A 56265-nucleotide genomic window follows, 5' to 3' on the forward strand; every position below is an offset into this window, starting at 1 on the left:
TGCGCTGCGAAGAGGCCAGTAGCCCCAGCTTGCCCTCACGGCCTCTTCGCAGCACAAGGCTGCTCCTACAGGGGGGCGCGTCGCTGAGGGGGGATCTGTTGGCCGTCTCGCTTGCACTCCCACCCCAGGCTGCTAAACCTTAAAGGGTTGCATCCGCCATCATCGAAGGAATCGCTAGCATGGCAGTCGAGACTGATTTTTCGCAGGACGGGAAAAAGCTGACGATCAAGGTCAAGGGTCGTTTCGATTTCGGCAAACATCAGGAGTTTCGCGAAGCCTACGAGCGCCAGCCGGGTCGGCCGGACTCGGTGGTCGTCGACCTGAAAGACACCACCTACCTCGATAGCTCTGCGCTCGGCATGTTGTTGCTGCTGCGCGATCACGCGGGCGGCGACGATTCGGATGTGCGTGTGGTGCACGCCAGCTCCGATGTGCGCAAGATCCTCGCCATCTCCAATTTCGAAAAACTGTTCGATATCAGTTGAGCCGCGTGATGGCTGCCGAACAGGCGTTGACCGTGCTGGTCGCCGAAGACGGTGCCGCCGACCGCCTGTTGCTGGCGCAAATCGTCCGGCGCCAGGGCCATCAGGTGTTCACCGCAGAAAACGGCGAGCAGGCGGTGGCGCTGTTTGTCGAGCAGCGCCCGCAACTGGTGCTGCTCGATGCGCTGATGCCGGTGATGGATGGTTTCGAAGCGGCCCGGCAGATCAAGGCCCTGGCCGGCGAAACGCTGGTGCCGATCATCTTCCTCACCTCGCTGAACGAGGAGGATGCCCTGGTGCGCTGCCTGGAGGCCGGCGGCGATGACTTCATGGCCAAGCCCTACAGCGCGGTGATCCTCGCCGCCAAGATACGCGCCATGGGCCGCCTGCGCAGGCTGCAGGCCACCGTGCTGGCCCAGCGCGACGAGATCACCCGCCACCATCACCACCTGCTCAACGAGCAGCGGGTGGCCAAGGCGGTATTCGACAAGGTGGCCCATGCGGGCTGCTTGGCTGCACCCAATATTCGCTACCTGCAATCGCCCTATGCGCTGTTCAACGGTGACCTGCTGCTGGCCGCGTTCACGCCCTCGGGGGACATGCAGGTGCTGCTGGGGGATTTCACCGGCCACGGCCTGCCCGCCGCGGTCGGCGCCATGCCCCTGGCTGAAGTGTTCTACGGCATGACAGCCAAGGGGTATGGCCTGGCGCAAACCCTGCGCGAAATGAACGCCAAGCTCAAACGCATCCTGCCGGTGGACATGTTTTGCTGTGCAGTGATGCTCAACCTGAGCGTGCAGCGTGGTTCGGTGGAGGTGTGGAACGGCGGCATGCCGGACGGCTATCGCTTGTCTGCAGGCGGCGAGGTGCTGTCGACGCTGGCTTCGCGCCATTTGCCGCTGGGTATTCTTGCCCCTGAGCGCTTCGACGACAGCACGCAAGTGCTGCCGCTGGCGGCGGGTGAGCGCTTGCTGCTGTTGTCAGACGGCGTGCTGGACACGGCCGATGACCAGGAACGCTTGTTTGGCGTCGAGCGCTTGCAAGGGGTGCTGGCTGACAACCGAGACCCGGCCCACCTGTTCGATGAGGTGATGCAGGCCCTGGAACGTTTCGGCGGGCAGCCTCGGGACGACATCAGCCTGTGCGATATCCGCATGTTCGCGGCCGATGAGCGGGTGCCGGCACCGATGATCTACGCTGAACGCGGTCGCCCCAGCCCGCTGGATTGGTCGCTTGGGTTCGAGCTGCGCGGCGAAAGCCTGAAGCAGTCCAACCCAGTGCCGTACCTGGTGCAGCTGTTGCAGGAAATCCACCCGCTGCGCGCGCGCACCGGCAATCTGCACAGTGTGCTCAGTGAGCTGTTCTCCAATGCCTTGGAGCATGGGGTGTTGGGCCTGGATTCGCAGCTCAAGCGCGATGTGCAGGGCTTTGCCGATTATTACCGGGAGCGAGCCCAGCGCCTGGCGGCATTGGCTGACGGTTTTGTGCGCATTGACTTGAAGGTTGAACCCCTCGCCGATGGCGGGCGTCTGATGATCGAGGTGCGTGACAGCGGCGCAGGGTTCGATGTGCAGCGGGTGCTGTCGCAGCCGCCTTCGGAGCAGGGCCTGAGTGGCCGCGGCCTGCAGCTGGTAACGCGGCTGGGCAGTAATGCGCAATGGTGCGAAGGCGGCCGCTGCGCCCGGGTAGAGTTTGTATGGTGAGCCCGCCTGTGACCCTGGGGCTGGCTCGGGCATAATCTGGCTTGATCAAGGAGTGAACAAGTGACTGAGATTCATATCGACCACAAGGTGCTCAACGACCTGCGTGAGGTCATGGAGGATGGCTACCTGCATCTGGTGCAGACATTCCTGGATGACTCCGAGCGGCGCTTGAGCGAGTTGCACGCTGCCAAAAACGCCGATGAGCTGGGCTCAGCGGCCCATAGCTTCAAGGGCAGCAGCAGCAACATGGGGGCTGTCGCGCTGGCTGGCCTGTGCCAGCAACTGGAAGACCGTGTGCGCCAGCCACCGCTGTATGGCATCGAGGACCTGATCAACCGTATCGACCTGGAATATGTAGAGGTTCGGCGCTTCTACCGCGGTGAGGAGCACCGTATCTCAGCAGGCTGATGCGCGACTTGGCGCGAGTCTTGCTTTTCTTTGCCCGGATGACTTTTCAGTTTCTGGCGCGGAGACCGCTCAATGCCTGTCGCACCCAATCCTTTGTTGCAAGCAAACGCTGTTGGCAAGTCGTCGCGAGCGACCAGCTCGATGGTGGACAAGCCCTCGCAGGCGCTGGGTGACGCGGGCGGTGGCTTCGACCAGGTCATGGCCAAGCAGAAAGCGTTTGGGCAGGACGACAAGGTCGCCCAGGCCAAACCCAAGGACAAGCCAGAAGTGGCACACGGCGGCAAGAAAGATGCTGCCGACAAGCCATCGGTTGCCGATGACGGCAACAAATTGCCAGCCGACGATCAGGCCTCAGACCCCGCCGACACAGGGTTGCGCGACGCCAGCCTGGTGGCCGGCCAGGTCACCGATGCGCAGCCCGGCGCGCAACTGATTCAAGCCCAGGCTGAGGCCGTGGCGCCCGTGCTCCAGGCTGCCTCTGCACAGTCGCAAGCCAGCGCAGCGCTGACGGAGGAGCCTGCCGCCGAAGAGGCGTTCGATCCCGACGCCGACCCCTTGGCCAACCTGCCAACCTTGCGCCTGGCACTGGAACAGAGCGCCCAGGCCAAAGGCACCACCTCGGCACACGCCGTGGACCCTTCGCAAGCTCAAGGTGATGAAGGCCGAGGAGCCGTCAATACCTTGGCGAATCTGGTCGATACCGCTGAGGGCGAGGCGGGCGAGCCAGGCGACAAGGCCTTCGGTGCACTGCTTGAAGAGGGCCTGAAGGACACCAAGAGCGCCAGCAGCGACACGCGCGTCGACGATTTCGCCGATCGCCTGGCCAGCCTGACCCAGGCGGCCACGGCGAAAACCGCCAATGCCGTGCCGGCGAATGCCAGCCCCTTGCACCAACCCTTGCCGATGAACCAGAACGCCTGGACCGAAGGCCTGGTGAATCGGGTCATGTACCTGTCCAGCCAGAACCTCAAGTCGGCAGACATCCAGCTGGAGCCCGCCGAGTTGGGGCGGCTGGACATTCGCGTCAATGTAGCGGCGGATCAGTCGACCCAGGTGACCTTCATCAGTGGCCACGCCGGTGTGCGTGATGCCCTCGACAGCCAGGTGCACCGCTTGCGCGAGCTGTTTACCCAGCAGGGCCTGGCGCAGCCAGACGTCAACGTTGCTGACCAGTCACGCGGGCAACAGCATCAGCAGGCGCAGGAACAGGGCAGTAATCTGTCGGGCGTCGCGGCGCGGCAGCAAGCCGGGCAGGGCGGCTCCGAACAGGTCGATAGCAGCAGGCCGGTTGAGCAGCAGGTGGTGATTGGCGACAGTGCGGTTGATTATTACGCGTGAGTGCGGGGTGCCTGTCTTTAGGTTGTTGGCGCTTTTGAGATCGAGCGCCGCCCGCGCGGCGCTTCGCAGCACAAGGCTGCTCCTACATCTGTTTCGGGCCAATTATTCCTGTGGTGGGGGCGCGCGCCTCTATCACAGGCTTTACTGGCCCGAAATAAATGTAGGAGCAGCCTTGTGCTGCGAAGCGCCGCGCGGGCGGCGCTCGATCTCCCAGGCGCTGCCCCCCTAACGCCAAACCCACCCAAACCTCATTCCATCCCCCACCCAAAACCTGGCATAACACTTGCTCAAGCCACGTCATCCTCCTTTGAACCCCCGATGGACGACGGATTATTGGCATGGCGAAAACCGAAGCAGTAAAAGACCCCGCCACAAAAGGCAAACTCAAGCTGATCCTGCTGTTGGTGCTGGGCCTGGTGCTGGCGATCGGCCTTTCGGTGGGCGCTACCTGGTTCATCATGCACAAGAGCGAGTCCGCGCCGGCCACCGACCCGGCTGCCGCCAACGTCAAGCCTGTGGCCATCTACGAAGCCCTCACCCCGGCCTTCGTGGTCAACTTCAACCAGAACGGCCGCCAGCGCTACATGCAACTGAGCATCACCCTGCAAGCGCGCAACCAGGCTGACCTGGATGCCCTCAAGGTGCACATGCCGGTGATTCGCAACAACCTGGTGATGATGTTCTCCGGGCAGGGCTTCGACACCCTGGCCGGCAGCCCGGTAGGGCAAGAGATGCTGCGCCAGAAAGCCACCGCCGTGGTGCAGGAAGTCGCCCAGAAGGAAGTCGGCAAGCCGGTCATCGACCAATTGCTGTTCACCAATTTCGTATTGCAGTAGGAGTCCGCAATGGCCGTACAGGACCTGCTGTCCCAGGATGAAATCGATGCGCTGTTGCACGGTGTCGACGATGGTCTGGTGCAGACCGAGAGCGCTTCCGAACCAGGCAGTATCAAAAGCTACGACCTGACCAGCCAGGATCGTATCGTCCGCGGTCGTATGCCGACCCTGGAAATGATCAACGAACGCTTTGCCCGCTACACCCGCATCAGCATGTTCAACCTGCTGCGCCGCTCGGCGGACGTGGCGGTGGGCGGCGTGCAGGTGATGAAGTTCGGCGAGTACGTGCATTCGCTGTATGTGCCGACCAGCCTCAACCTGGTCAAGATCAAGCCACTGCGCGGCACCTCGCTGTTCATCCTCGACGCCAAGCTGGTGTTCAAGCTGGTGGACAACTTCTTTGGCGGTGACGGCCGTCACGCCAAGATCGAAGGCCGCGAGTTCACCCCGACCGAGTTGCGCGTGGTGCGCATGGTCCTCGACCAGTGCTTCGTCGACCTCAAGGAAGCCTGGCAAGCCATCATGCCGGTCAACTTCGAGTACATGAACTCCGAGGTCAACCCGGCCATGGCCAACATCGTCGGCCCCAGCGAGGCGGTGGTGGTGTCGACCTTCCACATCGAGCTGGACGGCGGTGGCGGCGACCTGCACGTGACCATGCCGTACTCGATGATCGAGCCGGTGCGCGAGATGCTCGATGCGGGCTTCCAGTCCGACCTGGACGACCAGGACGAGCGCTGGGTCAAGGCCCTGCGCGAAGACGTGCTGGACGTGGCCGTGCCACTGACCGCCACGGTTGCCCGCCGCCAGCTGAAGCTGCGCGACATCCTGCACATGCAGCCTGGCGATGTGATCCCGGTGGAGCTGCCCGAGCACCTGGTGCTGCGCGCCAACGGCGTGCCGTCGTTCAAAGCGCGGCTGGGTTCGCACAAGGGCAACCTGGCCCTGCAGATCATCGACCCGATCGAACGCCGCTGACGGCGTGCCGGTCGCTCACTACGAATTGAATGCCTGTCGAGGAAATCATGGCTAACGAAAACGAGATCACGTCCCCGGAAGACCAGGCCCTGGCCGACGAATGGGCGGCGGCGCTGGAAGAAACCGGTGATGCCGGCCAGGCCGATATCGACGCGCTGCTGGGCGGCGACACCGGCAACAGCGGCGCTGGCCGCTTGCCGATGGAAGAGTTCGCCAGCTCGCCGCGGCCGAACGAGAACGTCAGCCTCGAAGGCCCTAACCTGGACGTGATCCTGGACATTCCGGTGAACATTTCCATGGAAGTGGGCAGCACCGAGATCAACATCCGCAACCTGCTGCAGCTCAACCAGGGGTCGGTGATCGAGCTCGACCGCCTGGCCGGCGAGCCGCTCGACGTGCTGGTCAACGGCACGCTGATCGCCCATGGCGAAGTGGTGGTGGTCAACGAGAAGTTCGGCATCCGCCTGACCGACGTGATCAGCCCCAGCGAACGTATCAAGAAGCTGCGCTGAGTGAAGGGCACGATGCGCGCCGGCGCTGCTTTTGCCGGGCTGCTCGCCAGCCAGTGGGCCTGCGCGGCGGCCAACCCTGCGGCAACCACCGCTGCCGCGCCTGGCAGCCTGGGTGGGCAGTTGGCGCAGATGGTCTTTGGCCTGCTGTTGGTGGTGGGCCTGATCTTCTTCCTGGCCTGGATGTTGCGCCGCATGCAAGGCGCGGCGGTCAAAGGTGGCCAGGTGATCGAGATCGTCGGCAGCCGGGCCATTGGCCCGCGTGACCGCCTGTTGCTGGTGCAGGTCGGCAAGGAGCAGATCCTGATCGGCCACACCCCAGGCAGTATCGAGGCCCTGCATGTGCTGGCCGAACCCGTCGAAGTGCCCGCAGCTGCCCGTCAGGCAGCGCCGGAGTTTGCCCAGCGGCTGATGGAGCTGATGGGCAAGGACCAAAAGGACAAGAAGTGATGACCGGCGTGCTGCGCATGATGTTGACCCTGGCGCTACTGCTGGCCGCGCCATTGGCCCTGGCCGCCGACCCGCTGTCGATCCCGGCCATCACCCTGTCCAATGGGGCAGACGGGCAGCAGGAGTATTCGGTCAGCCTGCAGATCCTGCTGATCATGACGGCGCTGAGCTTCATCCCGGCGTTCGTCATCCTGATGACCAGCTTCACCCGCATCATCATTGTCTTCTCGATTTTGCGCCAGGCCCTGGGCCTGCAGCAGACGCCTTCGAATCAGATTCTGACCGGCATGGCGCTGTTTTTGACCATGTTCATCATGGCGCCGGTGTTCGACCGGGTGAACCAGGATGCGCTGCAGCCCTACCTGAAAGAGCAGATGACTGCCCAACAGGCCATCGACAAGGCCCAGGGGCCGCTCAAGGACTTCATGCTGGCGCAGACCCGGCAGAGCGACCTGGACTTGTTCATGCGCCTGTCCAAGCGCACTGACATCGAAGGCCCTGACCAGGTGCCACTGACCATCCTGGTGCCGGCCTTCGTCACGTCCGAGCTGAAGACCGCGTTCCAGATCGGCTTCATGATCTTCATCCCGTTCCTGATCATCGACATGGTGGTCGCCAGCGTGCTGATGGCCATGGGTATGATGATGCTGTCGCCGCTGATCATTTCGCTGCCGTTCAAGATCATGCTGTTCGTCCTGGTCGATGGCTGGGCGCTGATCATGGGCACATTGGCCAGTAGTTTCGGCGGCGTCTGACGCCGTCAAGGAGAGCCACGCATGACCCCTGAAGTTGCTGTCGACCTGTTCCGCGATGCACTTTGGCTGACCACGCTGATGGTCGGCATCCTGGTGGTGCCGAGCCTGCTGGTGGGCCTGATGGTGGCGATGTTCCAGGCCGCCACGCAGATCAACGAACAGACCCTGAGCTTCCTGCCGCGTCTGCTGGTGATGCTGGTCACGCTGATCGTCGCGGGGCCTTGGCTGGTGCAGAAGTTCATGGAATACATCACCACGCTCTACGCCAGCATCCCGCAGCTGATCGGTTGACACGGCCATGCTGGAGCTGACCAACGCACAGATCGGCACCTGGGTCGCCACCTTCATCCTGCCGTTGTTCCGGGTGACGGCAGTGCTGATGACGATGCCGATCTTCGGCACGCGCATGCTGCCGGCGCGGGTGCGCCTGTACGTGGCGGTGGCCATCACCGTGGTGATCGTCCCGGCGCTGCCGCCGTTGCCCGAGTTCGAGCCGTTGAGCTTGCAGGGCCTGCTGCTGTGTGGCGAGCAGATCATCGTTGGGGCGTTGTTCGGGTTCTCGTTGCAGCTGCTGTTCCAGGCCTTCGTCATCGCTGGCCAGATTGTCGCGGTGCAGATGGGCATGGCCTTCGCCTCGATGGTCGACCCGGCCAACGGCGTCAACGTCACGGTGATCAGCCAGTTCATGACCATGCTGGTCAGTGTGCTGTTCCTGCTGATGAACGGGCACCTGGTGGTCTTCGAAGTGCTGACCGAAAGCTTCACCACCTTGCCGGTGGGCAATGCGCTGATGGTCAGCCAGTTCTGGGAAATGGCCGGGCGCCTGGGTTGGGTGTTCGGTGCCGGGCTGTTGCTGATCTTGCCGGTGATTGCCGCGTTGCTGGTGGTGAACATCGCCTTTGGCGTGATGACGCGGGCGGCGCCACAGCTGAACATCTTCTCCATTGGCTTCCCGCTGACGCTGGTCATGGGCATGGGGATTTTCTGGGTCGGCCTGGCCGATATGCTTTCCCACTACCAGGCATTGGCCAGCGACGCGCTGCAATGGCTGCGTGATCTGGCAAGGGCGCGCTGAGCATGGCTGAAAGCGAGAGTGGTCAGGACAAGACAGAAGACCCCACCGACAAGCGCAAGCGCGATTCGCGTGAGAAAGGTGAGATTGCCCGCTCCAAGGAGCTGAACACGGTGGCGGTGACCCTGGCAGGCGCCGGCGGCCTGCTGATGTTCGGCGGCCACTTGGCCGAGACGCTGCTGAGCGTGATGCGCATGAACTTCAGCCTGACCCGCGACATGATCGTCGATGAGCGCGCCATGGGCGCGTTTTTGCTGGCCTCGGGCAAGATGGCGATCTGGGCGGTGCAGCCCGTACTGATTCTGCTGTTCGTGATCTCGTTCGTTGCCCCGATCGCGTTGGGTGGCTTCCTGTTTTCCGGCAGCCTGCTGCAGCCCAAATTCAGCCGCATGAACCCGCTGTCGGGGATCAAGCGCATGTTCTCGATGCATGCCCTGACCGAGTTGCTGAAGGCCCTGGCCAAGTTTTTCGCGATCCTGATCGTGGCGGTGGTGGTGCTGGTCAGCGACCGCCAGGCGTTGCTGTCGATTGCCAATGAGCCGTTGGAGCAGGCGATCATTCACAGTGTCCAGGTGGTGGGGTGGAGTGCGCTGTGGATGTCGGCGGGGCTGCTGCTGATCGCGGCGGCGGACGTGCCGTTCCAGCTGTGGCAGACGCACAAGAAAATGAAGATGACCAAGCAGGAAGTGCGTGACGAGTACAAGGACTCGGAGGGCAAGCCTGAGGTCAAGCAGCGTATTCGCCAGTTGCAGCGCGAGGTGTCGCAGCGGCGCATGATGGCGGCGGTGCCGCAGGCGGACGTGATCATCACCAACCCCACGCACTATGCCGTGGCCCTGCAGTACGACCCGGAGAAGGGCGGGGCAGCGCCCTTGCTGCTGGCCAAGGGTACCGATTTCATGGCGTTGAAGATTCGCGAGATTGGTGTCGAGCACAAGATCCAGATCCTTGAATCGCCGGCCCTGGCGCGGGCGATCTATTACTCCACCGAGCTTGAGCACGAGATCCCGGCGGGGTTGTACCTGGCGGTGGCGCAGGTGTTGGCGTATGTGTTCCAGATTCGTCAGTACCGGTCGGGCAAGGGCAAGCGGCCGGAGCCGTTGAAGGATGATTTGCCGATTCCGCCGGATTTGCGGCGTGATGGCTGATAGGTGCTTGGCGATGGTCGTTCAGCGCCTGTGAGATCGAGCGCCGCCCGCGCGGCGCTTCGCAGCACAAGGCTGCTCCTACATCTGTTTCGGGCCAGTGAGGCCTGTGATATTTGCGCGCGATCGCCTCAGGAATAATTGGCCCGAGAAAAATGTAGGAGCAGCCTTGTGCTGCGAAGCGCCGCGCGGGCGGCGCTCGATCTCAAACCCACCAAAAACCCCAAGGCAAACACCCAAATAGCAAAGTTGGAAGGCTTCTTGCAGAGCCACGCCCAGGCGCCCCCTGGGCGTCAAAGTTTTGCATCAAGAGGACTCGCGGTGGATCGCACTCAGTTAATCAACAACGCACGCCACAACCTGGCCGGTCTCGGCCGGGGCAACCTGGGTGTGCCGCTGTTGCTGCTGGTGATGTTGGCAATGATGATGTTGCCGATACCGCCGTTCCTGCTCGACGTGTTCTTCACCTTCAACATCGCGCTGTCGATCGTGGTGCTGCTGGTTTGCGTCTACGCCCTGCGCCCACTCGACTTCGCCGCGTTCCCCACCATCCTGCTGGTGGCGACGCTGCTGCGCCTGGCCCTGAACGTCGCCTCCACCCGTGTGGTCATGCTCCACGGCCAGGAGGGGCATGGCGCTGCGGGCAAGGTGATCCAGGCCTTCGGTGAAGTGGTCATCGGCGGCAACTACGTGGTCGGTGCGGTGGTGTTCGCCATCCTCATGATCATCAACTTCGTGGTGGTGACCAAGGGTGCTGGGCGTATTTCCGAGGTAAGCGCGCGCTTCACCCTCGATGCCATGCCCGGCAAACAGATGGCCATCGACGCCGACCTCAACGCCGGCCTGATCGACCAGGCCCAGGCCAAGGCCCGCCGCTCCGAGGTCGCGCAGGAGGCCGAGTTCTATGGCTCGATGGACGGTGCCAGCAAGTTCGTGCGCGGCGACGCCATCGCCGGCCTGCTGATCCTGTTCATCAACCTCATCGGCGGCATGCTCATCGGCATGCTCCAGCACGGCATGCCGTTCAGCGAAGCCGGCAAGGTGTATGCCTTGTTGACCATCGGTGACGGTTTGGTGGCGCAATTGCCATCACTGCTGCTGTCCACCGCTGCGGCCATCATGGTCACCCGGGCTTCGGGCTCGGAAGACATGGGCAAGCTGATCAACCGGCAGATGTTCGACTCACCCAAGGCCCTGGCGGTCTCCGGTGCGCTGATGATCATCATGGGCCTGGTGCCGGGCATGCCGCATGTGGCCTTCCTCAGCCTTGGCCTGATGGCCGGTGGCGGCGCTTATCTGGTGTGGAAGAAACAGCAGCAGGTGAAGGTCAAGGCCCAGGAAGAGGCGCAGCGCCAGCAGGACCTGCTGCCCTCGCCACAGCGTGCGCTGGAAACCAAGGAGCTGGGCTGGGACGACGTTACCCCGATCGACATGATCGGCCTTGAGGTCGGTTACCGCTTGATCCCGCTGGTCGACCGCAACCAGGGCGGCCAGTTGCTGGCGCGGATCAAGGGCGTGCGCAAGAAGCTGTCCCAAGACCTGGGTTTCCTCATGCCCACCGTGCACATTCGCGACAACCTCGACCTGCAGCCCAGCGCCTACCGCCTCACGTTGATGGGGGTGATCCTGGCTGAAGCGGAGATTTACCCGGACCGCGAACTGGCGATCAACCCGGGCCAGGTATTTGGCACCCTCAACGGAATTGCCGCACGCGACCCGGCCTTTGGCCTGGAGGCGGTGTGGATCGACGTTGGCCAGCGCTCCCAGGCGCAGTCGCTGGGCTATACCGTGGTCGATGCCAGTACGGTAGTGGCCACGCACCTCAACCAGATCCTGCAAAAGCACTGTCACGAGCTGATCGGCCATGAGGAAGTGCAGCAATTGCTGCAAGTGTTGTCCAAGGCTTCGCCTAAACTGGCAGAAGAATTGGTGCCGGGCGTCATTTCCTTGTCGGGGCTGCTGAAGGTCCTGCAGGCATTGCTGTCCGAGCAAGTGCCGGTGCGCGATATCCGCAGCATCGCCGAGGCCATCGCCAACAACGCGGGCAAGAGTCAAGATACCGCCGCGCTGGTGGCCGTGGTGCGCGTCGGATTGTGTCGCGCCATCGTGCAAAGCATTGTCGGCGTTGAGTCTGAGCTGCCGGTGATCACCCTTGAACCGAGGTTGGAACAGATTTTGCTCAATAGTCTGCAAAGGGCCGGGCAGGGTCAGGAAGACGGTGTTCTTCTGGAACCGAGCATGGCCGAAAAGCTGCAGCGTTCGCTGATTGACGCGGCCCAGCGCCAAGAGATGCAAGGCCAGCCGGCCATTCTCCTGGTCGCCGGCCCGATCCGCGCCATGCTGTCGCGCTTCGGTCGCCTGGCTGTACCGAATTTGCATGTTCTGGCGTATCAGGAAATACCTGACAACAAGCAAGTCACCATCGTTGCCACCGTGGGCCCTAACGGCTGAGGTAGTGGATAATGCAAGTTAAGCGATTTTTCGCCGCCGATATGCGTCAGGCCATGAAGCTGGTCCGGGATGAGCTTGGCTCCGATGCCGCCATCATCGGTAACCGCCGCATCGCCGGTGGTGTCGAATTGACGGCCGCGCTGGACTACAAATTGTCCGCCCTGGCCCCGCGCGTACCAAACGCCGAGCTTGAAGAAGAGCTGCGCAAGACCCACACGCGCATTGCCACGGCCCAGGCCGAGCTGGACCAGCGCAGCGACACCAGCGACAACAACCGCCAATTGTTCGCCGGCCAGTCGCTGACGGCCTCCGAGCCGCTGGTCGAGCCCCACGTGGACGCCCCGGCACCTGCCGCTGCGCCAGCCCCGGCGCCGGTCGACCCGCGCCTGTTCGATGCCATGCGCTCGGAGCTGTCGGGCCTGCGCGAGCTGCTGGAAGTGCAGCTCGGCTCGCTGGCCTGGAGCCAGCTGCAAGGCAGCAAGCCGCAGCAGGCCAACCTCTGGCGCCGCCTGCAACGCATCGGCCTGTCCGGCCCGATTGCCCGTGAACTGCTCGACCTCACGACTGAGATCGAAGAGCCACGCCAGGCCTGGCGCATGCTGCTGGCGCACCTGGCGCGGATGATCGAAATCCCCGAGGTGGAGCCGATTGAAGAGGGCGGTGTGATCGCCATGGTCGGCCCGGCCGGCATGGGCAAGACCACCACCCTGGCCAAGCTGGCTGCGCGCTACGTGCTCAAGTACGGCGCCCCGCAGTTGGCGCTGGTGAGCATGGACAGCTTCCGCATCGGTGCACAGGAGCAGCTCAAGACCCTGGGGCGCATCCTCAATGTGCCGGTGACCTACGTCGACCCGGGCCAGTCCCTGGCCCAGGCGCTGGAACCGCTGCTGCGTAAACGCGTGGTGCTGATCGATACCGCTGGCCTGCAGGCCAGCGACCCGGCCCTGCGCATGCAGCTGGAAACCCTGGCCAGCCGCGGCATCGCCGCGAAGAATTACCTGGTGCTGGCAACCACTAGCCAGAAGCAGGTGCTGACCGCCGCCTACCACAGCTACAAGCGCTGTGGCCTGGCCGGCTGTATCCTGACCAAACTCGACGAAACGGCAAGCCTCGGCGACGTGCTGAGCCTTGCCATCAGTCATGAATTGCCGGTGGCCTACCTGACCGATGGGCCGCGCATTCCCGATGATTTGCACTTGCCCCGGGCGCACCAGCTGGTCACCCGTGCGGTCAATGTGCAGCAGCAGGACGAGCCCAGCGAAGAGGCCATGGCCGATATGTTCGCTGATCTCTATCACAACCCACGGCGAGCGGGTTGATGATGAAGTGTGTGCAACGTAGCTATGCCAAGGGGCACGCAGAATTGCCTCACGTGTGGCCTGAGTCCCAGCGAGACAAGGTAAAGAACAGACATGGGTAGCATGCATCCCGTACAGGTGATCGCCGTGACCGGTGGCAAAGGTGGCGTCGGCAAGACTAACGTTTCAGTGAACCTGTCTCTGGCGCTGGCCGAGCTTGGCCGCAGGGTCATGTTGCTGGACGCCGACCTGGGCCTGGCCAATGTCGACGTATTGCTAGGCCTGACCCCCAAGCGCACCCTGGCCGACGTTATTGAAGGGCGCTGTGAGCTGCGCGATGTGATGCTGCAAGGCCCCGGCGGTGTGCGCATCGTACCGGCGGCCTCCGGCACTCAGAGCATGGTGCACCTGGCGCCGGCCCAGCACGCTGGCCTGATCCAGGCGTTCAGCGACGTCGGCGACAACCTCGACGTGCTGGTGATCGACACCGCTGCGGGTATCGGTGACTCGGTGGTCAGCTTCGTTCGCGCGGCCCAGGAAGTGCTGCTGGTGGTGTGCGACGAACCCACCTCGATCACCGACGCCTACGCACTGATCAAACTGCTCAACCGTGACTACGGCATGAATCGCTTCCGGGTGCTGGCCAACATGGCGCAGAGCCCGCAAGAAGGGCGCAACCTGTTCGCCAAGTTGACCAAGGTCACCGATCGCTTCCTTGACGTTGCCCTGCAGTACGTGGGCGCCGTGCCGTACGACGAGTGCGTGCGCAAGGCGGTGCAGAAGCAGCGCGCGGTGTACGAAGCGTTCCCGCGTTCCAAGTGTGCGTTGGCCTTCAAGGCCATTGCGCAGAAGGTCGACAGCTGGCCGTTGCCGGCCAACCCGCGCGGGCATCTGGAATTCTTCGTCGAGCGTCTGGTGCAGCCCACCAGCGCAGGACCGGTACTATGAATGCGAGCGGCTTCAAGATGTACAGCAGGGCGTCGAAAGACGCCCAGTACGAGCTGATCGAACGCTACGCCCCGCTGGTCAAGCGCATCGCCTATCACCTGTTGGCGCGGCTGCCGGCCAACGTCCAGGTCGAAGACCTGATCCAGGCCGGCATGATCGGCCTGCTGGAAGTGGCCAACAAGTATGACGCCAGCAAGGGCGCCAGCTTCGAGACCTACGCCGGCATCCGCATCCGCGGCGCCATGCTCGACGAGGTGCGCAAGGGCGATTGGGCACCGCGGTCGGTGCACCGCAATACCCGCATGGTCAGTGATGCAATGCGCGCCGTTGAAGCAAGAACCGGTCGCGACGCTAAAGATCACGAGGTTGCTGCCGAACTCCAATTGAGTCTCGATGATTACTACGGGATTTTGAACGATACCCTGGGCAGCCGGCTGTTCAGCTTCGACGACCTGTTGCAGGACGGCGAGCATGAAGGCCTGCACGAAGACGGCGCCAGTGGCCAGGTCGAACCGGCGCGGGGCCTTGAAGACGAGCGCTTCCAGGCTGCCCTGACCGATGCGATCGCCAACCTGCCAGAGCGCGAGCGGCTGGTGCTGGCGCTGTACTACGACGAAGAGCTGAACCTCAAGGAAATCGGTGAGGTGCTGGGCGTCAGCGAGTCGCGGGTAAGCCAGTTGCACAGCCAGTGCGCCGCACGTTTGCGCAGCCGTCTGGGTGAGTGGCGGGCGCGCTGAGCGCCAGCCGTTGCACTGAAGACGCTGCAGCCGTTTCACGTTGTGCCGAATTGAATGAATGCGTGCTCGGGGGCCGAGCGCGTTTGAGACTGCTTGGAGGTCTAATTGGACAAGAACATGAAAATCCTCATCGTTGACGACTTTTCGACGATGCGGCGGATCATCAAGAACCTGCTGCGTGATCTGGGCTTCACCAACACCGACGAAGCTGACGACGGCACCACTGCGTTGCCGATGCTGGAAAACGGCCACTACGACTTCCTGGTGACCGACTGGAACATGCCGGGCATGTCCGGTATCGACCTGCTGCGCAAAGTCCGCGCCAGCGAAAAGCTTAAAACCATGCCGGTACTGATGGTGACGGCCGAAGCCAAGCGCGACCAGATCATCGAAGCGGCCCAGGCCGGCGTCAATGGTTACGTGGTCAAGCCGTTCACCGCTCAGGTGCTCAAAGAAAAGATCGAGAAGATCTTCGAACGCGTCAACGGCTGAGTCACGTCAGGGGGCGCGCCATGGATTCATCACAAACGTCTTTGGGGGAGTTCGAATCGACCCTGAAGAAGCATGCCCAGGAGCTGGTCGAGAGCCTGGAACGCGGGCGCTTCGGCGAGGCGGTGCAGCTGATTCATCAGCTGAACCAGACCCGCGACCGCGGCCTGTATCAGGAAGTCGGCAAGCTGACCCGTGAGCTGCACAGTGCGATCGTCAGTTTCCAGATCGACCCGCACATGCCACAGGCCGAGGAGGTCTCGCAGATCACCGACGCCACCGAGCGCCTGTCCTATGTGGTCAAGCTGACCGAGGGTGCCGCTAACCGCACCATGGACCTGGTCGAGGAGAGCACGCCGGTGCTCAACGACCTGGCGGGTGAGGCCAAGGCCCTGAGCGTGGACTGGCAGCGCTTCATGCGCCGCGAAGTGGCCGCGCCGGAATTCCGTGACCTGGTCAAACGCGTCGACAGTTTCCTGACGCACAGCGCTGAAGGTAACCGCAAGGTCTCAGGCCACCTCAACGACATTCTGCTGGCTCAGGACTATCAAGACCTGACCGGGCAGGTGATCAAGCGGGTCACCGCGCTGGTCACCGAGGTGGAAAGCAACCTGCTCAAGCTCGTGCTGATGGCCAGTCAAGTCGACCGTTTTGCCGGTATCGAACATGACCACCAGCAGCTGCGTGCTGAAAAAGATCAAGAAAAACATCCGACTCGGGGTGAAGGTCCGCAGATTCATGCCGATAAGCGTGAAGACGTCGTGTCCGGTCAGGACGATGTCGATGATCTGCTGTCCAGTCTGGGTTTTTAAGGAGCACGTTTAATGAGCTTCGGCGCCGATGAAGAAATCCTTCAGGATTTCCTGGTAGAAGCCGGCGAAATTCTTGAGCAACTGTCCGAGCAACTGGTCGAGCTGGAAAGCCGACCGGATGATGCCGACCTGCTCAATGCCATTTTTCGCGGTTTCCACACTGTAAAAGGGGGCGCCGGCTTCCTCCAGCTCAACGAGCTGGTGGAGTGCTGCCATATCGCCGAGAACGTGTTCGACATCCTGCGCAAAGGTGAGCGCCGGGTCGACGCCGAATTGATGGACGTGGTGCTGGAGGCGCTGGACACGGTCAACAGCATGTTTGGCCAGGTCCGCGAGCGCAGCGAGGTCATCCCCGCTACCCCAGAACTGCTGGCGGCGTTGTCGCGCCTGGCCGAGCCTGCTGCTGCCGACGCGGTCGCAGCGCCTGCGGCTGCAGCCGAGCCGGTCGCCGCGGCGCCTGCCGAAGAGCCAGACATCACCGACAGCGAATTCGAGCAGCTGCTCGACTCGCTCGACGCGGTCAAGGCCCAGGCTGCTGCCGATGAGCAGATGCAAGGCGAAACCGTCAGCAGCGCCGGTGACGAAATCACCGACGCCGAATTCGAGTCGCTGCTCGACCAGTTGCATGGCAAAGGCCAGTTCAGCGCCGAAGTCGCCGCTGAGCCTGTGGCCAGCGCTGCGGCCCCGGTCAGCGATGAAATCACCGATGAAGAGTTCGAGTCGCTGCTCGATCAGTTGCACGGCAAGGGCACCTTCCAGGCCGATGCCTTGCCGGCCGCCAATGCGCCAGCAGCGGCAGCGCCGCAAATCGTTGCAGCGGCCAGCCCAACGAGTGACGAGATCAGCGAGCACGAGTTCGAAGCCTTGCTCGATGAGTTGCACGGCAAGGGCAAGTTCTCGGGTGACGCGGTCGCGGTCGAAGCGCCTGTCGCCGCCAAGGTCGAGAGCAAGCCGGTGGCCAAACCGGCACCTGCTCCAGCCGCCGCCCCAGCAGCTGCCAGCAAGCCCGCACCTGCGCCTCGCGCGCCGGCCCCAGCGGCAGAAAAACATGCGGTCAGCGAGGCGGAAACCACCGTGCGCGTCGACACTGCGCGCCTGGACGAGATCATGAACATGGTCGGCGAACTGGTGCTGGTGCGTAACCGCCTGGTGCGCCTGGGCTTGAACAGCGGTGACGAGGCCATGTCCAAGGCCGTGTCAAACCTCGACGTGGTCACCGCCGACCTGCAGACCGCGGTGATGAAGACCCGCATGCAGCCGATCAAGAAAGTCTTCGGCCGCTTCCCGCGCCTGGTTCGCGACCTGGCCCGCCAGCTCAAGAAAGAGATCAACCTGGAGCTGGTCGGTGAAGAAACCGACCTCGACAAGAACCTGGTCGAGGCCCTGGCCGACCCGTTGGTGCACTTGGTGCGCAACGCCGTCGACCATGGCGTCGAGATGCCCGACGAGCGTGAAGCCACCGGCAAGGCGCGGACGGGCCGGGTGGTGCTGTCGGCTGAACAGGAAGGCGACCATATCCTGTTGTCGATCTCTGATGACGGCAAGGGCATGGACCCCAACATCCTGCGCGCCAAGGCCGTGGAAAAGGGCCTGATGGACAAGGACGCCGCCGAGCGTCTGAGCGAGTCGGACTGCTACAACCTGATCTTCGCCCCGGGCTTCTCGACCAAGACCGAGATCTCTGACGTGTCTGGCCGTGGTGTCGGCATGGACGTGGTGAAGACCAAGATTTCCCAGCTCAATGGCTCGATCAACATCTACTCGGCCAAGGGCCAGGGTTCGAAGATCGTCATCAAGGTGCCGCTGACCCTGGCGATCATGCCGACCCTGATGGTGATGCTGGGCAACCAGGCCTTCGCCTTCCCGTTGGTCAACGTCAACGAGATCTTCCACCTCGACCTCTCGCGCACCAACGTGGTCGATGGCCAGGAAGTGGTGATCGTGCGCGACAAGGCACTGCCGCTGTTCTACCTCAAGCGCTGGCTGGTCCAGGGCCAGGTGCACGAAGAGCAGCACGAGGGCCATGTGGTGATCCTGTCGGTCGGCACCCAACGCATCGGCTTTGTCGTCGATCAACTGGTGGGCCAGGAAGAAGTGGTAATCAAGCCGCTGGGCAAGATGCTGCAGGGCACGCCGGGCATGTCCGGGGCCACGATCACCGGCGACGGTCGTATCGCGTTGATCCTCGACGTTCCGAGCATGCTCAAGCGTTACGCCGCGCGGCGTATTTGATTTCGGTGGCGCGCCCTGGCGGGTTGCGCCGCCTAATGGAGTGTTTATGGCAGTCAAGGTCCTGGTGGTGGATGATTCCGGTTTCTTCCGCCGCCGTGTCTCGGAAATCCTCTCGGCGGACCCGACGATCCAGGTAGTGGGTACCGCGACCAATGGCAAGGAAGCAATCGACCAGGCGCTGGCGCTCAAGCCCGATGTCATCACCATGGACTACGAAATGCCCATGATGGACGGCATCACCGCAGTGCGGCACATCATGCAGCGCTGCCCGACGCCGGTGTTGATGTTTTCTTCGCTGACCCATGAAGGCGCCCGGGTGACCCTCGACGCGCTGGATGCCGGTGCGGTGGATTACCTGCCGAAGAACTTCGAAGACATCTCGCGCAACCCCGAGAAGGTCAAGCAGATGCTGTGCGAGAAGGTGCATACCCTGTCGCGCAGCAACCGTCGTTTCGGCAGCTACAACCCAGCGCCTGCCCCTGCGCCGGTCACTACCGGCAGCAGCCATGCGCCGACCAGCAGTTTCGCAAGCCCGGCCTCGGCCCCGGCGCGCACGGCACCGCCGGTACGCACCCCGGCCGCAGCGCCCGCGGCACATGCCCCGGCACCCAAGCGCAAACCTTACAAGCTGGTGGCCATCGGTACGTCCACGGGCGGCCCGGTGGCGCTGCAGCGGGTGCTGACGCAACTGCCCGCCAACTTCCCGGCGCCGATCGTGTTGATCCAGCACATGCCAGCGGCCTTCACCAAGGCGTTTGCCGAACGCCTGGACAAGCTGTGCAAGATCAGCGTGAAAGAAGCCGAGGACGGTGACCTGTTGCGCCCAGGCCTGGCGCTGCTGGCCCCGGGTGGCAAGCAGATGATGATCGACGGCCGTGGCACGGTGAAGATCCTGCCGGGTGACGAGCGCCTGAACTACAAGCCGTGCGTGGACATCACCTTCGGCTCGGCGGCCAAGTCTTACGGCGACAAGGTGCTGTCGGTGGTGCTCACCGGCATGGGCGCCGACGGCCGTGAAGGCGCGCGCCTGCTCAAGCAGGGCGGCAGTACCGTGTGGGCCCAGGATGAAGCCAGCTGCGTGATCTATGGCATGCCCATGGCCATCGTCAAGGCCAACCTGGCCGACGCAGTGTACAGCCTGGACGAGATCGGCAAGCACCTGGTCGAGGCCTGCGTCTGATGGACGTGCTAAGCCTGATCGGCCTGATCCTGGCGTTTGTCGCGATTGTCGGCGGCAACTTCCTCGAAGGCGGGCACGTGGGTGCGCTGATCAATGGCCCGGCGGGCTTGATCGTGCTGGGCGGCACCTTGGCGGCGGCGCTGTTGCAGTCGCCGCTGTCGGCCTTCAAGCGTGCCTTGCAGATTTTGCGCTGGATCCTGTTCCCGCCCCGGGTCGACCTGGCAGGCGGTATCGACCGGGTGGTGAACTGGAGCTTGACGGCGCGCAAAGAGGGCCTGCTGGGCCTGGAAGGGGTGGCTGATGCCGAGCCCGACCCCTATGCGCGCAAGGGCCTGCAGTTGCTGGTCGACGGTGCCGAGCCCGAAGCCATCCGCAGCATTCTTGAAGTCGACTTCCTGACCCAGGAGGGCCGTGACATCCAGGCCGCCAAGGTGTTCGAGAGCATGGGCGGCTACGCCCCGACCATCGGCATCATCGGCGCGGTCATGGGCCTGATCCATGTGATGGGCAACCTGGCCGACCCGTCGCAGCTGGGTAACGGCATCGCCGTGGCGTTCGTCGCCACCATCTACGGCGTGGCCAGCGCCAACCTGATCCTGTTGCCGATCGCCAACAAGCTCAAGGCTATCGTCATGCGCCAGTCGCGCTACCGCGAGATGCTGCTTGAGGGCCTGCTGTCGATTGCCGAGGGTGAAAACCCGCGCTCGATTGAGCTGAAGCTGCAAGGCTTCATGGAGTAACCATGCGCCGCCGTCGTCATACCGAGGAACACGAGAATCACGAGCGCTGGCTGGTGTCGTACGCCGACTTCATCACCTTGCTGTTCGCGTTTTTCGTGGTCATGTACTCGATTTCCTCGATCAACGAGGGCAAGTACAAGGTCATTTCGCAGGCCTTGCTCGGGGTGTTCAACGACCCCGAGCGGAGCATGAAGCCGATCCCCATCGGTGATGAACAGCCGCTGAGCGTGCGCCCGGCCGAGCCTTTGGTCAGGGACAGCGAGCAGACCGAAGCGGGCCTGGCGCAGACCAACGTCGACCCGCTGAAGACCATCAGCGACGACGTGCGCGACGCCTTTGGCGACCTGATCAAGACCGACCAGATGACCGTGCGCGGCAATGAGCTGTGGATAGAGATCGAGCTCAGTTCCTCGCTGCTGTTCGGCAGCGGTGATGCCATGCCCAGCGACAAGGCCTTCGACATCATCGAAAAGGTGGCGAACATCCTCAAACCGTTCGCCAACCCGGTGCATGTCGAAGGCTTTACCGACAACCTGCCGATTCGTACCGCGCAGTACCCGACCAACTGGGAACTGTCGTCGGCGCGGGCGGCCAGCATCGTCCGCCTGCTGGCCATGGAAGGGGTCAACCCGGCGCGCATGGCCTCGGTGGGCTATGGCGAGTATCAGCCGGTCGCCAGCAACGACAGTGCCGAAGGCCGTGCGCGCAACCGCCGCGTGGTGCTGGTGATTTCGCGCAACCTCGAAGTGCGCCGCAGCCTGACTGGCACAGGCAGCGCCAATGCCACGCCGGATGCGGCGTTGCGCCGTGCTGGCACACAAAGTGCACCGGCAACAGCGAGTCAGTAACTCGTCAATTCTCCGTCACTGCGTATTGTCTTGCTTGCTGAGCGCGGTACCTGTGGGAGCGGGCTTGCCCCGCGAAGCAGGCGACGTGGTGGATGGCACGGCTACGCCCGTGTTCGCGGGACAAGCCCGCTCCCACAAGGGTGGGCGCTAAATTTATGAGTCAAGAGTTGTCCTATGAGAGTCTGGGCAGTAGCCAATCAAAAAGGTGGCGTCGGCAAGACCACCACGACCATCGCCCTGGCTGGCCTGCTGGCTGAGGCGGGCAAGCGCGTGGTCGTCGTCGACCTCGACCCGCACGGGTCGATGACCAGTTATTTCGGGCACAACCCCGATGCGCTGGAACACAGCTGCTATGACCTGTTCCTGCACCAAGGCAGCGTGCCCGAGGGCTTGCCGGGGCAATTGCTGCTGCCGACGAGCGACGAGCGTATTTCGCTGTTGCCATCGAGTACCGCGCTGGCGGTGCTCGAGCGTCAGTCGCCGGGCAAGAATGGCCTGGGGCTGGTGATCGCCAAGAGTCTGGCGCAGCTGTGGCAAGACTTCGACTTTGCCTTGATCGACAGCCCGCCCTTGCTCGGCGTGCTGATGGTCAACGCCCTGGCCGCGAGCCAGCAACTGGTGATCCCGGTGCAGACCGAGTTTCTCGCGGTCAAGGGCCTGGAACGCATGGTCGGGACCCTGGCCATGGTCAACCGTTCGCGTAAACAGGCCTTGCCTTACCAGATCGTACCGACCCTGTTCGACCGCCGTACCCAGGCCTCCCTGGGCACGCTCAAACTGCTGCGCGACACCTATGGGCAGCATGTCTGGCAGGGTTACATCCCGGTCGACACGCGCTTGCGCGATGCCAGCCGCAAGGGCGTGACGCCTTCGCAGTTCGATGGTAAGAGCCGTGGGCTGATTGCCTACCGGGCGCTGCTCAAGCATTTACTGACTTACAAAACCGCAGTGCAGGTGGCCTGATGACCCAGACACGGCAAACCAGCACGCGGCCGCAGATGGCCCTGCAATCCTACCTCGATGGCTTGTTGCAAGAGGCCACCGAGGCCGACGACCTGATCGAGCTGCCGACAGCACCGGAGGACTTCGCCGACGCGGTGCGCGAGGAGCAGGCGCGTGATGCACGCCAGCCTGCCCAGGCCACCCTCGCGGCGCCCCGGCCCTTTGCCGAGCCGCGGTTACAAGTACTGCCCAGCGTGCTGCCGGTGGAAGAACCGGTGGTGGCGGTGGTCGAGCAGCAGGTAGTGGCCGAGGCCAGCATCCCGGTGCTGATCGAAGCGCCTGCGGTAGAACCGGCGGTGCCGGTGGTGGATGTGCACCTGCCTGCGCCGAACTTGCCGGTGCCGCCGGCAAGCATCGATGGCCGCCCGGCCTGGGCAGCGGAGCCGTTCGAGTGCCTGCTGTTCGACGTCGCCGGGCTGACCCTGGCGGTGCCCTTGGTGTGCCTGGGCTCGATCTACAACCTGGCCGGCCAGGAGCTGACGCCGCTGTTCGGCCAACCGGACTGGTTTCTTGGCATCCTGACCTGCCAGGCCGGCAACCTGAAGGTCCTCGACACCGCGCGTTGGGTAATGCCCGACCGCTACCGCGACGATTTTCGCCAGGGCCTGCAGTATGTGATTTCGGTCCAGGGCTATGAATGGGGGCTGGCCGTGCACCAGGTCAGCCGTTCCCTGCGCCTGGACCCGTCCGAGATCAAGTGGCGCAGCCAGCGTGGCCAGCGCCCCTGGTTGGCCGGCACGGTGATCGAACACATGTGTGCCTTGCTTGACGTCGCCGAACTGGCCGAGCTGATCGCCAGCGGCGCAGTCAAGCAGATGCACGCCAAACACAAATGACACCGAACACACCGCCTAGCGCGGATTTTGAGGGGTAGGGGAATGAAAAAGTCGTCCGCACAAGGTTCCGAAGATCCGATCCTGCAATGGGTAACCTTCCGTCTGGACAACGAGTCCTACGGGATCAATGTCATGCAGGTGCAGGAAGTGCTGCGCTACACCGAGATCGCCCCGGTACCGGGCGCGCCGAGCTACGTGCTGGGCATCATCAACCTGCGTGGCAACGTGGTGACGGTGATCGACACCCGCCAGCGTTTTGGCCTGATGCCGACCGAGGTGACCGACAACACCCGTATCGTCATCATCGAGGCGGACAAGCAAGTGGTCGGCATCCTCGTCGACAGCGTTGCCGAGGTGGTCTACCTGCGTCAGTCCGAGATCGAGACGGCGCCGAATGTGGGTAACGAAGAATCGGCCAAGTTCATCCAGGGCGTGTGCAACAAGAACGGCGAGCTGCTGATCCTGGTGGAACTGGACAAGATGATGACCGAGGAAGAGTGGTCCGAGCTTGAGAACATCTGAGTTGATCCTTGAGGTTGCTGTCATCTTCCTGGCGCTGCTTTGGGCGCTGGGTGTGTGGATGTTCCTCAACCACACCAAGCGCCAGCGCGAGCTGGCGGCGCAACAGGCTGCGGGCGATGCGCTGCGTGATCAGCGTATCAAGGACCTGGCCAAGCGCCTGGACGACTACCAGAACGGCACCGTGCGCATGGGTGAGGCCATCCAAGACGTGCGCGAGACGTTGGCCACCTTGCCGGATCGGCTGGAGCGGCTGGAGCAGCGTGACCCCAGCAGCGTCACCTTCAGCCAGGCGGCCAAGCTGGTCGGCATGGGGGCGAGCGTGTCCGAGCTGACCGAGACCTGCGGCCTGACCCAGGCCGAGGCGGAGTTGATGAGCAAGCTGCACCGTACCGAGTGAGCTGAATCCTTGGGGCCGCTTTGCGGCCCTTCGCAGCGCAAGGCTGCTCCTACAGGTACAGCGCCATTTTGTAGGAGCAGCCTTGTGCTGCGAAGGGCTGCGCAGCAGCCCCAATTGCTCACACCTCAGGTGGTAGCCCAGGAATGCATGCCACCCACCTTGGCCAGGCGATTGAGCGGCAAGCGGTCACGCCAGACGAGCCGCAAAGCTTCCATATCGATGTACAGAAAGCTGTTGATACGCGGCATCGTGTACAGGTTGTACAGCTGACGAATCAGGTACAGGTCGGGCAGCAAGCGGTCGGTCACGGCGCTGAGCATCGCCGGGCCGGTGATGTGGCTGAGGCGTTTGGCGTACGCATAGAACCCTCGCGGGTCGCTGGCCAAGGTCGGCCGCGCCCGGTAGAAGTCCGGGTCGGCAAGAAAACGCGCCTGCATCTCTTCCGATATCGCCAGCAAGGTCGGGTTGCCGGCATGGCTGCCAATCATGCTGGTGTTATACAGGGTGTTCATGCCCAGTTTCTGGTTGGACATAGGCGGATGCAGGAGCAACCCGTCATCGGTGGTCGCGAGCTCTACATCATTGATCGCCGCCTGTGCGCTTTGGCCCAGTAGTTGGTCATCGACGTCCATGTACAGCCCACCTTCGGCGTGCAGCATCGGGTAGCGCAACACGTCCGACGCGGAAGAGAAGTTGGTGGCCACGCCATTATTGCCCTCGATCGCTGCCTGGTAATGGCTGAAATACTGACTTCGCTCGAAGGCTTTGAAAAACGCTTGTTCCTCCAATGGCAGTACCTGCAGCCCCAGCACCTTGCTGGCCAGTTCGCCGACGTTGTGCGCATACGCCTGCGGGTTTGCCTTGGACAGGTACAGCCGGTACTGGTATGGCCCTTCTTGCAGGCACCGGGCATTGCCAGCCAACGTTTCAAGCAGCTCGGGGCCAAGCGTCTTGTCGCCTACCCACAGCGATGTAATCCGTTGGGGGATGGGGCGCGCGCCGGCGGGAAACGGGCTGGGTAGCTGCACGGGCAGTTGCAGGTCGATACCCAGGCCGCGCAGTGATGCCATGCGCATCGGGTCGGTGACGGCCCGGCCTTCGGGGTTGGCCGGGCGCATGTTGCCGGTGAGCGGCTGCGCTTCGAAGTACGTCGGCTCTACCTGATTGGTGCCTTCCTCGGTGATGAACAGGTCGGTCTGCATGTCGTAGACCAGATCAAGCTCTTGCGGATAATCAGGCGTCTCTTCGTAATAGCCGATCATCCGATCAGTGTCGCCGTTGTACCGCGGGTAGCGCCGCACGGCCTTGGCCACTGCGGCATCGCCGTCCGGTAGTGGCGCAATGGGAGCAGGGCGGTGGAAGTAGGGCGCGACATCCACCGGGGGCAAATGCGGTGGGTCGGAAGGGCTCAGCGGGTAACCCCACTGCTCGTTCACCCGGCGCGGGGCGACGAAGCCGTCCTGCTCGAAACGCAGCAGGCCCTTGCCTTTGGCCACCGCTTCCAGTGCCAGCGGCGTTGCATTGAGCAGGCCGTAGGTGATGTTGCCGATGCCGTCGAGCTTGTCGTGCAGGGTCTTGCCATTGATGGCTTGGTCCAGGCCCAGGCCCAGTTGCACGATACCGCCCAGCGCCAGCAAGGGCGCCAGGCCAGGCACCACGAAGGTCAGCGGCGCCAGCAGGTTGAGGGTGCTGTTGAGGTAGCTGCGCCATTTGCGTTTGCTGATCTCGCTGTTGCTGGTGATGATGAAATCGGCATCGTCGTAGCAGCGCTGCCGCTGACGCAAGGCCATGGCCTGGAACAGGTCGCCGGTGATCCGCGGGTTGTACTTGCCGGGGCGGTAGTTGACATAGGTGCGCGGGGGCCAGGTGCCGTCGTCGTTGAAAAAGCCATGTTCCGGTGGCAGGCGATGGCTGCGTGGGTATTCGCCCAAGCCTTCAAGGGCGGTGTCCAGGCCGCTGAAGTCGATACCCTGGGGGCCATCGGCCAAGCGAAAGTGTTGCTTGAGCGCCTGGCGCCGGGTGGCGTCCTTGCACTGTTGGCCGACCCAATCCTTCAACAGGGCTTCGCTGGCGAATTCCAGCAGGGGCGAGCTGTTGCCGGGTACATAGAGCAAAGTCAGGTCGCTATGGCTGTCGTTGATGTACAGCAGGTCCGTGGATGCGTAGCCGTAAATGCTCAGGGTGCTCAGGCGCAGGCCCTTGCCGCGTGGGATGACATCGGCCGCGCGCCAGGCCAGTTGGCGCGCGGCGTCGCTGAGGCTGCCGTCGCCGATCTGCTTGTTGCAGGCAGCTAGGAAGTTGAGTTTGCAGCACAGGCGGTAGCTGGGCAGTTGGTCGTGCCAGTAGGCGTCGAGTGACGCCTTGTAGCGGGTGTGGAAGTCCAGTGCCTCGATGTGACGCTGCAGGGCTTCGGCGCGCACGTTCAGCAGCGTCGAGTGGTCGTAGCGGGCAGGTTCGGTACGCTTGAACAGGCCGTTGAACACCTCATACCAGGCCCCGTTGTCGACGTGCGGTTGTGCTGGGAGGTGCTCGACACAGGTGATTGGGCCGTCTTCGGGCAGCCTGCCGGCCCAGGGGGCTTTGAACAGGCCGCCGAAAAAGTCGTTGTTGGATTCACCTTGCCAGTTCATCAGCACGGCTTGCGTCAGGCTCACACGCTGCACTACCTGTGCCTGGTACTGGGTGGCTCCGGCCGGGTGTATGTGCAGCGTCACCACCTCGACCTGGTCGGGGTCCAGGTGCACGCCTTGTGTCGCCAGCCAGTCCTGGATGGCCTGCTTGGCGTCGCGGTCGGGTCGGGGCAGGGTGGCGAGGTGATTGCGTACGTACTGCACGCCAGCCGCGTTAATGTGGGTGGTCGGCATGTCGGTCTCCGTGGCTCGGGAAAAACCACAGGATCGACCGACAGGGCCAGGGTGCGACGGTAGATAATGCTTGCCGGGCGGTTCAGCCCGACTTGCCGGGCAGGCGCGGCAACAACTCGGTGACGTCACGCTCGGGTTTGGTGGAATCGTCAAAGCCTGGCGGCACCTTGCCGCGCAGTTGCCAGGCAAAGGCAATGATCTCGGCGATGGTCAGGTACAGCGCCTCGGGTATCTGATCGCCTAGCTCCAGCCGTGCCAGCAGGCGCACCAGCTCGGCGTTCTCGTAGATCGGCACCTCGTGTTGGCGGGCCAGGGCGAGGATGGCTTCGGCCAAGGCATCGTCGCCCTTGGCGCTGAGGGTGGGTGCCTGTTGGCCGTCGTAGCTCAGGGCAATGGCCTGGCGGGGTGTTTTGAGGGTCATGCGTTTTCGTCCACCCAGCGTTGTTCGACCCGCGTGCGGGGGCCTTGAGGGGGGATGCCGGGGTGGCATTCCAGGTCGCCGACGTCCAGGCCGCGGGCCAGCAGGCGCTCGCGCAGGGTGCCGAGCTGGCTGTCGATCAGCCGTGCGGTGGGTTCACGTTCTGCCCACAGTTGGCCATTCAAGCGGCCCTGGCTCAACTGGGCCTGGACTTGCAGCGGGCCAAGCGGCGCGAGGTCAAAGGCCAGCTCGATGCGCCACAGCGCCTGCAGCGGGTCTTGCGATTCCTGCTGGCGGTCGGCTTGCTGCTGCGGCGTTTCCTCGCGTTGCAGCTTGACCTGCAGCGGGATGAACTCCTGGCCATGGCGTATGGGGACTTCGGTCTGCCAGGTGGTTTGCAGGTTGCCGTTTTCAAGCGTGCCAGTTTGCTGCAGGCTGCTCATGGCGTGGCTTTGCAGGCGCGAGACAGCCGCCGCGGCCAGGCGCAGCAGTTGTTGCAGGTCACCTTCGTCTTCCATGGCCTTGAGCAGCCGTGAGGGCAGCGGAAACGCCCCAGGCTGGGGTTTCGGGCTGACTCGGTCCAGCATGCCCAGCGCCCCGCGGGCCAAGGCCGGCATTGTCAGGGCCAAGGTACTGGGGGCTAGGGCTGGTGCGCCGGGCGTGGTGACCGAGGCCTGGGTCACCAACCTGAGCAGGTGCGCCTTGAGGTCGGTCGCGACGCTTGCTGGCAGGCCGCCCAGCAGCTTTGCCTCGAGGAAGGCGCCGCTGTTGCTCAGGGCCTGGGCGACGGCCTTGGCATCGCCGAGCTGGCGCGCGTCCGGCAGGCCGGCGAGCACGCGGTCGGCGGTCGCGCGCAAATCGCCGTCGGCGCCGGGGTCGCGGGCGAGCCGTTGCAATGCGCTGAGCAGGCCCGGTAACGAGGCCTGACGGTTTTGCTGGGTGAGCAGTTGCTGGGCAATGCTGAGCTGGTCTTGCCGGCCACTGAGTGGCACGAATTGCAGCGACTGGTCGCCTTGCACCCGCGCGCTGAGCAGGCTGCCCACCGGCAGCGGGCGTGGGCTGTCGATGGTCAGGGTGGCGCCGGCCTGGGCACTGTTGAGCAGGCTGACCAGCGAACGGTAACCGGCGGCCTGGCCCTGCGCTTGAAGGATGGGCTGGTTGGTCAGGACCTTGCCTTGCAGCAGGGTGCCGACCGGTACCTTGGCCGTGTCCAGGCGGGTGAGGGTGGCGATGTTGCTGGTGCTGGCCTGTTGCAACAAGATGGCCAGGCGATTGCCTTCGGTTTGACTGACCGTGACCTGGCTGCCCGGGGGCAGGGGCTGGCTGGCGCTGGCTTGCAGTTGGGTCTGGGCGCCGTTGGCCTGCATCAGCCGCAGCACGAGCTGGAATTCCCGGCCCAGCTGGCGCATCGACAACACCTCGGCCTGCGCCGTTTCGCCCGGGGCCAGCAAGCCGGGTTGTGCTTGCGTGAGGCGCAGCAGTTCGCCGGTCATGCCCGCCTTGATGGCCTGGGCGCTGATCGCGGTTTGTGCGCCGAGACTATTGATTTCAGTCATGATTGTATACAACCTGTCGAACCCGCCCTCTTGGCAGCGAGGCCGTGCATGTAATAATGCCGCCCGTCCGCCACTGCCACTGTAACGGCAGGGAGGGGGGCGACTTGAGACACTGGGTTGAAGATCGGCGACTGGTCTTGAACCCTACACAGATAAGGCGAAACCGTGACCCTTCACCTCCAAGCCGCGGGCCTGGCCTGCGAGCGCGACTGGCGCCTGCTGTTCGAGCACCTGGATTTCGAGCTGCGGCCCGGCGACATGCTGCAGATCAGTGGCCCCAACGGCAGCGGCAAGACTAGCTTGTTGCGCCTGCTGGCCGGGTTGATGCAGCCGACTGCCGGGCAGATTCTGCTCGGTGGCCAGCCGTTGGCCGAACAGCGCCATGCCCTGGCCAGCATCCTGCTGTGGATTGGCCATGCTGCGGGGATCAAGGACCTGCTCACCGCCGAGGAGAACCTCACCTGGCTCTGTGCTTTGCACCAACCGGCCAGCGCCGAGGCAATCTGGGCGGCGCTGGCGGCGGTCGGCCTGCGCGGTTTCGAAGACGTGCCTTGCCATACCTTGTCCGCCGGCCAGCAGCGCCGTGTGGCCCTGGCCCGCTTGTACCTCGAAAGCCCCCCCTTGTGGATTCTCGACGAGCCGTTCACCGCCCTCGACAAACAAGGCGTGGCGCAGCTCGAAGCGCACCTGGCGGCGCATTGCGAGCAGGGCGGCACGGTGGTGCTGACCACCCACCACAGCCTCGAACGCAAACCGTCGGGCTACCGTGAACTGAACTTGGGGCAATGGGCGGCATGAGCGTATTCATCCTGTTGTTGCGCCGCGAAGCGCGCCTGTTGTTCCGTCGCCCGGCCGAGCTGGCCAACCCGCTGGTGTTCTTCGCCATCGTCGTGGCCCTGTTCCCGCTGGCGGTCGGCCCTGAGAGCCAATTGTTGCAAACCTTGTCGCCGGGCCTGGTGTGGGTGGCGGCCTTGCTGGCCGTGCTGCTGTCGCTGGACGGCCTGTTCCGCAGCGATTTCGAGGATGGCTCGCTGGAGCAGTGGGTGCTGTCGCCGCATCCGCTGGCGCTCCTGGTATTGGCCAAGGTGCTGGCGCACTGGATCTTTTCCGGCCTGGCGCTGGTATTGTTGGCGCCACTGCTGGCTCTGATGCTAGGGCTGCCTAGCCATTGCCTGCCGGTGCTGCTCGCCTCGTTGCTGCTGGGGACGCCCGTGCTGAGCCTGTTGGGCGCGGTGGGGGCGGCGCTGACAGTCGGTCTTAAACGCGGTGGTCTGCTGCTGGCATTGCTGATTCTGCCGTTGTATATCCCTGTATTGATCCTGGGCAGTGGTGCGTTGCAGGCGGCGTTGCAAAATATGCCAGCCACCGGCCATCTGCTCTGGCTTGCCAGCCTCACGGCCCTGGCGGTGACACTGGCACCCTTTGCGATAGCGGCCGGCCTGAAGATCAGCGTCGGCGAATAACGAGTCCTGGGCTCTCAAGCCTGGCTAATACCCTGGATGTACCCTGATGAAAATGAGTTGGACGTGGTTCCACAAGCTCGGTTCCCCCAAATGGTTCTATGCCATCAGCGGCCGTATGTTGCCGTGGCTGGCCATTGCCTCCCTTGCGCTGCTGCTGGTGGGCATCACCTGGGGCCTGGCGTTCGCGCCCCAGGACTACCAGCAGGGCAACAGTTTCCGCATCATCTACATCCATGTGCCGGCGGCGATGCTGGCGCAGTCCTGCTACGTGCTGCTGGCGGTGGCCGGGGTGGTGGGGCTGGTGTGGAAGATGAAACTGGCCGACGTCGCCCTGCAGTGCGCAGCGCCGATCGGCGCCTGGATGACCGCCGTGGCGCTGGTCACCGGTGCCATCTGGGGCAAGCCGACCTGGGGCAGCTGGTGGGTGTGGGATGCCCGCCTTACGTCGATGTTGATTCTGCTGTTCCTGTACTTCGGCATCATTGCGTTGGGCCAGGCAATCAGTAATCGTGACAGCGCGGCCAAGGCCTGTGCGGTGCTGGCGATTGTCGGTGTGATCAACATCCCGATCATCAAGTACTCAGTGGAGTGGTGGAACACCCTGCACCAGGGCGCCACGTTCACCCTGACCGAAAAACCCGCGATGCCTGCCGAAATGTGGTTGCCGCTGCTGTGCACGGCGCTGGGTTTCTACTGCTTCTTCGGCGTGGTGCTGTTGATGCGCATGCGCCTTGAAGTGCTCAAGCGCGAGGCACGCGCCAGTTGGGTCAAGGAGGAAGTATTGAACAGCCTGGGGCGGAGGGCCGCACGATGAGTTTTGCCTCGTTCGGCGATTTTCTCGCCATGGGCCACCATGGCCTGTACGTGTGGACGGCCTATGGCATCTGCCTGGCGGTGCTGGCGCTGAATGTCGCCGCGCCGCTGCTGGCCCGCCGTCGCTACCTGCAAGAAGAGGCGCGCCGTTTGCGCCGGGAGAACAACCAGTGAATCCGCAGCGCAAGAAACGCCTGTTGCTCATCGTCGGCCTGTTGGTCGGTGTCGGGATTGCCGTCGGCTTTGCCCTGAGCGCCTTGCAGCAGAACATCAACCTGTTCTACACCCCCACTCAGATCGCCAACGGCGAGGCGCCGCAGGATACCCGTATCCGTGCCGGTGGCATGGTCGAAAAAGGCTCGGTGCAGCGTTCGGCCGACTCGCTCGACGTGCGTTTCGTTGTCACCGACTTCAACAAGTCGGTGCCGATCACCTACCGCGGCATCCTCCCCGACCTGTTCCGCGAAGGGCAGGGCATCGTTGCCCTGGGCAAGCTCAATGCCGAGGGTGTGGTGGTGGCCGATGAAGTGCTGGCCAAGCACGACGAAAAATACATGCCGCCCGAGGTCACCAAGGCCCTGAAAGAAAGCGGCCAAGCCGCCGCCGGCGCGGAGGCCAAACCATGAACGCGGCACTGGTGATACCCGAACTCGGCCAGTTGGCGATGATCCTGGCCATCTGCTTTGCCGCCGTGCAGGCCAGTGTGCCGCTGCTCGGCGCCTGGCGCGGCGACAGCCTGTGGATGAGCCTGGCACGCCCGGCGGCCTGGGGGCAATTCGCCTTCCTGACCTTTGCTTTTGCCTGCCTCACCCATGCCTTCATGACCGACAACTTCTCGGTCGCCTACGTCGCCAGCAACTCCAACAGCGCTTTGCCCTGGTACTTCAAATTCAGTGCCGTGTGGGGCGCGCACGAGGGTTCGTTGCTGCTGTGGGCGTTGATCCTGGGCGGCTGGACCTTCGCCGTGTCGGTGTTCTCGCGCCAGCTGCCGCAAGTCATGCTGGCCCGTGTGCTGGCGGTAATGGGCATGATCAGCGTGGGCTTCCTGAGCTTTTTGATCATCACCTCCAACCCGTTCCAGCGCCTGCTGCCGCAAGTGCCGACCGATGGCCGTGACCTCAACCCGTTGCTGCAGGACATCGGCCTGATCGTCCACCCGCCGATGCTGTACATGGGCTACGTGGGCTTCTCGGTGGCCTTTGCCTTCGCCATCGCCGCCTTGCTTGGCGGGCGGCTTGATGCCGCCTGGGCACGCTGGTCGCGGCCGTGGACCATCGTCGCCTGGGCCTTCCTTGGCGTGGGCATCACCCTGGGCTCGTGGTGGGCTTACTACGAGCTGGGTTGGGGCGGCTGGTGGTTCTGGGACCCGGTGGAAAACGCCTCGTTCATGCCGTGGCTGGTGGGCACAGCCTTGATCCACTCGCTGGCGGTGACCGAGAAGCGTGGCGTGTTCAAGAGCTGGACCGTGCTGCTGGCGATCGCAGCCTTCTCGTTGAGCCTGTTGGGCACCTTCCTGGTCCGTTCCGGGGTGCTGACCTCGGTGCATGCCTTTGCCGCTGACCCGTCACGCGGCGTGTTCATCCTGATCTTCCTGCTGTTCGTGGTGGGTGGCTCGCTCACCCTGTTCGCCCTGCGTGCGCCGGTGGTCAAGAGCCAGGTCGGCTTTGCCCTCTGGTCGCGCGAGACGCTGCTGTTGGCCAATAACCTGGTGCTGGTGGTGGCGGCTTCGATGATCCTTTTGGGCACCCTGTACCCCTTGGTGCTCGATGCCCTCACCGGGGCCAAGCTGTCGGTCGGCCCGCCTTACTTCGATGCGTTGTTCCTGCCGCTGATGGCACTGCTGATGGTGGTGCTTGGGGTGGGCGTGGTGGTGCGCTGGAAGGACACGCCCGGCAAATGGCTGGCAAGCATGATGACCCCGGTACTGATCGGCAGCGCAGTGCTCGCCCCGGTCGCGGGCTTCATCGTCGACGACTTCGACTGGCCCACACTGACGGCCTTTGCCCTGGCGGCCTGGGTCGTGCTCAGCGGGTTGCGTGATGTGCTCGACAAGGCCCGCCACAAGGGCCTGGCCAAAGGCATGCGCGGCCTTACCCGCAGCTACTGGGGCATGCAGCTGGCGCACCTGGGCCTGGCGGTGTGCGCGCTGGGCGTGGTGTTGTCGAGCAACAACAGTGCCGAGCGCGACCTGCGCATGGCGCCGGGCGAAAGCGTCGAGCTTGGCGGCTATCACTTCCTGTTCCAGGGGGCCAAGCACTTCGAGGGGCCGAACTTCATTTCCGACAAGGGCACCGTGGTGGTGTCTCGCGACGGTCGCGAAGTGACCACGCTGCACCCCGAGAAGCGGCTGTACACCGTGCAGCAGTCGATGATGACCGAAGCCGGCATCGACGCCGGCTTCACCCGCGACCTGTACGTGGCCCTGGGCGAGCCGTTGGAAAACGGCGCTTGGGCGGTGCGTGTGCATATCAAGCCTTATGTCCGCTGGATCTGGCTGGGCGGTCTGCTGACCGGCCTGGGCGGGTTGCTGGCGGCCCTCGACCGGCGTTACCGCGTCAAGGTCAAGACCCGGGTGCGTGATGTCCTGGGCGTGTCTGGAGCAGCTGCATGAAGCGTTGGATCATGGTGGTGCCACTGGCGGTGTTTCTGCTGGTGGCGGTTTTCCTCTACAAAGGCTTGTTCCTCAAGCCCGACGAACTGCCTTCGGCGATGATCGGCAAGCCCTTCCCGGCGTTCTCCCTGGCCTCGGTGCAAGGTGATCGCAATTTGACCCAGGCCGACCTGTTGGGCCGCCCGGCGCTGGTCAACGTGTGGGGGACCTGGTGCCCGTCGTGCAAGGTCGAGCACCCGTACCTGAACCAGCTGGCCGAGCAGGGCGTGGTGATCCACGGGGTCAACTACAAGGACGACAATGGCGCGGCGCTGAAGTGGCTGGCCGAGTTCCATAACCCATACCAACTGGATATCCGCGACGAGCAGGGCACGCTGGGCCTGGACCTGGGCGTATATGGCGCGCCGGAAACCTTCCTGATCGACGCCAAGGGCATCATCCGCTACAAGCACGTGGGCATTGTCGATGCCAGCGTCTGGCGCGAACAGCTGGCGCCGCTGTACCAGGGCCTGGTCGATGAGGCCAAGCCATGAAGCGCGGGCTGGCAGCAGCCGTACTGGGGTTGGCCCTGGGCCTGGGCGTGGCGGGCGTGGCCAGGGCGGCCATCGATACCTACCAGTTCCGCGATGACGCCGAGCGTGAGCGGTATCAGCAACTGACCAAGGAGCTGCGCTGCCCGAAGTGCCAGAACCAGGACATCGCCGATTCCAACGCACCGATTGCCGCCGACCTGCGCCGCGAAATCTTCCGCATGCTGGGCGAAGGCAAGAACAACGAGCAGATTGTCGACTTCATGGTCGACCGCTATGGCGACTTCGTGCGCTACAAGCCCGCGCTCAGCGGGCGCACCTGGTTGCTGTGGTTCGGGCCAGGGATCCTGCTGGCCGGTGGCTTCGTGGTGCTGCTGGTGATCGTTCGCCGCCGCCGCGGTGCAGCGGCCCAAGGTGCGCATGAGTTGTCCGTCGACGAACGCGAGCGTCTCGCCAAACTGCTGGAAAAAGAACAGACCCATGATTGAATTCTGGCTTAGCGCGGGCCTGCTGCTGCTCGCTGCCCTCAGCTTTCTGCTGATCCCGATCCTGCGTGGCCGTCGCCGTCAGCAAGAGGAAGACCGCACCGCCCTGAACGTCGCCCTGTACCAGGAGCGCGTGGCCGAACTGGCTGCGCAGCAAGCCGCTGGCGTACTCGATGACGTGCAATTGGCCAAGGGCCGTGACGAAGCGGCCCGTGAACTGCTGGCTGACACCGAAGGTGGCGAGGCCGCGCGCCAAGGTCATCTGGGCAAAGCGCTGCCGCTGTTGGCGGCGGTGCTGGTGCCGCTGATGGCGTTGGGTCTGTACCTGCACTTTGGCGCGGCTGACAAAGTCGAGCTGACCCAGGAATTTGCCCAAGCGCCCAAGACCATGGAAGAGATGACTACCCGCCTTGAGCGTGTGGTGAAGGCCCAGCCGGATTCCGCCGAAGCCCTGTATTTCCTTGGGCGTGCCTACATGGCCGAACAGCGCCCGGGCGATGCGGCGCGTACCTTCGAACGTGCCGTGGCCCTGGCGGGCCGTCAGCCCGAGTTGCTCGGGCAATGGGCCCAAGCGCAGTACTTTGCCGCCGACAAACAGTGGAACCCGCAACTGCAGGCGTTGACCGATGAAGCCCTCAAGGCTGACCCGAACGAAGTGACCAGCCTGGGCCTGCGCGGCATTGCTGCGTTCGAGGGTGAGCGTTACCAGGAAGCCATCGACTACTGGAAGCGCCTGCTGGCACAACTGCCTGAAGGCGATGCCTCGCGCGCCGCCTTGCAAGGCGGTATCGACCGGGCTGCCGAGCGCCTGGGCGGTGAGCCTGGCCAAACCGTCACACCCGTGGCTGCCCGGCTGAAGGTGCGTGTGGAGCTGGCCGCAGCGCTCAAAGACAAGGTCAAGCCCGACGACACGGTGTTCATTTTCGCCCGTGCCAGTAATGGCCCGCCCATGCCCGTGGCAGCGAAGCGGGTGACCGTGGCGCAGTTGCCGATCGAGGTGGAGTTGTCCGATGCCGACGCGATGATGCCGCAGATGAAACTGTCGGACTTTACTGAAGTCCAACTCGTTGCCCGTGTGTCGCGTGCCGGCCAGCCCACTCATGGCGAGTGGATCGGCCAGGGTTCGCCACTGGCCACTGCCACCCAGGCCACGCAACACCTGACCATCGACAGCCCAGACCCGTAAGAGAGCATTGCCATGCACAGCACCGTCCGCCTGACCCTGATCACCCTGGCCCTGGGTTTGTCCGCGTGTACGGTGCATGAACCTTACGAGCAGCCCGCGCCACCGATCGAGCGGCTACCGCCGCACCAGGGGCCGGTGGTCAAGCCGTTGCCGGGCGGGCAGCCTTCGACCCAGCCGAGCAAACCCGCAGCGACGCCCAAGCCGATGCCCCGCACGTCCGCCAGCTTTGCACCGCCACCGGGCGGTTCCAGCCATTGGGACCCTAAGCTGGGCGTGTACGTGCTGGAGAAAAAACCCAACACCTTCTACCGCCAGCGCACCTACTACCGCTACGACGGGGGCTGGAGCTGGTCACTGAGCCCCGATGGCCCATGGCAGGACACCGACAGCAGCGGTGTACCCGGTGGCCTTGGGCGGGCGTTCGCCCAGTAAGTTGCCCGGTACAGTACAGTTTTCTGCTCATTTATCGATTGACTGTACCGCCCGCTGATTACGCATAATGCCCCTTCGATCAGACGCGGAGGTGGCATGAGCAAGACAGTCCTGGTGTTGGTGGAAACCGTCGACGATTACCTGCCCCTGCTGGAACAGGCGGGTTATCGGCTGATCCGCGCACCGTCGCCGCAACTGCGTACCGAAGCCATCCAGCGCCACGCCCGCGAAATCGATGCCGTGCTCACCCGGGGCCCATTGGGCCTGACTGCCGCGGAAATCGAGGCGCTGCCCCACTTGCAGATCATCTGCGTGATCGGTGCCGGCTATGAGCAGGTCGACCTGGCCGCCGCCGCCGCGCGCGGTATCACGGTGACCAACGGTGCCGGGGCCAATGCCGCCGCGGTCGCCGACCATACCCTGGCAATGGTACTGGCGCTGCTGCGCGACATTCCCCGTGCCGATGCCAGTACCCGCCGTGGCGAGTGGAACCGTGTGATCAGCCCGTCGGTGAGCGGCAAGCGCCTGGGCATTCTCGGCTTGGGCGCGGTGGGGCTGGCGATCGCCAAGCGTGCCAGCCTCGGCTTCGACATGAGCATTAGCTACCACAGCCGCACGCCGCGCCCGGATGTGCCGTACACCTGGTACGACAGCCCGCTGCACCTGGCCGATGCCGTCGACATTCTGGTCGTGGCCACGCCAGGCGGCGCCGCTACCCATCACTTGGTCGATGCACCGGTGCTCAAAGCCCTCGGCGCCGAGGGCTACCTGGTCAACATCGCCCGTGCCAGCGTGGTGGACACCCAGGCCCTGGTGGCAGCGCTGGCGGGCCGCCAGCTTGCCGGTGCCGCCCTGGACGTGTTCGACGACGAGCCGGCAGTGCCCGATGCCCTCAAGGCGCTCGGCAATACGGTGCTGACGCCCCATGTGGCGGGCCAGTCGCCGGAGGCCGCGCGCGACACGGTGACGTTGGTAGTGCGCAATCTGCAGGCGTTCTTTGCCGGTGAGCCGGTGCTGACCCCGGTACGAAACTGACTCTTTTCACCCATGAGCCCGGCAGCGTCCCGGCCAACAAGGAGTGTGTGCATGCAACTCGAGATCTTCCAGGTCGATGCGTTTTCCGCTGAGCCTTTCGGTGGCAACCCGGCGGCAGTCATCCCGCTGGACAGTTGGCTGCCGGACGATGTGCTGCAACGCATCGCCGAAGAGAACAACCTGTCCGAAACCGCCTATTTCGTGCGTAACGGTGAGGCATACGACCTGCGTTGGTTCACCCCGACGGTCGAGGTCGACCTGTGCGGCCATGCCACCTTGGCCTCGGCTTATGTGTTGTTCGAGCAGTTGGGCGAGCAGGCGCCCGTGTTGCGGTTCAATACCCGCAGCGGCGAGTTGCGCGTCAGCCGTGGCGCCGACGGGCTGCTGGCGATGGACTTCCCGGCCAAGCAGCCGGAAGCGGTGCAGGCCCCAGCGGGCCTGTTGGAGGCGCTGGGCCTGAGCAGTGCGCGTGCGGTGTACCGCAGCGATGACTTGGTGGTGGTGATCGATGACGCGTCGTTGCTGGACCCGTTGAAACCCGATTTTGTGGCCCTGTCGGCCTTTGATGTGCGCGGGATCGCCGTGACTGCGGCGGGGCGTGGGTTTGATTTTGTCACCCGGTGGTTCGGCCCGCGGGTGGGCGTGAACGAGGACCCGGTAACGGGCTCGGCGCACACCTCGCTGGCGCCGTTGTGGGCCGAGCGGCTGGGCAAGAATGTGCTGAGCTGCGAGCAGGGTGGGGGGCGCAAGGGGCAGTTGCTGTGCGAGGTGCCGGGCAATGGGCGGGTGATCATTAGCGGGCGGGCGGCGTTGTATCTGCGGGGGCAGGTGTTTATCTGAGGGATGTTTTTGGTGCCTGAGGTGCATGCCTTGGGGTTTGCAGCGCCTGTGAGATCGAGCGCCGCCCGCGCGGCGCTTCGCGGGGCAAGCCCGCTCCCACATTTGTTTCGGGCCAATTATTCCTGTGACATGGGCGCGCGGCCCTTGGCGCCCGCCTCAATATCGAGTCGAACAAGCAAGGCGGTCGCGCGCAAATATCACAGGTCTCACTGGCCCGAAACAAATGTGGGAGCGGGCTTGCCCCGCGAAGCGCCGCGCGGGCGGCGCTCGATCTCCCAGGCGCTGCAAACCCCAAGGCATGCACCCGCAAACCCAACCCCCATCCCCCAAATCATTGCCTCCCCCCCGCACAACCAGTAGCCTGCGCCCAATTCAAACGAGGATCGCAGACGTGAGACGCGGTGTGATGTACGCCGGCATGGCCGGTGCGTTGTGGGGCATGGTGTTGATGGTCCCTGAGCTGCTGCCTGAGTTCAACCCGATGCTGCTGAGCAGCGTGCGCTATGTCATGGTCGGGGTCATCTCGCTGCTGCTGGCAATCCCCATGGCCCGCCAGCTGCGTCAGCTGACCCTGCACGACGCGTGGATGCTGCTGCGCCTGGCCGTCATCGGCAACCTGGTCTATTTCGTTTTCCTGGTGGCCGCCATCCAGCGTCTGGGCGTGGCGCCGGCTTCGCTGATTGTCGGCGTACTGCCCCTGACCATCACCCTGTACGGTCGCAACGACAGTGGCGCGGTACCGCTGGCGCGGCTGATTGGCCCATTGGCGCTGATCCTGGCGGGCATGCTGTGCATCAATCTGCAGACGTTCGCCTTCGCTCCCGGCGACATCGGCGACAAGCTCCTGGGCCTGTTCTACGCATTGGCCGCCCTGGCCTGCTGGACCTGGTACGCGGTACAGAACAGCCGTTACCTCAAACAATGCGGGCATTTCGACAGCCATCAGTGGTCGGTGCTGTGTGGGGTGATGACCGGGCTGGCCAGCCTGGTGATGGTTGCAGCCCTGGCCCTGTGGCAGCCGCAACAGTTGCAGGTGGACGCGCCGATGGGGCGCTGGTGGTTGTTCTGGGCGGCCAGCCTGGGCTGCGCGGTGCTGGGTTCGTGGTTGGCCATGGCGCTGTGGAACGCCGCCTCCAAGCGTCTGCCACTCACCCTGAGCGGCCAACTGATCGTCTTCGAGACCTTGTTCGCCCTGCTTTATGCTTTCCTTTGGCGGCAGACCGGGCCGAGCGTACTAGAGGCGGCAGCGATCATTCTGGTGATTGGCGGCGTGCTGTGGTCCATGCGCCAGCATGGAACGCCGCGAGAACTTGCCAAACCGGTGCATACCTGAGAAAAGGGCGGCTTTGATTTTTTCAGCGTTGGAGCATGCCCATGAGCAGCGAACTGCAGATCATCGACCTCGTCGAAGGCGACGGTAAAGCCGCCGTCAAAGGCGCCCTGATCACCACCCAGTACACCGGCTGGCTGGCCGACGGCAGCACGTTCGATTCATCCTGGTCGCGCGGCAAGCCCTTCCAGTGCGTGATCGGCACGGGGCGCGTGATCAAAGGGTGGGACCAGGGCCTGATGGGCATGCGCGTCGGCGGCAAACGCAAACTGCAGGTGCCGGCGCACCTGGGGTATGGCGAGCGCAGTGTGGGAGCGATACCGCCGAATTCGGATTTGACGTTTGAGATTGAGCTGCTGGAAGTGCTGACGCGGGATGATTGAATAATCCAGTCCTACGCCAGATAGGAAAAGGATTACACGCCTTGTCGGCCCCCGTCTGATTGAGCAGTCATTCAAGGATGGTTACTCTTCAACATGACTTGAGTGAAGAGGGCATGGCTATGAAATCGCATTTTTCCTCGCGAGTGGTGCGAGAGGCAAATGCCTTGTTGGTGGCGTCCGGCGCCCGAATGGAGATTTCGCTACCGCGCGAATTGGCAGGCGTCCTCACCTGTACCCAAAAATCTCGCTCGGAATTGAAAGCAGCATTCAACGCGGCGTATTCACGGTTGCGCAAGGAGTAACAGCCAGATGGCCGATGGCTGTTACAACCACATCTACTCGGTCCTTGTAGAGAATGAGCAAGATACGCTGGGTATCATTGCCTATTCGTTGTACAAGAGGCAGAAGATCGAATTCATCCAGGCCTTCAAGGTCAAGCATGACAGGGAACCCAAAGACGAAGACCTGGCGCCTTTCCACGATGTCAGCAATAGCCCCACCCAGCTTGAAAGCTATCGCAACCAGGCCAGCCAGCTTGCTCAGGGGTTTCTTGATGCTTCGATAGCCGCGCAGGCTGTAGAGCTCGAGCAGTATTATTCCGACAAAGCCAGCAGCGAAATCAGAAATACCAAACCAGGGTTTTGGCTGGGGGTGGCGCAGAGTCTCGTGGGGTCGGTCCTCTTCGTATTTTTGCTCGGCTTTCTTGTTTTCTTTACCTGGAGCCTGAATCAAGGCCCTAGGCAGGTAATCGAGCAGGTGTTTGGTGTAACCATTATCGTTCCAACCTCTGCGATCAACGCAGGCAACCTACCTTAGCCGCTGCTTGCGCGCGTATTGGCCTGATCAGGACATAATTCAGCAACACACATCCTCTAACGTTGGCCTTGCCTAGGGAACGGCAATCACGCTCAGGGAGGAACCAAACGGGTTGACGGCACTCTGACCCTCACTCGTTGCCAGGGATGGCACTCACTACAAGGACGCCCTGCGGCTGCGACGCAGGGCAACGTGGCGGGTCAACCCGATTTTCTCTGCCACAAGAGCCTGCCTTGATGAAGTTGCCAACCTTTCTCCGCCGTCGTCGCCACTTGCTGTTGAGCCTGGCGCTCACGGCTGTGGCCATACCGCTGGCGTTGGATGCTGTCGAAAGCCGTGCGCAGCCGGTCGATGGCACCCAGACCCTGGTCTTCCTGCGCCACGCCGAGAAACCGGGCGAGGGGCTCGGGCAACTGAACTGCCAAGGCCTCAACCGGGCATTGGACCTGGCTACGTTGCTGCCAGAACGTTTTGGCAATGCCGACTATGTGTTCGCCGCCAACCCGTCGCGGCATGTCGAGGAGGGCAGCAAGGACGAGAGCTACAGCTATATCCGCCCGCTGATGACCATCACCCCCAGCGCTATCCGCCTGGGCCTGCCGGTGAACATCGACTACGGTGCCAACGACACCGACGCGCTGGCCGAAGAGTTGCTGAGCGACAAATACCGCAACGCGACGGTCTACACCGCCTGGTCCCATGGTTACCTGCCAGAACTCATCAATACCGTGGCCGGCAAGGCCCTGGGTGAAGAGCGGGTGATCACCGAGGACTGGAACGGTGACGATTTCGACACCCTGTATGTGCTCACGCTGACCTGGCACGACGGCAAGGCCAGCCTGCTCAGCCGCAATGTGCGGCAGGGCCTCAATGACGGTGCCCATAGCTGTCCGAGCTGATGCGCTGCTACTGTTTGGGCAAGGAAGCCGAAACAGGGGCCATGCATGAAGCACGAGGTGACGGTCATTGGAGGGGGTGTCATTGGCCTGGCGACGGCCTATGCGCTGGTGCGCGAAGGGTTGTCGGTAGCCCTGATCGAGGCGCGGGACAGCCTGGCGTCTGCCACCAGTTTCTCCAATGGCGGGCAGTTGTCGTACCGCTATGTGGCGCCATTGGCCGATGCCGGTGTGCCGTGGCAGGCACTGGGCTGGATGCTGCAGGGGGATTCGCCGCTGCGTTTGCGGTTGCGATTCGACCCGGCGCAGTGGCGTTGGTTACTGGCGTTCATGATCGCCTGTCGCAGCCGTGTCAATGCTCGCAATGGCGCACAACTGTTGGCGTTGGCGCTGGAAAGCCAAGCCGCCCTGGCGCGCTGGCGCGAGGAGGATGGGTTGACGGATTTTGCCTGGCGACGTAACGGCAAGCTGGTCGCTTTTCGTAGTGAGCGGGCGTTCGCCCAAGGGCGCAGGCGCCTGCTCGATCCAATCAGCCAACGCGTGCTCGATGCCACCGAGCTCAAGGCCCTGGAGCCGGCCTTGGCCGAGGCGCCGTTCGTGGGGGCCGTGCTCACACCTGATGAGGAAGTCGCCGACTGTTACCGCTTCTGTGTACGCCTGGCCGAGCGCTTGCGTGCATCCGGGCAGTGCCAGTTTTTGCTCGGTAAGCCTGTGACTCAGCTGGTCACACATCACGATCGGGTGGTTGCGTTGCAATTGGGCAGCGAGCAGGTGGATGTGCAGCGCCTGGTGCTGTGCGCAGGTCATCGCAGTGCGGGGTTGGCGCTACCGGGTTTGAAGTTGCCGGTCTATCCGCTGAAGGGCTACAGCCTGACTGCGCCGATTGCCGCTGAGCATCGGGCGCCGGAGGTCAGTGTTACCGACTACGAGCGCAAGATCGTCTATGCGCGGCTGGACCGCCAACTGCGGGTTGCGGCGATGGTGGATATCGTCGGTTACGATGAAGCGGTGGATGCGCGCCGACTCGACAGCATGCGCCGGCTGGCGCTGGATACGCTGCCCAACGCCGCCGACTACGGGCAGGCGGTGGAATGGGCGGGGATGCGGCCAGCGACGCCTACCGGGGTGCCGATCATTGGGGCGACGGCGTATCGGAACCTGTGGCTGAACGTGGGGCATGGGGTACTGGGTTTTACGTTGGCCTGTGGCAGTGGGGAGCGGTTGGCCAGGATATTGCGCTGAATGTGCCGGCCTCTTCGCGGGTGAACCCGCTCCCACAGGGACCGCGCAGTGCCCGAAAGCAGCGCTGAGCCTGTGCGGCTTTAGCCGCGAAGAGGTCGGTAAGAACGAAGTAGCGTTAACGCCCGAAGCGCATCGGCCAGCCCACCACTTTCTTCACCCTCGGCGTGGCATAGGTCCGCACTTTGGACGTACTCAACCCCATCCGCACCAGCGACTCGGCAATGGTCACCGCCGCACTTACACCGTCCACCACCGGCACGCCGGTGCGTTGACGGATCTGCTCATCCAGCCCCGCCATACCACCACAACCCAGGCAAATCACCTCGGCCTTGTCGTCGCGCACTGCGCGCTCGGCCTGCTCGACGATGGCTTCCACGGCACGCTGCGGGTCGGCTTCCAGCTCGAGCACGGCCAGGCCACTGGCGCGCACCGACGCGCAGCGGTCGTACAGGCCGGAAAGCCGCAAGCGGTCTTCGATCAAGGGCACGGTGCGGTCCAGGGTGGTCACCACCGAGTAGGCGTGGCCCAGGTACATGGCCGTGCTGGCGGCGGCATCGGTAATGTCCACCACGGGCACGTTTAGCAGCTCTTGCAGGCCTTCGCGGCCGTGCTCGCCGTAGCCGGCCTGAATCACTGCATCGTAGGGCCCATCGTAGGCAAGCACCCGGTCCATCACCGCGATGGCCGCCAGGTAGCTTTCAAAGTTGCCTTCCACCGACTCGGCGCCAAACCACGGGGTGAGGCCGATGATTTCGGTACCTGGTGCTGCAACGGCGCGCGCCTGCTCGGCGATGGCCTCGGTGATGGCTTCGGTGGTGTTGACGTTGGCAATCAGAATACGCATGGCAGTTCTCCCTGATCAGTGGCTGCTGTGGTCAACGGCGATGCACTCACCGCTGACATCCAGGTAGTGGCGGTTGCGTGGCGCGATCAGCAGGTAAAGGGCCGCGGCGATGCCGGCACCGATCAGCCAGGAGAACGGCGCCACGCTATGGAAGTTGGGTACCAGGGCGAGCACGATGGCCAGCAGTGCGGCCGGCACGAAGGCGGCCACGGCGCGCAGGTTGATGCCCTTGGTGTAGTGATAGGCGCCGGCCGGGTCTTCGCTGTACAGTTGCGGCACGTTGATGCAGCCTTTGCGCAGCAACCAGTAGTCGGCCATGATCACCCCGTACAGCGGGCCGAGCAGGGCGCCCAGGCCCGACAGGAAGTACACGATCACCAGCGGGCTGTTGTACAGGTTCCAGGGCAGGATCAGCACGGCGAGGGTGGCGCTGATCAGCCCCGCGCGACGGAAGTTCAGGTGGCGTGGCGCCAGGTTGCTGAGCACGAAGGCTGGGGCGACGAAGTTGGCCATGATATTCACGGCCACCGTGACGATCAGGAAGGCCAGGCAACCCAGGACCAGGAAGGGGGTGTTGGGGATGCTGGCGACGATCTGCGTCGGGCTGTCGATGATCTGGCCGTTGATCTGGAACTGCGCGCCGCACAGCACCACGGTGATCATCGCGAACACCAGGATATTCACCGGCAAGCCCCAGAAGTTACCGACGCGGATGGTCTTGCGGCAGGGCGAAGAGCGGGCGAAGTCGCAAAAGTTGAGCACCAAGGTGCCGTAGATCGCCAACCACAGGGCACCGCCCGCGAAGATGTTGCGCCACATCTCGTAACCGGTCAGCGGCGCCGCCACCGACCAGGCGATTCGCGCGTCGGCCTTGAAGTACATGAACACCGCCAGGCTGGCGACGGTGAGCAGGATCACCGGGCCGGCGAAGGCCTCGTAGCGGCGCACCATCTCCATGCCGTAGGCGAGGATCACCAACTGCACCAGCCAGATCGCCACGAAGCAAACCCAGCCCAGGCTCGACAGGCCAAGGATGCTGTCCTGGTCGTGGACGGCCAGTTGCGGCCACACAGCGGTCAGCAGCACGCGCAGCACCACCGAGGCCAGGTAGGTTTGGATGCCGAACCAGGCAATGGCAATGACCGCGCGGATCAACGCCGGTATTTGCGCACCATGGATACCGAAGGCAATGCGGCTGATGACCGGAAACGGTACGCCGGTCTTTTGCCCCATGTAACCGGACAGGTTCATGAAGAAGTAGACCAGCGCCGCACCAATGGCCAGCGACACCAGTATCTGCCAGCCGCCCAGCCCGAGGGCGAACAGCCCCATGGCGAACGAGTAGTTGGCGATGTTGTGCACATCGTTGGTCCATAACGCAAAGATGCTGTAACCGCCCCAGCGCCGACCTTCGGCGCGTGTCGGGGCGAGGTCGCGGTTGTGCAGGCGCGGGCTCAGTTCAAGTGCTGGCGCAGGGCCGGCAAGTGTGGAGATGGGGTTGCTGCTGGCGACGGAAAGTTCAGGGGCAAGGTCGAGGCTTGTACGCATTCCGGCAGGCTCCTGATGCACGTGGACTGCGATGAGCGGGCAATGCGCACGGGCTCGCCATCTCGTCGGTGCAGCGTTGGCATCACTGGGTTCTGGGCGCGGCGGCCGACGGGTAGGGCGGCGTCGCGGGTTCTTGTGTATTTATGTTTTGCCTAACTTGTATACAAAACACGAACACACAAAAGCGAGTTCCATGCCAGCCGAAAAGCGACGTTCAAGTTGCCATTATTTTGAATTCGTCTTGTTTAACGCTAACTAAATGAAATTAAGGAAATAAAATTTGACCAACTAAACAGCTTTTATTTTTTGATCGTTATGTTAGTTGATCAATTGGTCAAAATTAGTGGCGTGAAGGGTGTAACGTATTGGGGCGCGGCTGAGAAAAGTGCACACAAAAATGGCACCTATGGTGACATTCATGTGTACAAAAAATAGTCAGCTTTTCCCTGTGCCGACCACTTCGAGGCAGGTTCAGCCCATCGGCGGCAGGCGTCGCTTCACCGGGCTCTTCTTGATGATCGCGGTGTTGGTTTCGGCCAGCACATTGATCCGGTCGAGCAGGGTGTCGAGCTGTTCCATCGAGCGCACATGCAAACGCGCAATGAAGCAGTCCTCGCCGGTCACCTTGTCGCATTCGGTGAACTCAGGGATCGCAATGATCTGCCGCTCCACTTCCTGCAACTGCCCCGGCAGCGGGCGGATACGCACGATCGCCTGCAACTGGTAACCGAAACTGCGCGGGTCGACATTCACGGTGTAGCCACGCAAGACGCCGCGCTCTTCCAGGCGGCGCAAACGCTCGCTGACGCTGGGGGCAGACAAGCCACTGATCTGCGCCAGGGCCTTGAGTGAGCGCCGCGAGTCTTCCATCAATGCGTTGATCAGCAGTTGGTCGATAGCATCGGTCATGCGTAACCTCATCAGGCTATTCGGGTGATTTGCCTTGATAGTAAAGGCAAGCTGGCGGATGCGCCTTTGATATCCGCTGGAAGGTCCCCCGTCACCCTTTGCATACTGTTGCCATTATCAACGGAGGTGTGAGATGGACAGTTCATTGCGCCGTGGCTCGCTGGAAATGGTCGCTGCCATGCTGATTTCCGGGACCATCGGCTGGTTCGTGCTGGTGTCGGGCCAGCCAGTACTCGACGTGGTGTTCTGGCGGTGCGTGTTCGGTACTGGCACGTTGCTGGTGATCTGCGCGGCCTTGGGCTTTCTCAAGCCGGGTGTGATCGGCCGCACGGCGTTTGTGCTGGCGATTGCCAGCGGTGTGGCCATCGTCGGCAACTGGGTGTTGCTGTTCGCCTCTTATTCACGCGCTTCGATCGCCATCGGCACCGCCGTTTACAACGTCCAACCGTTCATGCTGGTGGGGCTGGCGGCTGTGTTTCTGGGCGAGAAGATCACCTTGCCCAAGGTCACCTGGTTGAGCGTTGCCTTCCTGGGCATGCTGGCTATCGTCAGCGCCCACGGTGTGGGGCAGGGCAGTGGCGAGGATTACCTGCTGGGCATTGGCCTGGCGCTGGGCGCGGCGTTTTTGTATGCAATCGCTGCGTTGATCATCAAGCGCCTTAAAGGTACGCCACCGCACCTGATTGCATTGATCCAGGTTGCCACCGGCGTGCTGCTGCTAGCGCCGTGGGTCAAGCTGGGTGGGTTGCCGGGTGAGACTTCGGCGCTGGCCAGCCTGGTGACCCTCGGCATCGTTCATACCGGGGTGATGTATGTGTTGCTGTACAGCGCTATTCAGCGCTTGCCTACCGCACTGACTGGCGCGCTGTCGTTCGTTTACCCGATTGCGGCAATTCTTGTCGACTGGGTGGCCTTTGGGCACCGGCTGGCACCGTTGCAATGGCTGGGCGTGGCACTGATTCTGCTGGCAGCGGCGGGGATGCAGCAGGGATGGTGGTTTAGTTCTGCGCGGGTTGCAGCCAAACATTGAGGTGACCTTGCGGGCCTCTTCGCGGGTAACCCGCTCCCACAGGTATCGTGCTGTCCTTCGAAGCGGTGCAGTACGGGTGGGCGGGTTTACCCGCGAAGAGGCCCGCAAGGGTAGAATGCCGCTTTTTCCAGCTTGCGACCCGCCATGACTTCGCCGATCCAGACCCTTGAGCAACACCTGCTCGCCGCCCTCGACCCCGCCCCACAGGAAACCCGTCGCCTGTTCCACGGCCGTGGCCGCTGCTGGCCGGGCCTTGAGCAGGTGACGGTGGACTGGCTGCAAGGCGTGCTGTCGGTGGCGCTGTTCCGTGAGCCGCCTGAAGGCCAACTGGCGGAGCTGGAGGCCATGCTGCGTAACCTCGCCCAGCGCCCGCAATGGCATGGCCAGGCCATCCTCATCCAGCATCGCTACCTGCCGGACAGCCCCGGCCAATGGCTGTGGGGCGAGCCGTGCCAGCAGCGTGAGGTCGTCGAGGACGGCCTGACTTACCTGCTGGACCTGGGCGTACGGCAGAACAACGGCCTGTTCCTGGACATGCGCTATGGCCGACGCTGGGTACGCGAACAGGCAGCAGGCAAGCGGGTGCTCAACCTGTTTGCCTATACCTGCGGTTTCTCGGTAGCGGCCATTGCGGGTGGGGCGGAGCAGGTAGTGAACCTGGACATGGCCAAGTCGGCGTTGTCCCGCGGGCGAGACAACCACCGGCTCAATGGCCACGATGCGTCACGGGTGGCGTACCTGGGGCATGAGCTGTTCAAGTCCTGGGGCAAGGTGCGTAAGTACGGGCCCTATGACTTGATCATCATCGACCCGCCCACCTTTCAGAAGGGCAGCTTTGTGCTGACCCAGGATTACGCGAAGATTCTGCGGCGGTTGCCGGAGCTGCTGAGTGAGGGCGGGACCGTGCTGGCCTGTGTGAACGACCCGGGGATCGGGCCAGCGTTTTTGATCGAAGGCATGGCCGAGCAGGCGCCGGCGTTGGCTTTTGTCGAGCGGCTGGAGAACCCGCCGGAGTTTCCTGATGCGGATCCGGCTGGGGGCCTTAAAGCCTTGGTATTCCGGCAGGGTTGAGGCTTGCTATGCCGGCCCTTTCGCGGGCTTGCCCGCGAAAGGGCCAGTGAAGCCTGCATCACGCTGAAACTCCACGCATAGGCAGCGGATACACCTGGGCAAAGCTCACCTGCTCCGTCTGGTCCACCCGCTTCTTCAGCCGCTCGTTGAACGCGCGGCTCACCGCATACTGCCCACCGGAAATGGTGCGGAACTGCGCCGTCAGTACAAACCCGTTCAAGTCCATGCGGTCCACCCCGAATACCTGCAACGGCCCCTGCAGGTTGATGCGCAGCAGTGGGTCGTCGCTGATCGACTGCCCCACCTCATGGATCAGCGCCAGCGACTGGTCCACATCGCTGTCGTAGGTGAATTGCACCGAGAAAAACGCATAGGCGAACTGCCGCGACTGGTTGGTGACCGCCTTGATCTGGCCAAACGGCACCGAGTGCACGAACCCCTTGCCGTCGCGCAGGCGCAGGGTACGGATGGTCAGGCTTTCGACAGTGCCGGCGTGGCCAGAGTCGAGCACCACCCAGTCGCCGATCGAGATGGTGTCTTCGATCAGGATGAACAGCCCGGTGATCACGTCCTGCACCAGTTGCTGCGAGCCAAAGCCGATGGCCAGGCCGATCACCCCGGCACCGGCCAGCAGCGGCGCGACGTTGATGCCCAGGTTGGCCATGGTGGTGATGGTGCAGATGACGATCAGCACCACTTTGATGGCATTGCGCAGCATGGGCAGGATGGTCCGCACCCGCGTGCTCGGCTGGCGCGCGGTACGGCGCCCGGGCGCTGGTTTGAGCGCTTCCTGGATAGCGGTGTCGAGCACCACCCAGAGCAGCCAGGTGACCAGCAGGATCAGGCCGATGCTCGACAGCGAATTGCTGATGGCCTGGCCCAGGCGGTTGCTCAGGGCGAAGCCGATCACCGAGACGCCCCAGATACGCCCCAGCAGTTCGATGAAGGCCACCGCCATGGCAATGCGCAGCAGCGCGTGGGCCAGGCTGCGCAGCAGTTCCTTGTAAGGCCGTACCCGTTGCCCAGCATCGGCTTCGCGGGGCGCCAACAGGTGTTGCAGCAAAGTACTGAGAAACACCGTGGACACCAGCAGCACCGTGGTCAGCAAGGCTTTTTGCAGCGCCTTCTGGCTTTCTTCGCCAGCGCCGATCAGGTGAATGGCCGAGACCAGGATCATAAGCAGGATCGGCAAATACCACACCACCGAGAAGATGCGCAGGGTTTCCTGCACCGCCCGGTGTTGCAGGCGGTCCTTGAAGGCGCGGTTGCGGATCAGGTGTGCAACCGGGCGGCGCAGGCGAATCACCAGGCTGGCAAAGATGACCGTGGCAGTGAGCCCGGTGAGTACCGCGATGCTGGCGGTGATGTTGCCGCCTAGCTGGCGGGCGATCTGCGGGCTGGTCAGCGCATCGCTCCAGGCGGCCAGGAAGCCGATCAGGAACAGCGGGCGCGGTGCCAGGCGTTTGATCACTGCCACGGCCGAGCGTTTGTGGCCCGCATCGAACAAGGTGATCAGGCAGAGGATGATCGAGGTGGAGAACAGGCCGCTACTGGTGGCGTACGCCAGGCTCAGGCCCAGGGCGCGCGCGATCGACGGGTCGAGAAAGCGGCTGACATACAAGGTCAGCGGCAAGCTGGCCAAGGCGGGAAGCGTATAGGGCAGCAGGTAGCCGAGCAGGCTGCTGGCACGAGGGCGTTCGCGCAGCCATGCCGCGCGGGCGCTGCGCGTGGCGGCCCAGCGGCCAAGGGTGGTGAGCACTGCGAAGGCCGCGGCCCAAGTGAATGTCAGCAGGATGAAGTTACCTGCCAAGGTGAGCGAGTCACTGGCCGAATGGCGATCGACCAGGCGTTCCATTTCCTGGGCCGCACGGTCGGTGCGCAGGCGCCAGGCGTCGACCAGGTGGGCATCCAGGTCAAGCTCCTGGGCGGCACTGTCCAGGCCGTCGGCCAAGGCACCGAGCAGGCCGCCCTGAAGCACCGGTTCCGGTTCGGCGGGTTGCTCTTCGGTGGGGGCGGGGTCGGCCGCCAGCAGGTGGGTGCTCAGCAGGCAGCCGAGCAGCAGGGTGGTGAGGTAGCGCAGCACTGGAGTACTCCTTGGGCCGGGATGAGCGGGGTAGGGTTACTCCAGAGACTGAGCCGTTCAGCGTCGCGAAAGTTCGATGTGGGTGTGAATGGGCCAGCGATTGCCTTGCAGCGAGCCCGTCAGCCCATGGGTGAGCGTTTCCCAGCGCAGGTGAAACGCGCCCACTTGTGGGCGTTTTTTTGCCAGAAATGTTTGCGTCCCGGGCATGTTGACCCCTTTGCGCAGTGCGTAATGGTTGTAGGCAATTTCGAAGGTGCCGCTGATGTTCTCGCGGATAGGCGCCTTGCAGAGCGGCTGCGGGATGTTGCCATTCATCTGCGCGCTATGCAGTTCCAGCGCTGCGACAATGCGTTGCTGCTCTTTGCTATACAAATCGACGCCCTGCAGCCTGGCGGTTTCTGCGACGTTGATGATGGCTGCCAAGCCCATCGAAGTGTGGGCGAGGTCACGGCAGGTTTCTTGGCTAAGGCCCTTCACGTAGTGCTTGGGAAAGTGCCAGTGCGCCTTGATCCGGTCGTCATCGAGCCTGCACCACGGTGCATTGGGCGGCCTGTTATCGTCTTGCTCGTCATAAATATAAGCAGGTACGAGTTGATGCCAACGCCTGATGGCTTCGTCGAATAACCCGCGGTCATCCGTGACGATACCGATATTGGCCATTGCCTCAATCGCGGTGGCATGCCAGTTCTTGTTATGGCACAGCGAGCCAGAGATGAACATCTGCTTGATAGTGGGGAGGTGCTGCTCTGTGAGCATTTTCTTAACCTTCGCCCGTTCATCCGGCAACCAACCGGTGTAGCCTTCATCGACGATTTCAAGGCCCCGGCTAAAGAGTGCGGCGGTCCAGGCAGCTTGCAATGGACCATTACTCGCCTGATGTCCGCCCGTCAGCGTCGTTGCCCACGCCAGCAGAACGCTTCTAACGTTCGCGGCATATTGAGCATTACCGGTATACGACCACAGCAACGCCTGTGTGTATGTCGCCGCTGCGTCATCCATTTCTTCAAAGCAGCCAACGCGCGGATTAGTGGAGCCCGAGCCGCATTCAACCGTGGCGAAGGGGGTGGCCTTGTAGTCCTCAGCGGCCCATTTACTGTCCTTTGCTTGCGCAAAGGCATCCTTCCAAGGCTGCGTGTCTAATCGGGCTTTGACGAAATTCAAAAGTGCGGTGTCAACCAGGATGCCAGGGTGGTTCAGTGGCAGACCGACAGTCGGCGAAAGGCGTTGGGAGTCTGCAGAAATGGCTGTACTGAGGCCTGCAAGGGTGAGGGCGGAGATTAAAAGGAATTTACGCATGGTTAGTGCCTCATTGAGTCATGAGGCCCATGCTGCCAAGTTTCTGAAGTACGGCTACTGACAGAACTATCAGTAGCCGTACGGCGAGGACTGTGTTTGTAAGTTACTGCCCGCTGTAGATCTGGTCGAACACACCACCGTCGTTGAAGTGGGTCTTCTGCACGGTACGCCAGTCACCAAAGGTTTTTTCCACCGACAGGAAGTCCACTTTCGGGAAGCGGTCGGTGTACTTGGCCAACACCGCCGGATCACGTGGGCGCAGGTAGTTGTTCGCGGCGATTTCTTGTGCCGCTGGCGACCACAGGTACTTCAGGTATTCCTCGGCCACGGCCTGGGTACCTTTTTTCGCCACCACCTTGTCAACCACGCTTACCGGTGGCTCAGCTTCGGCGGACACACTTGGGTAGACCACTTCGAACTGGTCGCGGCCGAATTCGCGGGCGATCATTTCGGCTTCGTTTTCGAAGGTCACCAGCACGTCGCCGATTTGGTTGGTCATGAAGGTGGTGGTCGCGGCGCGGCCACCGGTATCCAGCACTGGCGCCTGTTTGAACAGCTTGCCGACGAAGTCGCGGGCCTTGGTCTCGTCACCGCCTTGCTTGAGCACATAGCCCCACGCCGAGAGGTAGGTGTAACGGCCGTTACCCGAGGTTTTCGGGTTGGGCACGATTACTTGCACGCCATCCTTGAGCAGGTCGGGCCAGTCTTTCAGTGCCTTGGGGTTGCCTTTGCGCACGATGAACACGGTGGCCGAGGTGAACGGCGCGCTGTTGTTCGGCAGGCGGGTGACCCAGTTGTCCGGCACCAGCTTGCCGTTGTCGACCAGGGCGTTGATGTCGGTGGCCATGTTCATGGTGATGACATCGGCCGGCAGGCCGTCGATCACCGCGCGCGCTTGCTTGCTTGAGCCGCCGAAGGACATCTGCACATTGACCTTCTCGTTGTGCTCGGCTTCCCAGTGTTTCTGGAAGGCCGGGTTGTAGTCCTTGTAGAAGTCGCGCATCACGTCGTAGGAGACGTTGAGCAGGGTCGGGGCGGCCTGGGCGAGGTTGCCGAGGGCCAGGCCTGCGGCGAGCAGCGAGGCGGTGAAGAGTTTTTTCACGTTGCTTCCTTGTTCTTGAAGGTTATTGGGGCAGATTGCCAGCGACTATAGCGGCTGGGTTTGTGCGGGTTAAAGAACAAAAACGACTTTGGTTATGCTTCTGCCTGTGCCGGCCCTTTCGCGGGTAAACCCGCTCCCACAGGATCACCACAGGCCTGAGCAGTGCGCGTTCCCTGTGGGAGCGGGTTTACCCGCGAAAGGGCCGGCGCAGGCAGCATCACTGCTTGGGAAATAGCCCATTGCCGCAGCGCGAACAGAAGGACGCATCGTGTTCGTGGCTGCTCTTGCGGCAGGTTGGGCAGTCATGCTGCAACTGCTCCCCACGCATGGCATTGGCCAATTCTGCGGTAAAGATGCCGGTAGGCACGGCGATGATCGAGTAACCGGTGATCATCACCAGCGACGACAGCACCTGCCCCAGCGGCGTCTTCGGCACGATGTCGCCAAAGCCCACCGTGGTCAGGGTGACAATGGCCCAATAGATGCCTTTGGGAATGCTGGTAAAGCCGTGCTCCGGCCCTTCGATCACGTACATCAAGGTGCCGAACACCGTCACCAGGGTCGAGACAGTGACCAGGAACACGATGATCTTCTGCTTGCTGCCCCGCAGCGCGGCCATCAGGTAGTTGGCCTGCTTGAGGTACTGGCCAAGCTTGAGCACGCGGAAGATCCGCAGCATGCGGATGACCCGGATGATCAGCAGGTATTGCGCGTCGCTGTAATAGAGGGCGATGACCCCGGGGACGATCGCCAGCAGGTCGACCAGGCCGTAGAAGCTGAAGGCGTACCGCAGGGGCTTGGGCGAGCAGTACAGGCGCGTGAGGTATTCGGCCAGGAAGATCGAGGTGAAGCCCCATTCGATGGCAGCGAGCAGGCCGGCGTAGCCTTGGTGTATTTCGTCGATGCTGTCGAGGATCACCGTGACCAGGCTGGCGAGGATGATCAGCAGAAGGGTCTTGTCGAAGCGGCGCCCGGCGACGGTGTCGGTCTGGAAGACGATGACGTAGAGCCGTTCGCGCCAGCTTTGCGGGGTGTGCATGGGGAGGTGATTCCTTGGGTCAAGGCTACAGCCTAGAAGCCTCGCGGATAGTTGTGCAACTGCCGCACACGGAAAAGGCAACCTGATATTTCTGCTAGTTGAGGCGCGGTAGGCGTTAGCGTGAAACTTGATGCTGTTAAATGACCCTGGAAGCACACCCATGCGCAGTCGTAGATTGATCACGCCTAGCCGTGCGCTGATGCACGGAATGGCCTACACACCTTACGGGTATAGAGCGGGCGATGAGGCGGCGGTGCTACTTGGCTTCAATGGGCAGTGGCGCGACCGAGTGACTGGTGGGTATCTGTTGGGCAACGGGCATAGGTTGTATAGCTCGGCCATCATGCGGTTCCTGAGCTCCGACAGCCTGAGCCCATTTGGTGCGGGCGGTATCAGTTGCTACGCGTACTGTTTTGGCGATCCCATTAATTTCCACGATTCTTCAGGCCGTGCTCCGACGGGCCTTAGCAAACTGTTGGTTGAGCTCGATCTGCCGAAGCCGAAGTTGCGGGACTATCTTAAACCGCTGGGTCGACTCAACGCATTCAAGCAGAAGCTGCAGGTATATCGACTGAAGGACGGTAAATTTGAAACATTCGAGTTCATGGGGGGAGGGAAGAAGATCACTGGGAGACGAGGCAAAGATGGTTCGGCCATGGAGGCCTACGTCAATTCCGAATCTTTTTATCGGTCTGGCGACTTGTATATTCCAAAGTCGACCGTTCCCCAAGAAGCAGAAGTGGGACTCTTGAAAACTGGTTTTGAATTAATCAAGTTCGACACGCACACCTTCGCCGATATTATGCTCCCAGGAGGAGCGAGCGCTCAAACCGGGGGAAGTGGCGATCGCGTCCGGCTTGGCCGTGATAACGACTACGCGAATGATCCGGTCGCTGCAGTGGCACACACCAGAACTAAGTGATCCTCAGCTGCGTCGTGTTAGGCCTTGCTGCGCTCCATGTCGCCTCAACTGAGCCAGGACTGCGCCAAGGATCCAGCAGGCGATGACGAAAGGGGCTGTCAGCAGCGGCAGATTCAGACTGGAGGCAATGCTTTGAACAGCGATTGCCATCACGATCGCCAACACTGTCACCCACGGACGCTCTCCTTGCCTGCTGAACGCCAGTGCCGCCAATGCAGCGTTGAAACCGTAAAGGCCCATCCATGCAGCCTGCGCTTGATCGGCCAGCAACGCCACGCCTGCGCCGATGGCAGAGCCAATCACTGCCCAGGTTGCTGCGTAGGGGTTGGCAAGGTACATCCCGATTACGATCAGCAGGCCAGCCATTGGCTTGTCGAGCAAGAACACCTGGCCCACACCACGCAGCAGCGCATACAGCGGGTCGGCTTCGACATAGGGTACGGTCGCGGGCTCGGCCAGCAACAGGGTGCCCCATCCCAGCAACACAAACGGCGCCGTATAAGCGATCAGCAACTTGCCACCGCGCTTGCGCCATTGGTGGGTGATGATGCTCGATAGCCCACCGGCTGCGAGGATCAGCGGCGGCATGATCGCTGACCACGGCAGTACCGCACTGATCAGGATGCCGATCAGCACGCCGTTGTAACAGTACAACCCGGCCTGGCGGTCGGCGCGGTCGTAGCCGCGGCGCTGGGCGGTGAGCAGGCCTGCAAGGGCGCCGAGCAGGGCGCCGCCGACCAGGTTGGGGGCGGTCAGCAGGATGGCCAGCAGGCAGCACAGGCCGCACAGGGGGTTGCGCAGCAGCAGCACCTGGCTGAAGCCGTTGAGCAGCGCCGTGGCCCAGTCGGGGCACGGGTTGACGAAATTTTTGGTGTACATGGGCAGTCGGTAAGGTTGATTGAAAAGCGGTGGGCCTCTTTGGGCCTCGGTTTTCCGCAGGGTTTTTGACGCTGAGCAAGGGGAGGGCTTTGCCCTCCATCGCCGGCAAGCCAGCTCCTACAGGGACCGCGTACGGCCTGTGGGAGCCGGCTTGCCGGCGAAAGGGGCGCAGAGCGCCCCCCCGGATTTCAGACCAAGGTCTCGATCCGCAGCGTATTAGTCGAACCCGGCTTGCCGAAAGGCACACCGGCGGTGATCAACAGCGTATCCCCGCGGCTGGCCATGCCTTGCGCCTGGGCAATTTCCAGCGCGGTCGAGCAGATTTCGTCAACCTGACGCAGGCGGTCGTTGACCACCGAGTGCACACCCCAGGCCACACTCAGGCGGCGCGCCGTGTTCAGGTTCGGCGTCAGGTTGAGGATCGGCGCCCGTGGCCGCTCGCGCGCGGCACGTAGCGTTGAGGCGCCCGACTCG

At 63.1% G+C, this 56265-nt stretch carries 58 protein-coding genes (1 of these 58 only partly in view); 46 read left to right on the forward strand and 12 right to left on the reverse strand.

Features of this window, described 5'->3' with window-relative positions; genetic code table 11:
* Positions 1–179 precede the first annotated feature (179 nt).
* From GIB19_RS19960 to GIB19_RS20085, 26 genes are all read left to right on the forward strand, one after another.
* Entirely contained in the window at positions 180–485 is a 306-nt protein-coding gene (locus GIB19_RS19960) for an STAS domain-containing protein (protein ID WP_099428642.1), read from the forward strand.
* A gap of 8 nt (positions 486–493) precedes the next feature.
* Entirely contained in the window at positions 494–2185 is a 1692-nt protein-coding gene (locus GIB19_RS19965; protein ID WP_274887779.1) for a fused response regulator/phosphatase, read from the forward strand.
* 60 nt (positions 2186–2245) lie between these two features.
* A complete protein-coding gene (locus tag GIB19_RS19970) occupies positions 2246–2593 on the forward strand; it encodes an Hpt domain-containing protein (RefSeq protein ID WP_027593025.1) in 348 nt (115 codons plus the stop codon).
* Positions 2594–2665: 72 nt separating this feature from the next.
* Entirely contained in the window at positions 2666–3931 is a 1266-nt protein-coding gene (locus tag GIB19_RS19975; protein WP_099428644.1) for a flagellar hook-length control protein FliK, read from the forward strand.
* Positions 3932–4269: 338 nt separating this feature from the next.
* A complete protein-coding gene (fliL, locus tag GIB19_RS19980; RefSeq protein ID WP_085272506.1) occupies positions 4270–4767 on the forward strand; it encodes a flagellar basal body-associated protein FliL in 498 nt (165 codons plus the stop codon).
* A 9-nt stretch (positions 4768–4776) separates the two neighbouring features.
* Complete coding sequence (gene fliM, locus GIB19_RS19985) at positions 4777–5745, forward strand: flagellar motor switch protein FliM (protein ID WP_027593022.1); 969 nt, start codon at positions 4777–4779, stop codon at positions 5743–5745.
* Between the two features lie 47 nt (positions 5746–5792).
* Positions 5793–6257: a flagellar motor switch protein FliN gene (fliN, locus tag GIB19_RS19990; RefSeq protein WP_027593021.1), complete on the forward strand. Its 465-nt coding sequence runs from the start codon at positions 5793–5795 to the stop codon at positions 6255–6257.
* Positions 6258–6269: 12 nt separating this feature from the next.
* Complete coding sequence (gene fliO, locus GIB19_RS19995) at positions 6270–6704, forward strand: flagellar biosynthetic protein FliO (protein ID WP_033693999.1); 435 nt, start codon at positions 6270–6272, stop codon at positions 6702–6704.
* Positions 6704–7459 carry a flagellar type III secretion system pore protein FliP gene (gene fliP, locus GIB19_RS20000; protein WP_027593019.1) on the forward strand — a complete coding sequence of 252 codons (756 nt, stop codon included), beginning with the start codon at positions 6704–6706 and terminating at the stop codon, positions 7457–7459. The genes fliO and fliP overlap by 1 nt, the downstream gene beginning before the upstream one ends.
* 21 nt (positions 7460–7480) lie before the next feature.
* On the forward strand, positions 7481–7750 hold the full coding sequence (gene fliQ, locus GIB19_RS20005; protein WP_274887783.1) for a flagellar biosynthesis protein FliQ: 270 nt from the start codon (positions 7481–7483) through the stop codon (positions 7748–7750).
* A gap of 7 nt (positions 7751–7757) precedes the next feature.
* Positions 7758–8534 (forward strand): flagellar biosynthetic protein FliR, encoded by a 777-nt coding sequence (fliR, locus tag GIB19_RS20010; RefSeq protein ID WP_027593017.1) that lies wholly within the window; start codon positions 7758–7760, stop codon positions 8532–8534.
* Positions 8535–8536: 2 nt separating this feature from the next.
* Entirely contained in the window at positions 8537–9679 is a 1143-nt protein-coding gene (gene flhB, locus GIB19_RS20015; RefSeq protein ID WP_099428646.1) for a flagellar biosynthesis protein FlhB, read from the forward strand.
* A 318-nt stretch (positions 9680–9997) separates the two neighbouring features.
* Complete coding sequence (gene flhA / locus GIB19_RS20020; RefSeq protein WP_027593015.1) at positions 9998–12127, forward strand: flagellar biosynthesis protein FlhA; 2130 nt, start codon at positions 9998–10000, stop codon at positions 12125–12127.
* Between the two features lie 11 nt (positions 12128–12138).
* Positions 12139–13446, forward strand: a complete 1308-nt coding sequence (flhF, locus tag GIB19_RS20025; protein ID WP_027593014.1) for a flagellar biosynthesis protein FlhF — start codon at positions 12139–12141, stop codon at positions 13444–13446.
* Positions 13447–13539: 93 nt separating this feature from the next.
* Complete coding sequence (gene fleN / locus GIB19_RS20030) at positions 13540–14373, forward strand: flagellar synthesis regulator FleN (protein WP_027593013.1); 834 nt, start codon at positions 13540–13542, stop codon at positions 14371–14373.
* Entirely contained in the window at positions 14370–15110 is a 741-nt protein-coding gene (gene fliA, locus GIB19_RS20035) for an RNA polymerase sigma factor FliA (RefSeq protein WP_027593012.1), read from the forward strand. Before fleN ends, fliA begins: the two co-directional genes overlap by 4 nt.
* 117 nt (positions 15111–15227) lie before the next feature.
* On the forward strand, positions 15228–15602 hold the full coding sequence (locus GIB19_RS20040) for a chemotaxis response regulator CheY (RefSeq protein WP_077068541.1): 375 nt from the start codon (positions 15228–15230) through the stop codon (positions 15600–15602).
* Between the two features lie 20 nt (positions 15603–15622).
* The gene (locus GIB19_RS20045) at positions 15623–16411 is read left to right on the forward strand and encodes a protein phosphatase CheZ (RefSeq protein ID WP_027593010.1); all 789 of its coding nucleotides are present in this window, start codon (positions 15623–15625) and stop codon (positions 16409–16411) included.
* A 12-nt stretch (positions 16412–16423) separates the two neighbouring features.
* Positions 16424–18643, forward strand: a complete 2220-nt coding sequence (locus tag GIB19_RS20050; RefSeq protein WP_274887784.1) for a chemotaxis protein CheA — start codon at positions 16424–16426, stop codon at positions 18641–18643.
* Positions 18644–18689: 46 nt separating this feature from the next.
* Positions 18690–19823 (forward strand): protein-glutamate methylesterase/protein-glutamine glutaminase, encoded by a 1134-nt coding sequence (locus GIB19_RS20055; RefSeq protein WP_274887785.1) that lies wholly within the window; start codon positions 18690–18692, stop codon positions 19821–19823.
* Positions 19823–20563, forward strand: a complete 741-nt coding sequence (locus tag GIB19_RS20060) for a flagellar motor protein (protein ID WP_027593007.1) — start codon at positions 19823–19825, stop codon at positions 20561–20563. The genes GIB19_RS20055 and GIB19_RS20060 overlap by 1 nt, the downstream gene beginning before the upstream one ends.
* Positions 20564–20565: 2 nt before the next feature.
* The gene (gene motD, locus GIB19_RS20065; RefSeq protein WP_186679668.1) at positions 20566–21411 is read left to right on the forward strand and encodes a flagellar motor protein MotD; all 846 of its coding nucleotides are present in this window, start codon (positions 20566–20568) and stop codon (positions 21409–21411) included.
* A 174-nt stretch (positions 21412–21585) separates the two neighbouring features.
* On the forward strand, positions 21586–22374 hold the full coding sequence (locus GIB19_RS20070; protein WP_027593005.1) for a ParA family protein: 789 nt from the start codon (positions 21586–21588) through the stop codon (positions 22372–22374).
* Positions 22374–23249, forward strand: a complete 876-nt coding sequence (locus GIB19_RS20075; protein WP_099428650.1) for a CheW domain-containing protein — start codon at positions 22374–22376, stop codon at positions 23247–23249. The genes GIB19_RS20070 and GIB19_RS20075 overlap by 1 nt, the downstream gene beginning before the upstream one ends.
* Positions 23250–23291: 42 nt before the next feature.
* Positions 23292–23771 carry a chemotaxis protein CheW gene (locus GIB19_RS20080; RefSeq protein ID WP_003254393.1) on the forward strand — a complete coding sequence of 160 codons (480 nt, stop codon included), beginning with the start codon at positions 23292–23294 and terminating at the stop codon, positions 23769–23771.
* Position 23772: 1 nt separating this feature from the next.
* Entirely contained in the window at positions 23773–24168 is a 396-nt protein-coding gene (locus GIB19_RS20085; RefSeq protein ID WP_027593003.1) for a DUF2802 domain-containing protein, read from the forward strand.
* Between the two features lie 125 nt (positions 24169–24293).
* Here the strand turns inward: GIB19_RS20085 and GIB19_RS20090 are convergent, their stop codons facing one another.
* The 3 genes from GIB19_RS20090 to fliK form a co-directional block, all read right to left on the reverse strand.
* Positions 24294–27032, reverse strand: a complete 2739-nt coding sequence (locus tag GIB19_RS20090; RefSeq protein WP_274887788.1) for a dermonecrotic toxin domain-containing protein — start codon at positions 27030–27032, stop codon at positions 24294–24296.
* A gap of 82 nt (positions 27033–27114) precedes the next feature.
* On the reverse strand, positions 27115–27453 hold the full coding sequence (locus tag GIB19_RS20095) for an EscU/YscU/HrcU family type III secretion system export apparatus switch protein (RefSeq protein ID WP_099428652.1): 339 nt from the start codon (positions 27451–27453) through the stop codon (positions 27115–27117).
* The gene (gene fliK, locus GIB19_RS20100) at positions 27450–29006 is read right to left on the reverse strand and encodes a flagellar hook-length control protein FliK (RefSeq protein WP_099428653.1); all 1557 of its coding nucleotides are present in this window, start codon (positions 29004–29006) and stop codon (positions 27450–27452) included. Before fliK ends, GIB19_RS20095 begins: the two co-directional genes overlap by 4 nt.
* 165 nt (positions 29007–29171) lie before the next feature.
* On the opposite strand from fliK, the gene ccmA reads away from it, so the two are divergent.
* The 17 genes from ccmA (at position 29172) to GIB19_RS20185 (ending at position 43068) form a co-directional block, all read left to right on the forward strand.
* Entirely contained in the window at positions 29172–29804 is a 633-nt protein-coding gene (gene ccmA / locus GIB19_RS20105) for a cytochrome c biogenesis heme-transporting ATPase CcmA (protein WP_027592999.1), read from the forward strand.
* Positions 29792–30469 (forward strand): heme exporter protein CcmB, encoded by a 678-nt coding sequence (gene ccmB / locus GIB19_RS20110; protein ID WP_371097214.1) that lies wholly within the window; start codon positions 29792–29794, stop codon positions 30467–30469. Before ccmA ends, ccmB begins: the two co-directional genes overlap by 13 nt.
* 46 nt (positions 30470–30515) lie before the next feature.
* A complete protein-coding gene (locus tag GIB19_RS20115; protein WP_027592997.1) occupies positions 30516–31283 on the forward strand; it encodes a heme ABC transporter permease in 768 nt (255 codons plus the stop codon).
* A complete protein-coding gene (gene ccmD / locus GIB19_RS20120) occupies positions 31280–31456 on the forward strand; it encodes a heme exporter protein CcmD (protein ID WP_099428656.1) in 177 nt (58 codons plus the stop codon). Before GIB19_RS20115 ends, ccmD begins: the two co-directional genes overlap by 4 nt.
* The gene (ccmE, locus tag GIB19_RS20125) at positions 31453–31908 is read left to right on the forward strand and encodes a cytochrome c maturation protein CcmE (protein ID WP_099428657.1); all 456 of its coding nucleotides are present in this window, start codon (positions 31453–31455) and stop codon (positions 31906–31908) included. Before ccmD ends, ccmE begins: the two co-directional genes overlap by 4 nt.
* A gap of 11 nt (positions 31909–31919) precedes the next feature.
* Positions 31920–33893, forward strand: a complete 1974-nt coding sequence (locus GIB19_RS20130) for a heme lyase CcmF/NrfE family subunit (RefSeq protein WP_274887824.1) — start codon at positions 31920–31922, stop codon at positions 33891–33893.
* On the forward strand, positions 33890–34426 hold the full coding sequence (locus GIB19_RS20135; RefSeq protein ID WP_027592993.1) for a DsbE family thiol:disulfide interchange protein: 537 nt from the start codon (positions 33890–33892) through the stop codon (positions 34424–34426). Before GIB19_RS20130 ends, GIB19_RS20135 begins: the two co-directional genes overlap by 4 nt.
* Positions 34423–34911 carry a cytochrome c-type biogenesis protein gene (locus GIB19_RS20140; RefSeq protein ID WP_027592992.1) on the forward strand — a complete coding sequence of 163 codons (489 nt, stop codon included), beginning with the start codon at positions 34423–34425 and terminating at the stop codon, positions 34909–34911. The genes GIB19_RS20135 and GIB19_RS20140 overlap by 4 nt, the downstream gene beginning before the upstream one ends.
* Positions 34904–36094 carry a c-type cytochrome biogenesis protein CcmI gene (gene ccmI / locus GIB19_RS20145; RefSeq protein ID WP_085272511.1) on the forward strand — a complete coding sequence of 397 codons (1191 nt, stop codon included), beginning with the start codon at positions 34904–34906 and terminating at the stop codon, positions 36092–36094. The genes GIB19_RS20140 and ccmI overlap by 8 nt, the downstream gene beginning before the upstream one ends.
* A gap of 12 nt (positions 36095–36106) precedes the next feature.
* The gene (locus GIB19_RS20150) at positions 36107–36526 is read left to right on the forward strand and encodes a hypothetical protein (protein WP_027592990.1); all 420 of its coding nucleotides are present in this window, start codon (positions 36107–36109) and stop codon (positions 36524–36526) included.
* Between the two features lie 96 nt (positions 36527–36622).
* Positions 36623–37561 (forward strand): 2-hydroxyacid dehydrogenase, encoded by a 939-nt coding sequence (locus GIB19_RS20155; RefSeq protein WP_274887792.1) that lies wholly within the window; start codon positions 36623–36625, stop codon positions 37559–37561.
* Positions 37562–37612: 51 nt separating this feature from the next.
* Positions 37613–38401 (forward strand): PhzF family phenazine biosynthesis protein, encoded by a 789-nt coding sequence (locus tag GIB19_RS20160; protein WP_274887793.1) that lies wholly within the window; start codon positions 37613–37615, stop codon positions 38399–38401.
* Between the two features lie 391 nt (positions 38402–38792).
* Positions 38793–39734, forward strand: coding sequence for a DMT family transporter (locus GIB19_RS20165; RefSeq protein ID WP_099428662.1), 942 nt, complete (start codon positions 38793–38795; stop codon positions 39732–39734).
* Positions 39735–39775: 41 nt separating this feature from the next.
* Entirely contained in the window at positions 39776–40114 is a 339-nt protein-coding gene (locus GIB19_RS20170; protein ID WP_027592986.1) for an FKBP-type peptidyl-prolyl cis-trans isomerase, read from the forward strand.
* A 309-nt stretch (positions 40115–40423) separates the two neighbouring features.
* A complete protein-coding gene (locus tag GIB19_RS20175; RefSeq protein ID WP_099428663.1) occupies positions 40424–40930 on the forward strand; it encodes a hypothetical protein in 507 nt (168 codons plus the stop codon).
* A 236-nt stretch (positions 40931–41166) separates the two neighbouring features.
* A complete protein-coding gene (locus tag GIB19_RS20180) occupies positions 41167–41829 on the forward strand; it encodes a hypothetical protein (protein WP_027592985.1) in 663 nt (220 codons plus the stop codon).
* Between the two features lie 45 nt (positions 41830–41874).
* Complete coding sequence (locus GIB19_RS20185; protein ID WP_274887794.1) at positions 41875–43068, forward strand: D-amino acid dehydrogenase; 1194 nt, start codon at positions 41875–41877, stop codon at positions 43066–43068.
* Positions 43069–43183: 115 nt separating this feature from the next.
* Here GIB19_RS20185 and GIB19_RS20190 read toward each other — a convergent pair whose 3' ends face one another.
* The 3 genes from GIB19_RS20190 to GIB19_RS20200 all read right to left on the reverse strand — a co-directional run bounded on the left by GIB19_RS20190 (position 43184) and on the right by GIB19_RS20200 (position 46369).
* Positions 43184–43912, reverse strand: coding sequence for an aspartate/glutamate racemase family protein (locus tag GIB19_RS20190; RefSeq protein WP_027592983.1), 729 nt, complete (start codon positions 43910–43912; stop codon positions 43184–43186).
* 15 nt (positions 43913–43927) lie between these two features.
* On the reverse strand, positions 43928–45460 hold the full coding sequence (locus tag GIB19_RS20195) for an NCS1 family nucleobase:cation symporter-1 (protein WP_085272517.1): 1533 nt from the start codon (positions 45458–45460) through the stop codon (positions 43928–43930).
* Between the two features lie 471 nt (positions 45461–45931).
* Positions 45932–46369, reverse strand: a complete 438-nt coding sequence (locus tag GIB19_RS20200) for an Lrp/AsnC family transcriptional regulator (RefSeq protein WP_274887795.1) — start codon at positions 46367–46369, stop codon at positions 45932–45934.
* A 133-nt stretch (positions 46370–46502) separates the two neighbouring features.
* Here GIB19_RS20200 and GIB19_RS20205 point away from each other — a divergent pair, with 133 nt between their 5' ends.
* Positions 46503–47399: a DMT family transporter gene (locus GIB19_RS20205; protein ID WP_274887796.1), complete on the forward strand. Its 897-nt coding sequence runs from the start codon at positions 46503–46505 to the stop codon at positions 47397–47399.
* Between the two features lie 144 nt (positions 47400–47543).
* On the forward strand, positions 47544–48470 hold the full coding sequence (locus tag GIB19_RS20210) for a class I SAM-dependent methyltransferase (RefSeq protein WP_274887797.1): 927 nt from the start codon (positions 47544–47546) through the stop codon (positions 48468–48470).
* 58 nt (positions 48471–48528) lie between these two features.
* Here GIB19_RS20210 and GIB19_RS20215 read toward each other — a convergent pair whose 3' ends face one another.
* The 4 genes from GIB19_RS20215 to GIB19_RS20230 form a co-directional block, all read right to left on the reverse strand.
* Complete coding sequence (locus GIB19_RS20215) at positions 48529–50553, reverse strand: mechanosensitive ion channel family protein (protein WP_274887798.1); 2025 nt, start codon at positions 50551–50553, stop codon at positions 48529–48531.
* A 57-nt stretch (positions 50554–50610) separates the two neighbouring features.
* Positions 50611–51849 carry an alginate lyase family protein gene (locus tag GIB19_RS20220; RefSeq protein ID WP_274887799.1) on the reverse strand — a complete coding sequence of 413 codons (1239 nt, stop codon included), beginning with the start codon at positions 51847–51849 and terminating at the stop codon, positions 50611–50613.
* Positions 51850–51952: 103 nt separating this feature from the next.
* The gene (locus GIB19_RS20225; RefSeq protein WP_085272522.1) at positions 51953–52951 is read right to left on the reverse strand and encodes a sulfate ABC transporter substrate-binding protein; all 999 of its coding nucleotides are present in this window, start codon (positions 52949–52951) and stop codon (positions 51953–51955) included.
* Positions 52952–53168: 217 nt separating this feature from the next.
* The gene (locus GIB19_RS20230; protein WP_274887801.1) at positions 53169–53990 is read right to left on the reverse strand and encodes an ion transporter; all 822 of its coding nucleotides are present in this window, start codon (positions 53988–53990) and stop codon (positions 53169–53171) included.
* 160 nt (positions 53991–54150) lie between these two features.
* Between GIB19_RS20230 and GIB19_RS20235 the strand changes: the two genes are divergently transcribed.
* Positions 54151–54912, forward strand: coding sequence for an RHS repeat-associated core domain-containing protein (locus GIB19_RS20235; RefSeq protein WP_274887802.1), 762 nt, complete (start codon positions 54151–54153; stop codon positions 54910–54912).
* A 3-nt stretch (positions 54913–54915) separates the two neighbouring features.
* On the opposite strand, the gene GIB19_RS20240 is transcribed toward GIB19_RS20235, so the two are convergent.
* Both GIB19_RS20240 and pyk read right to left on the reverse strand, forming a co-directional pair.
* Positions 54916–55791: an urea transporter gene (locus tag GIB19_RS20240; protein ID WP_099428672.1), complete on the reverse strand. Its 876-nt coding sequence runs from the start codon at positions 55789–55791 to the stop codon at positions 54916–54918.
* A gap of 188 nt (positions 55792–55979) precedes the next feature.
* On the reverse strand, positions 55980–56265 hold the 3' portion of the coding sequence (gene pyk / locus GIB19_RS20245; RefSeq protein WP_238217376.1) for a pyruvate kinase. 1130 nt of this gene lie beyond the right edge of the window; the window shows 286 of its 1416 coding nt (coding positions 1131–1416); its start codon lies beyond the right edge, outside the window; the stop codon is at positions 55980–55982.

Source organism: Pseudomonas sp. ITEM 17296 (assembly GCF_028895205.1).
Lineage (GTDB): Bacteria > Pseudomonadota > Gammaproteobacteria > Pseudomonadales > Pseudomonadaceae > Aquipseudomonas > Aquipseudomonas kermanshahensis.

Coding starts and splice junctions, on each gene's coding strand:
- GIB19_RS19960 (WP_099428642.1), top strand. CDS start 180: ATGGCAGTCGAGACTGATTTTTCGCAGGACGGGAAAAAGCTGACGATC.
- GIB19_RS19965 (WP_274887779.1), top strand. CDS start 494: ATGGCTGCCGAACAGGCGTTGACCGTGCTGGTCGCCGAAGACGGTGCC.
- GIB19_RS19975 (WP_099428644.1), top strand. CDS start 2,666: ATGCCTGTCGCACCCAATCCTTTGTTGCAAGCAAACGCTGTTGGCAAG.
- fliL (WP_085272506.1), top strand. CDS start 4,270: ATGGCGAAAACCGAAGCAGTAAAAGACCCCGCCACAAAAGGCAAACTC.
- fliM (WP_027593022.1), top strand. CDS start 4,777: ATGGCCGTACAGGACCTGCTGTCCCAGGATGAAATCGATGCGCTGTTG.
- fliN (WP_027593021.1), top strand. CDS start 5,793: ATGGCTAACGAAAACGAGATCACGTCCCCGGAAGACCAGGCCCTGGCC.
- fliO (WP_033693999.1), top strand. CDS start 6,270: ATGCGCGCCGGCGCTGCTTTTGCCGGGCTGCTCGCCAGCCAGTGGGCC.
- fliP (WP_027593019.1), top strand. CDS start 6,704: ATGACCGGCGTGCTGCGCATGATGTTGACCCTGGCGCTACTGCTGGCC.
- fliQ (WP_274887783.1), top strand. CDS start 7,481: ATGACCCCTGAAGTTGCTGTCGACCTGTTCCGCGATGCACTTTGGCTG.
- fliR (WP_027593017.1), top strand. CDS start 7,758: ATGCTGGAGCTGACCAACGCACAGATCGGCACCTGGGTCGCCACCTTC.
- flhB (WP_099428646.1), top strand. CDS start 8,537: ATGGCTGAAAGCGAGAGTGGTCAGGACAAGACAGAAGACCCCACCGAC.
- flhF (WP_027593014.1), top strand. CDS start 12,139: ATGCAAGTTAAGCGATTTTTCGCCGCCGATATGCGTCAGGCCATGAAG.
- fleN (WP_027593013.1), top strand. CDS start 13,540: ATGGGTAGCATGCATCCCGTACAGGTGATCGCCGTGACCGGTGGCAAA.
- fliA (WP_027593012.1), top strand. CDS start 14,370: ATGAATGCGAGCGGCTTCAAGATGTACAGCAGGGCGTCGAAAGACGCC.
- GIB19_RS20040 (WP_077068541.1), top strand. CDS start 15,228: ATGAAAATCCTCATCGTTGACGACTTTTCGACGATGCGGCGGATCATC.
- GIB19_RS20045 (WP_027593010.1), top strand. CDS start 15,623: ATGGATTCATCACAAACGTCTTTGGGGGAGTTCGAATCGACCCTGAAG.
- GIB19_RS20050 (WP_274887784.1), top strand. CDS start 16,424: ATGAGCTTCGGCGCCGATGAAGAAATCCTTCAGGATTTCCTGGTAGAA.
- GIB19_RS20055 (WP_274887785.1), top strand. CDS start 18,690: ATGGCAGTCAAGGTCCTGGTGGTGGATGATTCCGGTTTCTTCCGCCGC.
- GIB19_RS20060 (WP_027593007.1), top strand. CDS start 19,823: ATGGACGTGCTAAGCCTGATCGGCCTGATCCTGGCGTTTGTCGCGATT.
- motD (WP_186679668.1), top strand. CDS start 20,566: ATGCGCCGCCGTCGTCATACCGAGGAACACGAGAATCACGAGCGCTGG.
- GIB19_RS20070 (WP_027593005.1), top strand. CDS start 21,586: ATGAGAGTCTGGGCAGTAGCCAATCAAAAAGGTGGCGTCGGCAAGACC.
- GIB19_RS20075 (WP_099428650.1), top strand. CDS start 22,374: ATGACCCAGACACGGCAAACCAGCACGCGGCCGCAGATGGCCCTGCAA.
- GIB19_RS20080 (WP_003254393.1), top strand. CDS start 23,292: ATGAAAAAGTCGTCCGCACAAGGTTCCGAAGATCCGATCCTGCAATGG.
- GIB19_RS20090 (WP_274887788.1), bottom strand. CDS start 27,032: ATGCCGACCACCCACATTAACGCGGCTGGCGTGCAGTACGTACGCAAT.
- GIB19_RS20095 (WP_099428652.1), bottom strand. CDS start 27,453: ATGACCCTCAAAACACCCCGCCAGGCCATTGCCCTGAGCTACGACGGC.
- fliK (WP_099428653.1), bottom strand. CDS start 29,006: ATGACTGAAATCAATAGTCTCGGCGCACAAACCGCGATCAGCGCCCAG.
- ccmB (WP_371097214.1), top strand. CDS start 29,792: ATGGGCGGCATGAGCGTATTCATCCTGTTGTTGCGCCGCGAAGCGCGC.
- GIB19_RS20115 (WP_027592997.1), top strand. CDS start 30,516: ATGAAAATGAGTTGGACGTGGTTCCACAAGCTCGGTTCCCCCAAATGG.
- ccmD (WP_099428656.1), top strand. CDS start 31,280: ATGAGTTTTGCCTCGTTCGGCGATTTTCTCGCCATGGGCCACCATGGC.
- GIB19_RS20135 (WP_027592993.1), top strand. CDS start 33,890: ATGAAGCGTTGGATCATGGTGGTGCCACTGGCGGTGTTTCTGCTGGTG.
- GIB19_RS20140 (WP_027592992.1), top strand. CDS start 34,423: ATGAAGCGCGGGCTGGCAGCAGCCGTACTGGGGTTGGCCCTGGGCCTG.
- ccmI (WP_085272511.1), top strand. CDS start 34,904: ATGATTGAATTCTGGCTTAGCGCGGGCCTGCTGCTGCTCGCTGCCCTC.
- GIB19_RS20150 (WP_027592990.1), top strand. CDS start 36,107: ATGCACAGCACCGTCCGCCTGACCCTGATCACCCTGGCCCTGGGTTTG.
- GIB19_RS20155 (WP_274887792.1), top strand. CDS start 36,623: ATGAGCAAGACAGTCCTGGTGTTGGTGGAAACCGTCGACGATTACCTG.
- GIB19_RS20160 (WP_274887793.1), top strand. CDS start 37,613: ATGCAACTCGAGATCTTCCAGGTCGATGCGTTTTCCGCTGAGCCTTTC.
- GIB19_RS20170 (WP_027592986.1), top strand. CDS start 39,776: ATGAGCAGCGAACTGCAGATCATCGACCTCGTCGAAGGCGACGGTAAA.
- GIB19_RS20175 (WP_099428663.1), top strand. CDS start 40,424: ATGGCCGATGGCTGTTACAACCACATCTACTCGGTCCTTGTAGAGAAT.
- GIB19_RS20180 (WP_027592985.1), top strand. CDS start 41,167: ATGAAGTTGCCAACCTTTCTCCGCCGTCGTCGCCACTTGCTGTTGAGC.
- GIB19_RS20185 (WP_274887794.1), top strand. CDS start 41,875: ATGAAGCACGAGGTGACGGTCATTGGAGGGGGTGTCATTGGCCTGGCG.
- GIB19_RS20190 (WP_027592983.1), bottom strand. CDS start 43,912: ATGCGTATTCTGATTGCCAACGTCAACACCACCGAAGCCATCACCGAG.
- GIB19_RS20195 (WP_085272517.1), bottom strand. CDS start 45,460: ATGCGTACAAGCCTCGACCTTGCCCCTGAACTTTCCGTCGCCAGCAGC.
- GIB19_RS20200 (WP_274887795.1), bottom strand. CDS start 46,369: ATGACCGATGCTATCGACCAACTGCTGATCAACGCATTGATGGAAGAC.
- GIB19_RS20205 (WP_274887796.1), top strand. CDS start 46,503: ATGGACAGTTCATTGCGCCGTGGCTCGCTGGAAATGGTCGCTGCCATG.
- GIB19_RS20210 (WP_274887797.1), top strand. CDS start 47,544: ATGACTTCGCCGATCCAGACCCTTGAGCAACACCTGCTCGCCGCCCTC.
- GIB19_RS20220 (WP_274887799.1), bottom strand. CDS start 51,849: ATGCGTAAATTCCTTTTAATCTCCGCCCTCACCCTTGCAGGCCTCAGT.
- GIB19_RS20230 (WP_274887801.1), bottom strand. CDS start 53,990: ATGCACACCCCGCAAAGCTGGCGCGAACGGCTCTACGTCATCGTCTTC.
- GIB19_RS20235 (WP_274887802.1), top strand. CDS start 54,151: ATGCGCAGTCGTAGATTGATCACGCCTAGCCGTGCGCTGATGCACGGA.
- GIB19_RS20240 (WP_099428672.1), bottom strand. CDS start 55,791: ATGTACACCAAAAATTTCGTCAACCCGTGCCCCGACTGGGCCACGGCG.